The following is a 57671-nucleotide window of genomic DNA, read 5'->3' on the forward strand; positions in this document are numbered from 1 at the left end:
CCCTGGCCAGCACACTCATCTGGCTCGAGACGTGATCGACAAGACGCTACCTAGGCCTTCTTCACCTCGGACGGCTGAGGCTGGCGCGCAGCGGTGAAAGCGTGACGTACGCCGGATCAAGGTGGCGCGGTGGGTCGGCCTACCGCCTGACCGTACGTCCCGGCCCGCCGATCCGCCCTGCGCGCCGCGATGTGTGGCTGGCGTCCCGGTGGCGGGCGTTCACGCACAGCGCGGGGACTTTGTGGGCTCAGAGGTCAGCGGCCCGATGTCTACGGCGTCGCTGTTTCGCGTCGCATCTTTGCTGATTCGGCAGCTCGGGCCGCGGCGCTGGCAGCCAGTGCGAGCAGGAGTGCGATGGCGCCGGTGATGACGTTGTTGGTGATGGTCTTGGTGGTGCTGACGTCGCCTGCCACCACCCAGGGCGCGATGATCGTCCATGCACCCAGGAGGCAGGCTCCCCAGGCCATGCTGTGAGTGCGTTCGTAGGCTCGGCCGAAGCCCCCGCTCATGAGCAGGGCGTAAGCGAGGCCCACGAGGAGGTTGTTGACGGCGAGGGTGGACAGGCCGTTGAACCCAGTGATCCACGGGGACGCTGCCAGGTAGATACCGGTGAGGAAGGCCAGCATGCCGACGGCCTGGCCTTGCGGGGTGCTCGTGGCGCGTTCCGCGATTTCGTGCCGTTGGCGCATGTCGACGATGTCGGGGTGGGTCTCTATGGACGGCCCGTGAGAAGTGGTCATTGCTGTCACCTTGGTGCAGAAGGGGGCATTTCTCCCATCGGGTACCCAGTGGGCGAAGCTAAACCAGCGTGAAGAGAGATCGCCCGGTTCGGCACGCCCATGATCCGGCCCAGTTCGGCGTCCCGCTACGGGGCAAGGCGCGGAGCGCCCTCACGTGCCTGGCGGCCGGGGTGGCGCAGAAGCTGCGGTGACGGACACAGGGCGGTCATCGCTCGAGTACCGAAGTGGTGGCGGGTCGGCCTCAGCTCGCATTCGTCAGAGACACCAGGATGGTCGGCGTTCGCCGCCCATGTCCTGCGGCTCACACCCGCCCTCGCCCTGTCCCTCTTCGCCCGGCGCGGCGCCGGGCGGCTGTGTGGCACGGGTGTGCATCAGACGGGCGAGCATCAGGCGAGTGAACAGTTCGGTCCGGTGCGCTGCCCGGACAACTCGCGTAGGGCACGCTGGAAGGGGCAGCTGTGGCCGGGCGCCAACTGTCCCAGCCTGGGAGAGAGCGGTCCGGACCATACCGATGACCCGCCCTTCGGCTCTGACGAGAGCTGATCGGGCATTTCAAGGCCAGTGCTTCGGCCCTGTCGCATCGGTGGCCCGAACAGCAGCGACGGTCAGCGCCGTCCCGGTAAATGACCACTGCTAGCACGAGGACCGGGAAGGAGTCGGCAATGCGACGTCGTAGCCGAGGGCACATCGCCATCGCTTCGATCGGATCCTGCCGGCGAAGTGACGGGACCGGCTGTGGTTGACCGGGCCGCGGCCGCTCTGGCACTGGTACGGATGGTCCAGGCCAGCCATACAGTCACGCTGGAGCAGCTTCCGGACCTGGTCGCCGAGCACGCTGCCGAAGCCGGGCTGCACGACGTGGCTGTCTTCGTCGTCGACATCCGTGAGACGGTGCTGCGTCGGCTCACCGGCAAGGGAGGCGACGCCGCGGACGGAGGACAGGAATTCACCGTCCAGGGCAGTTTGGCCGGCCAGGCATACCAGCGTGTGGATCTGCTCGCCGAGCCGGCGTCGGGCGGTGTGCCGGGCGGGCGGCGGCGGTGGTGGGTGGCCGTCACCGATGGTGTGGAGCGTCTGGGCGTGGTGCGGGCCGACAGCGTCACCGACGACGCGCCGACCCGTGACATCTTGCGCGATCTGGCGTCGATGACGGCACTGCTGCTGCTCAGCAAGCGCTCCTTCAGCGACTCCTACGCCCAGCTGGTACGCACTGAGGCGATGAACGTCGCCGCCGAGATGCAGTGGAACCTCACCCCGCCTCCCGCCTATGCCGGACGCGGGGTCACGGTCGGCGCGGTGATGGAGCCCGCCTACCAGATGGGCGGCGACGCCTTCGACTACGCCGTCGCCGGCACCACGCTGCATCTGAGCGTCTTTGACGCCATGGGCCACGACACGACCGCCGGTATCACGGCGAACGTCGCCGTAGCCGCCTGCCGCAATGCCCGCCGCCAGGGCGCGTCCCTGGCAGAGACCAGCGAGCAGGTGGAACAGGCACTGCTCCAGCAGTTCAGCACGAGCCGCTACGTCACCGGCATCCTGGCCGCCCTCGACATGGCAAGCGGGCGGCTGACCTGGATCAACCGCGGCCATCCCCTGCCCATCCTCATCCGCGACAACCGCTGGACAATTGAGCTGGCCTGCCCGCCGGCCGGACCCATGGGGGCCGATCTGGGCCTGCCGGTGACCGAGTGCACCGAGCAGCTACAACCCGGCGACCGCCTGTTGTTCTACACCGACGGGATCATCGAGGCCCGTGACGCCCACGGTGACGAGTTCGGCCGGGACCGGTTCGTCGGCTTCATCCGCCGCCACCACGCGGGTCGGCACACCCTGCACGAAACCCTGCGCCGGCTCATGGCGGCCGTCATGGAACACAACGACGGGCGCCTCGCCGACGACGCCACCGTCCTGCTCACCGAGTGGCGTGGCGGCCACCAGGACGAGCTGACCCCATGAGTCACACCAGCTCAGGCAGGATGATCACGTGAGCACCGACCCGTCTCGCTGACGCACTGCAACCGCTGATCGACCGCGATGCTCACACGGTGCTGATGGACCTGTCCGGCGTCGACCAAGTCCTCGACAGCTACCCCTCCCCGGAAGCCGCACCGGGCTCGCAATCTCAGGCCGGTGGAGCCGCCACTGTCCGCGCGCGTCATGCCGGGCCCGCGGCGCGTCGTGCAGCGCGCGGGCCTTGGACGACTTCCCCACCTAACCTTGCGCACAGCCGTGTCGAGACGACGTCGCGCGGATTCACCGCGCTGGCGGCAGATCAGCGTGGGGCGTGCAGGAATGGGACGCGGGTGGTGGTGCAGGCGGCGGTGGCGGGCCTGCCGGTCCAGTGCGGGCACGCGGTGGAGGAGGCGCCGGACGGGAACGGCATCGTGGTGCCGGCGGAGGGGCCGGCGGCCGGTGGGTGACCGCCTACCCAGTCTCGTCCGGTCAGAGCTGACGGCCGCCCAGCGTCCCCGCCGGGGTTGTCGGCCAGCACGATCGCCGTGGTGATCCGCCTGCCCACCGGTTCGCGTTGGATGGCGAAGCTCTGGCCGACGGCTACGACGATCTCCAGGCCGTGCTGACCGATGCGGGTCGGGCGCGAGGGTCGCGGGCGGGGTGGGGTTGCTGCCCCAGACGGTCACCTCGGTGGCGCCGCCGTTGATCTCCAGGGTGAGCAGGCAGGGGCCGGGTGCGTACTTTGCGAGCGTTGGTGACCAGCTCGCTGACCACGAGCTGCACCATGTCCGTCGCGCGTCCGGACACCGGCAGCCCGGGCACAGCCTGCGCATCGGTCAGGAAGCTGCGGGACCAGGTCGCGGCGAAGGCGACCTCCTCGCTGCCATCGAACGCGCCGGACACCGAGATGACGTCCCCCAGCAGCGATTGCCCGTCGTCGCCGCCTGCTGTCTGCTCCATCCGGTTCGCCCTGTCCCCGCCCCGTGCCTGAATGTGCTTCGGCCCGTTCACCCCCGAACCCTCACATCAGGCGGGGGCAGGGCGGGCAGGGGTGGTGTCGGAGCCGTCGTCCCTCGCCCCGGGCGGGCCGCCCTGCCGAAGGGGCCGTCCTGGCCGGGCAGAGCCCCGAGAAGGAGGTTCCTTTCGTACATTGAGCGCCGTAGATCACGCGTTCACGCTCCCCGCCATCTGGCCTGGAACGCTCCCCACAGTCTGGAGGGGGCGAAGTCGGCGTGCGCTGTTCGACGGCCTCCGCATACGCCTGCCGCTTCTCGTGCTCGACGAGTGCCCGGTAGACGCTGGACAGGCTGGGCTCGCGTTCTGTCCCTTGCGCTTGCCTGTCGGAATGATCAGCTCGGGCCGGATCTGCTGACCGTCTCGCCGTTCGCGCGGCGGCGCAGGACGGTGTGGAGCATGTCGTCGGTGATGACTGGGGGCCGGCCGCCGTGCCTTGCCCGCTGGGCGGGATCCTCGGACATGAGCCAGCCGGCTAACCGCTCCAGCTCCGCAGGGGCGTCCGGGCGCAGGGCGCACAGCGGTGCCGGCTGTTGGTTGAGGCGCTGGTTGACCAAGTACCAGGAGGTGCCGGTGGAGGTCCGTTGCCCGGTGACCATTTCGTAGAGCACGCAGCCCAGGGAGTACATGTCGGTGCGGCAGTCGAATGTGCCGCACAGGGCCTCGGGGGCCATGTTGGCGGGGGTCCCGATCAGGACGCCGGTGGTGGTGATGTCGTGCCGGGCGTCGCTGCTCCTGGTGATGCCGAGGTCGACGACTGTGACCTCGCCGCTGGAGCGGACGATGATGTTGGACGACGCCCTCCCATCCCCAAAGACGCATCCCAGCGGACCGTCCGCGCGGACCTGCAACCCGGCGATGGTGGTCTCAGCCCACCCGCGGCCCTCATCACACGCCATACCTCGTCGTCTACGCGACCTGGCCGAACTCGCCCCGGACACTCCGAGCGGAACCCGTAGCAGCGACGCTTTGCACCGGATCGTAGGCTGCGGGCTATGAACGAGACCCAGCCCCCAACGCCCCACGACGCCCTCGAACTGCTGCTGGCCGGTAACCGGCGCTTCGTCTCAGGCACCCCCGAGCACCCCAACCAGGACGCCACCCGCCGCACCGAGATCGCACCGTCCCAGCAACCGTTCGCCGTCCTGTTCGGGTGCTCCGACTCCCGGCTCGCCGCCGAGATCATCTTCGACCGCGGCCTGGGCGACCTGTTCGTGGTGCGCACCGCGGGGCATGTCGCCGGTGCAGAAGCCCTCGGTTCCATCGAGTACGGGGTGAGCGTGCTCGACGCCCCGCTCGTCGTCGTGCTCGGCCACGACTCGTGCGGGGCCATCGCAGCCGCCTGTGCTGCCGCCGACGGTGGCACGGTGCCCGGTGGCTTCGTCCGGGACGTTGTCGAACGGGTGACCCCGAGCGTGCTGGCAGCCCGCGCCGCAGGACGCGGGACGGCCGAAGAGATCCTGGCCGAGCACATCGAGCACACCGTGGACCTGCTGCTGGAACGCTCCCGCGCCCTGGCCGAGCGGGTGGCCGCCGGCCGTCTCGGCGTAGTGGGGCTGTCCTACCGGCTGGCCGACGGCAGTGCACAGCTCGTCGCCGCCCGCGGCCTCGATGCGGCAGTGCCCACCGCATCCTGACCGCCTCAGCCGTGGTGCCCCGGCGTGATTTGCCCGGTCGGAGGCGCAATGGCGGGGCGGCTGCCGGAGGTTCCGGCGGTGACGGACTACCTCCCACGACAGCGGGACGCGCTCGCGGTTGACGGCGGCGCGTCCTGCCCGTCGTGGTGACGTTGGCGGAGGTGACACGACGCTCGCGTGTCATGGTCCCCTGATTGTGCACCGGCGTCAGGGGCAGTGTTGGCGCTCCTTGGTTGAAGCTGGCCACTCCCGCTCGTCGCGCCATTTGGTTGCCAGCTCAACCAACCCAGCCCGGGGCCTGGCCGGGCATGGGCCGCTGATCTCGCGGTCGTGTCCTCCGGCAGGTTGCTTGTTCGCTTCCTGCCGCGTGGCGCGCTTGGATGTCCGGGTACGTCCAAATGTGCAGCGGGGAGGCGGGAAGGGCAGAGCCCGTCAGGGCCCGGAGGCTGACCGACCAGGCTGGCCAGCAGTTACAGCGGATCATGCGCCGGGGCAGCACGAGTGCGGTGCGCTATCGCCGGGCCATGATGGTGTGCCACCACCCGCCCCACCAAGCTCGGGCAGCCCTTCACCCGCTGGTCGATCCGCAAACTCGCCGCCTGCCCGCGCCAGGTGCACGGACACGTCATCCGCATCGGCCGGGAAACCATACGGTGCCTGCTCCTACGCCATGGCATCACCTTCCAGCGGACCAAGACCTGGAAGGAGTCCCCCGACCCAGAGCGCGACGTCAAGCTCGACCGGATCGAGCACGTGCTGGAGTACTTCCGGGACCGGGTATTCGCGTTCCACGGATTCGGCCCACCCTACTTCCATGGCTGCTACTCCGTCGGCGACGACCGTCTGTGGGGCGTCAACCGCCGCCGCAAAGGCACCGCCAACTCTCCGCTCGTACCGGCGCGGACATCCGCCGCTGGGCGAAGAAGAACAAGGCCGAGCTGTGCTTCACCCGACCTATGCGTCCTGTGCCAACCGATCGAGGCGCACTTCGGCCCGCTGCGGCGGACGTCCCCTCGCCAAGGCCGCATGACCAGACGGCCAGGTCTGGCCGAGCACACTGGTTGGCCTTGGCCGCGAAAGTCAGGCGTCGAAGCGACGACGGGCAGCCTCGATGTGATCGAAGTACCGGCGGGTCCAGTCGCACATCCCGTCGACCGTCGCTCGCAGAGCCTGACCCGGCTCTGTGAGGGTGTATTCGACCCGCGGCGGGATCGTGGCATGCACGGTCCGATCGACCAGGCCGTTGCGTTCCAGCATGCGCAGGTTCTGGGTGAGCATCTTGTGGCTGATTCCCTCGATCTCGTTCCGCAGCTCGGTGAAGCGCAAGGTGCGGTCACCTAGACCCTCGACGATCAGAAACGCCCACTTGTTGGCGACGTCCGAGAAGATCTCCCGCGCCAGAGAGTCCGCACGCGCCAGGTCTGCGTCCTCGGGCGAGCCTGTGAGCTGCTTGGTCACCATCAGGTTCTCCAGTCACTGAAAAGTGCGTTCTTCCACGTCAGCGACCACTCTCCTATGGTTCCTGAGTAACCACAAGAGACCCAGAGTGTCCTGGTCGGGGCGGACCCGAACCCGCGGACGCTCAGACGAGGAGACAAGCACAATGGCCATCACCTTTGTGAACCCCAGCGGATTGCCCAAGATCGATGTCTACCGACAGGTGTCGATCGCATCCGGGTCGAGACTGGTCTTCATCGCCGGGCAGGTCGCCTGGGACGCCGATGGCATCACGATCGGCGAAGGCGACCTTGCCGCCCAGGTCGAGCAGAGCTATCTCAACGTCGGCACGGCCCTGACGGAGGTCGGTGGCTCCTTCGACGACGTGGCGAAGCTGACCTTCTACGTTGTCGACTGGACCCCTGACAAGATGCCGCCGCTCCTGGAAGGAATCTCCAGGGCAGCCGCGAAGCTGGGGATCACGCCGGCCCCGCCGGCCACGCTGATAGGTGTTGCGGCATTGGACGTCCCCGACCACCTGGTCGAGATCGAAGCCACCGCGGTCCTCGACTGAACTGAAGAGACGGCATGCCCTCACTGAGCGCCGAAGTGGCCAACTGGCTCAGTCGCAAGCGTGACCTTCCCAGTCACGGCTGGCTGCCTGAGTGACCGTGTGGGCGATCTCCGTGCGGAGTACCGCGTGCTGTTGGGGCTAGTCGCTCGCGGACGCGTGAACCCGAGGTAACTCAGCCTTCCACTGGTGAACGTCCAGGTCACTGCCGATGGCGTCCGCGACGCCCCGGTCATCGTCGACGCTGGTCAGTGTCTCGTCGGTGAGCAGACGGCCGAGCGGGTCGGTGCGCAGCCCGCTCTCCACCGCCAGATCGGGTACGCCGAATCCTGCGGCCCAGATGGTCAGCGCGCTCGGACGCACCGCACCGTCGGCAGGGCCATCGGCGGAAGCATCGTCGAGGACGACCGCGTCCTGCCGCACCTCGCTCACCGAGATTCCCTCGAGTACGGCGACACGGTGCCGGGGCAGCCAGGTGGCGATGTAGCGGCGACCGGCCGCGCTGAACGTAGGTGCCAGGGTGCGGCCGCACACCAGCGTGACCGCGCGTCCCCGCTCGGCCAGTTCGGCGGCCGTCTCGATGCCGGTCAGCCCGCCGCCGACCACGGTGACTGGAGCGTCGCGGGGCAACTCCTCCAGCCTGGCACGCAGCCGCTCCGCGTCCTCGCATTCGGCAAGGGATACGGCGAATTCGGCCGCGACGGGCACGGATGGCGGTGTTGTCCCGATGCTGCCGACCGCGTGGACGACGTAGTCGTAGTCCAGGGCGCTGGCCGACGCCAGCCGCACGCGGCGTGCGGCGGTGTCGATGAGCGTGGCGCTGTCAACGACCAGCTCGATGCCGTCACCGAGCAGGGTGCCGTAGTCGATCGTAGCGTCGCCGGTACGGGCCACCCACTGGTGCAGCCGGATGCGCTCGATGAACGTCGGGCGGGGATTGACCAGCGTGACGCCATTAAGGGTCCGCCTGCTGGAAGTCGGTCGGTGGCGTGTCGGGGAGCAGGCGGGTGAGGTCGAAAGTGGCGGGGTTCATGTCGGCGGCCATGAGCAGCAGCCGCAGCGGCTGGGGACGCAGTCCCGTAACGGTCGTCCGGCGGTCCGGGCCGTCAAGTCTGGTGGGGGTGAACAGGAGGTGGAGGCCGGCGACGTCCATGAAGGGCGTGTGGTTCAGGTCCCACAGCAGGTCACTCACCTCGGCCGGCAGCGCCTCCGCCGCGGCGCGCAGCGGGGGCAGGGCGTCGAAGTCGAGGTCTCCGCACGGGGTGATGCGGGCGGACCTGCCGTCGATGGTGGTGGTGATGTGCATGCTGGGCGCGCCCCGTTCCGCAGGGGTTGGTGAGCCCAAAGGCGAAGCACCCCCGAGGAGGGAGGCTACGACGATGGCGGGTGCCGGGTGCCCGGGATGGGGGCAACGCCCGGCTCCCGAAAGACCGGCACCCCGGGCGGGAGTGTCGGCCGGTCTCGTTGTCTGCCCACCGTCGCATACTCCCGCCCGAACCCGCGACTCCCCGTATGGGGGACGTTCTGTGAGGCCCGCGCCACCCGTACGGGGCGCCGCGTGGACGATCGCCCCGAAGGCGCGACGGTCGAGAGCCGTTAGTACGGCAAGACCTCTCCTCGATGCTCATCTGGGCACAGTGATATCGGGGTTGGGGTCGCGCCCCGGCGGCGAGCAGCGCAGCAGGCAGCCGCGGTGCTCTCGCCGTATCCCGCGCAGGCGGGCACTCGCGGCTGGGTTCCCAGAGGCCGGTAGCTAGCATCCTCTCCTGCCTCACAGCCGACAGCGGAGGGCGAGGAGCCCGTTCCGCTGGAGTCAGCAGCTGCTGCCGGGGCCGCTTCATAGCGCAGGCGAGTCATGGTTGACATGATTTGGTCATGGACATGCGTAGGGCGGCCGCGTGGTTCTGGGCGTTCGTGTGCGTAGCGATCATCGGGGTCGTCGCAGCGTGGGGTGCGCCGGGTCTTGAACGGGGTGATGTCGACCCACTAAGCGCGGTAATCGCCTTGGCGGGACTCGCGGTAGCGGTCTGGTCAGGGTGGATGTCCTTTCGGGGACTGCGCCACCAGGAGAGCGACGCGGTGGCGATGGCCAGCCAATTGGCACGGGCGGTGCTGCGAGCGGAGACCGGCGCGCGGGTGCAGTTGCTCGGCGGGGACGGCCTAGTGATCGACGTGCCGTTCGTCTTCCGCCCGGGTGCGGCCCGCAACGCCGCCGGTGCCGCCGTGGAGGGGCGATTGAGCGAAGTGGTGAGTTACTACCGTCGGCTGCGGCCAGGGCGGTTGGTGATCACCGGGGCGCCAGGGTCCGGTAAGACTGTGCTCGCCCTCGAACTCCTCCTGGCACTGCTGGAGGAGCGCCAGCCGGAGGACCCGGTCCCGGTGCGAATGCCACTCGCTTCCTGGGACACACTGCCTGTTCTCGACCCCGGTACCGGGACGAGCACAGGTGGGGAGGCCGCGCTTGGCCCGGACGAAGCGGTGCAGGTGGTTCGGGCTTGGGTGTGCCGGCATCTGGTGCGCACCTACCGGATGCGTCCGGCTGCCGCCGCGGCGCTGATGGACGCGGGGCTCATCCTCCCGGTGCTGGACGGGCTGGACGAAATGGATGCTGGGGACATGCCGGGATACGGCTCGCGGGCCCGGCAGGCGCTGGACGTGCTCAATGTCTTCCAGCATGGCCGGGCGAAGGCAGGCCTGGTGCTGACCTGCCGCAGCGGGGAGTATCAGGCGCTGGAAGCCTTGGACGTATGGGCCCAGGACGCCGCGCGGGTGGAAATCGGCCAGGTCACCCCAACCCAGGCCGGCGTGTTCATCCAGGGACGGGTGGGCAACACGCCACGCTGGCTGGAAGTTCTGGACGTCCTCGACCAGGCCCCGTCCTCGCCGCTGGCACAGGCTCTGACCACCCCATGGCGGCTGACCGTGGCCGTTACCGTCTACGAGCAGCGCCATTACACGGGCGCGTACCTGCACTCGCCGCAGGCTCTGCTCGATCCGTCACTGGCCACCGACCGCGCGGTCCGCGACCATCTGCTCGGGCTTTACCTCCAGGACGCCACCGCCCGGCACCGCACCCCACGTGGTGGCGTCTACGCTCCCGCCCAGGTCCGGGCCTGGCTGGGAGTGCTGGCTGCGTATCTGAACACCAATGCCGTCACCGGGCGCACGGTGGCCAGCCGGACGCTGTCCAGCATGGATCTGGTCCTGCACGAACTGTGGCCTTTGGCAGGCAGCCGCCGCCCCCGTATCACTTACTTCGCCTTCCTTGCGGCACTGTTCCTTACGACCACGACCCTGTTCTTGTGGACCCTTGGCGCCGAGCTCGCCGGCAGCAACACCTTCGACGCGGCCCTCACTGCCGCCGTCATCGTCGCTGTGGCCTTCTGGTTGGCTGACAGCAGGTTGCTGCGAGAATGGCGAGAGACCCCTTGGTTCGTCCCCGCGGCGCTGGCCCCCGCGTGGCGGACCTCTCGACAGCCTGGATCGACACTCGCCCCGTTCAGCTCGCTCGGGGCGTTCGAGGCCGTGCTCGCTGTCATGTTCAGCGATAGGGATCCCCGTGCGCTCGTGCGTGCCGACATCGTCCCGGCGGTTCTGCTTGGGCTGGTGTTCGGGGCAGTGACCGGTCTGTCGTTCGGGCTGCAGTGGGGGCACAGAACAGTGCTTGGATTCGCGATCGGGCTCACAGTCGGGGCGGTCACCCTCGGAGATGCGGGCGCTCGCTATGTCGCCCTGCTGCTGTGCACGCGCCGCGGCCCCCAGGCACTGCCCTGGCGCCTGGACCGATTCCTCCGATGGGCCACCGATGCTGGCCTGGTAAGGCGCGCCGGCATCGCCTACCAGTTCCGCCACCGCGAACTCCAGGACTGGCTCGCCGACCCCGCCAACCACCCCTGACGGTCTCCGCGGCCCCGGCGTTATCCGCCGGCTGGCCATGCACGGAGGTGGCCCACCAGGATTCGGCCGCCCTACCGCCGACTACATCCAGCCGCTGCCGTACGACGGCGCGAGCGCATCGCATCGCATCGCATCGCAGCGCAGCGCAGCGCAGCGCAGCGTCGCCTGACGGAACAGGGCCTCGCCTCGGTCTTCGACAGGCAGGGCCCTCATCAACGTCCGTGCCTCCGGGCTGCGGATCGTCCCCGTTTGCCTGTATGTCGCCAAGCCATCGGGAGGGCATCGCGGGCCTACTACGACAGGGAGATCGCCCAGGGAAAGCACCACACCCAGGCTCTGCTCTGGCGCCAGACGCCGGGCCGACGTCCTCTTCGCGATGCTCCGCGACGGAACCTTCCACGAACCGCAGCCCGTTCGGGCTGTCACTCCGCAGACCTAGGCCCTGTCGTTTGGATCATCCCGGCGTCGCGGGGTCTGGCACGCCCATCTGCCGCGTTGTCGTCAGTCGCCGACGCGCCGCGTCGACTCCCTCCTCCGCCTTGCAGCTGCACGCACCAGACCCCGCTCGACTCGGCCAGGACGCACCGTCCCTCACAGCCGGGCTGCTCCAAACGACAGAGCCTAGACCATGGTCAGGAGATGATCCGTCGGTTCGTAGTCGATCTTCCAGTCGGCACAGACCCCGCAGAACCCATCCTTGACGCACCGCAGGCCCACGGTCACCCAGCGGACGGATCCGCCGCGGCCGAGCGAGAACGCGACCGCGGCCTCGAACTCCTCGCTCCCGCACGGGCAGCCGGCCGCACCAGGCTCGTCGTCCTCCCAGGACTCCTCGTTCCGGTACTCCTCGCTGTCCGCGAACGCACGGCTGCCGCAGCCCGAGCACCTTCGTTCCGCGCCGGACGCGTTGGCAAGCACGAAGAACACCCGACCGCCGCACCGCTCGCAGACGGAAGGAGCGATCTTCACCGGGCGGCCGTCGACCGCCTCCCGCAGGAACACCGCGAGCTCGCCGGGGACACCCTCAGCAACCTGATCATCAGCATGCACGGACACATCGTTCCAGACGCCCCGGCCCCACACCCGGCCAACTTGACCAAGGACATCAGGCCCCCCGCTCGCGCGCGGACGTGATCGACCGCACGCGGTCTCCCGCGGCGAGCGACGCGTACAGTGTGCACGGGCGCGGTGAGATCATGAGGAGTCTGTGTTGACCGCGGTCAGCCTTGAGCACGCCACCGTCCCCGCCGACAACGGCGAGGTGACGCTCCTGATAGCCCGTCGGGTGGAGCCCGGCCACGAAGCCGCCTTCGAGCGGTGGGCGAAGGGCATCCTCGAAACCGCGGCAACGTTTCCCGGCCACCTCGGGTACGGGCTCTTCCGCTCCTCCGGCGGCGACGCGCCCTGGTTCCTCGTCCACCGTTTCCGGGACACGGAGGCCTGCCGGACCTGGCAGGAGTCGCCCGAGCGCGCGGCATGGTTCGCCGACTGCGACGGACATCATCACACCGAGATCGCCCGACGGACACTGACCGGCATGGAGACCTGGTTCGCCAAGCCGGGCTCCACCCGGCCCGCACCGCCCCGGTGGAAGATGGCGATCAGCGCGACCCTGGCGATCTACCCCATCTCCGTCCTCGGCGGCCTCTTCCTCACGCCTCACCTCACCGCACTCCCCGTCCTGCTCAGCAGCGCGGTCGTGGCCTGCGTCTTCAACGTCCTCATGACGTACGTCTCGATGCCGGCCGTGAGCAGACTCCTGCGCGGCTGGCTCACCTCGTAGTGCCGGCGGCTCATGCCGTCACCGGCACATCGCACGTCACGCCTCATCGGGGCGTGAATGATCCGCCAGGCTCAGCAGCAGGTGTGCGGACTCCGGGTGGTAGATGTCCGAGTGCGCGCCGGAGCGGTTCAGCCGGTTGTGCCGGTAACGCCAGCTCGCGTCGATGTTGACGAAGACGTGGTCCAGCGATGTACGTGGGTACGGGGTGTCCGCCCGGAGCAGTGCGGTGCGCCACACGTCATTGGGCGCGAGTGTGTCCGCCGCGGCGGACAGGCGCATGCCGGAATGGCCGATCCCCGGTGCCTTCTCCCCGATCAGGTGCCACAGGCCGGCCGCTCTGTCGTAGCGCGAGTAGGTGAAGACCAGGGGACCTCCGACCGGTGGCATGTGTCCGCGTGGGCCCGGCCGCAGGTACTTGAACAGGGAGTCGAAGGCGGTGACGGGTGCCGCCATCTGGAAGACCGTCAGGGAGTCGACGGTGAACGGGCGGGACGGGTGGGTGGGGACGCGCCAGCCGAGGGTGCCTCCCCTGCCCGCCTCAGCGGCCCAGGTCACCGCCTCGCACAGGAGACGGCCTCCGAAGGAGTGCCCGACCAGGTGCAGGTACTGGCCGTTGCGGGTGCGCAGGGTGTCCGCCGTGGGGTCTCCGCGTTCGGAGTGGAGGTAGCCCAGCAGATGGCCGATGACATGCGGGGCGTATCCCTTGCCCCGGGCGCCCATGGCGTGTGCCTGCTCCCGGATCGTCTCGTATCCGGCGAAGGAGAGGCGGGAGGAAGAGGGCCAGCACACTACGACGACCCACGGCGCGTACCGCCGGTCGAGCCTCGGATAGAGCGGGGCCCGGCCGGCCCTCTGCCGCTCCATCAGGCCCATGAGCCGGAGCGCGCTGCTGATCGCTGCCGTACCGCTGGTCCGCCAGCCGTGCACGTACACGATGATGTCGGTCGCCCAGGGCGGCGGAGTCAGCCGGTCCGCGAGGTGCCGGCTCAGCCGGTCCGCGCGTACGGGTTCGCCCGACGGATTCAACAACCAGCCGTCCGCGTCCAACTGGACCACCGCCAGGGAGCCTGGTGGCCCTGCGAAGCGCTGGGACGCCGGGCGTCGGGCTCGCCACCGCTGGTGTCCTTTCACCGGGCATCGGCACCTTTGCGGGCGACGGGAGCGAGACGGCTGTCGAGCCCGCAGAACAGGCTGTACGCCAGCGGCAGGGGGTTGCGGTGATTCTTGGTGAACCAGCGCACGGTCTTCAGGAGCGCCGCGCCCGCGGTCTTGCCCCCGCAGATGTAGCGGGTCAGGAACCGGAGGGCGAACTCGGCTCCCACCACCCGGGGCATGGCGATCTGTGGGGCCAGTACGCCCAGCGCGCCGTGCTTGATGAAGGTGCCCGCGAGATCCGCGAAGCCGACGGTCGCGGGTGCACCGGCGAAACAGACGTTCAACAGGACCAGGGGATGGAAGAAGATCACCTCTGCGTCCTCGGCGTTGGCCTCGGTGTGCGGAGCGCGGTACTGGTCGAGCATGGTGGCGTTGAACTTGGGCGCGTCCGACAGCGACAGACTCAGCCACGTCCGGTCGCCTTGCGCGGTGTACTGCCCGTGGCAGAAGAAGTACATGATGTCTTCGTCGAGGTCCTGCAGGGCCAGGTCCTCAAGCAGCTCGCTGCGATACCACCGTTCCGTCAGATCCGTGCGCTCGTCGAGCAGTGCCTGTACCTCCGCCGCCCCGGCCACGGACATCAGGTCCTCGTCGGCGTTGAGGCTGCTGACGGGCTCGGTCCGCTGGGAGACGTACCAGTAGTCCGTGAGGTAGGACTTCTTCGCCGTCTCGATCTGGTGCCGCCAGCCGAGGAAGAGGCTGAACGGGTCGGCGGTCAGACGTCCTCCCGCCAGCGCGCGGCCGGTGTCCAAGGCCAGCATCGGCCACGGTATGTCCAGGTCGGAGTCGAAGCGGATGCGCAGGTCCTGTCGTTCCAGCACTCCCAGCAGATGTCTCCGCAGGCGGACCAGCTCCGGGTCGCTGCCGGCGAGCAGCTGCTTCAGCAGATGTGCGCCGGCTCTGGCGAGGTCCGTGACCTGGGCCAGCAGCTCGGCCCGCGGACGCCGGCTCAGGTCGGTGAGGTTGGTGTGGGGCGCCACCTCCAGGGGCCGGTGCTCACGGCCGACAGGCTGGTACTCGACGAACTCCTGCCATCGCGACAGGAGCTGAGCGGCGAGCCCCGCGATGTCCTCGACCTTCGCGCTCAGTTCGGCCTCGTAGGAGTGGGTGCGGGGTTGAGCGAGGATCCTGGAGTCGTCGCTCCACATCATGATGGTGGCGTTGACCGCGCCGTGCGGTCGGCGGATCGTCACGGTCAGCTGCCTGGGACCGCAGACGGGCGGTGCGGGGAGCAGCCGGTAGCCGCGGCTGGGGTCCTGTGCTGCGGTCATGTCGACCTTGTAGTTCAACGGTTCAGCGCTCCGGTTTGCCGCGCCGGGCATGGGAGAGTCGGGCGGGTGCTGCCCCGGCGTTCACCGTGGCGTCGAGTTCCTGGAGGACCACGCCGTAGGCGCGGTGGTAGACCGTGATGCGCAACTGGTGACGGCCGGGCTCGTGAGCCGTGAAGGTGAAGGCGGCCGGCTGGTCGCGGGGGGTCTGCGGCCGGTAGATCACGCATTGCGGGCGGACCGTCGCCCCGGTGGAGCGGGGCGAGACCACCAGCATGAGCTCGTCGGCGGGCCTCGCGTCACGGGTGGTGGACGGATGCCACGGGTGACCGGCCGGTACGTCGAGGGTGAACTCCATGGGCGTCGGCACACCGACTCCGACCGGGGTCTGCCGGATGGTCAGACTGGGTTCGCACGGTGGCAGCCGGGCCACGGCGTCACGGGTCCCTGTCCCCCGGCTGTGTCGCCGCCGGGGCCTCGGCCGTGGTTCGGAAGGCGGCGGAGCCGGCGGGACCACTGCCGGCTCGGGGTCCGCCTTCACTTTCAGTCGCAGGTAGGCCCACAGGTGCAGAGTCACGCGGGCCCCCACGACGACCGACCCGGAGGCCGCTCCGAACACCGCGGCCGACGCGACGAAGGTCAGCGCGTCCGGAGTCGACCCCTTGTTCGCCAGGTGCAGTCCCAGCGCGGTGACGACCGCGCCCGTCAGGAAGCTCGCCACGACACGGCTGGTGATCGTCGCGAATATCTGCAACGAGACCGCGCGCAGCCGCTGGATGACGGTGCGGCGCGGCCGGTTGGCGACCGCCCAGTGTCCGGCGGCCAACGGTTCGTGCTGCTGGGCGAGCCGCCGCAGGGAGACCAGGGACGGCCCCACCGAGGTCCGCACCCCCGGACGCGGCGACAGCAGCTGCTCCAGCAACCGGCTGAGTTCCAGCTCGCCACCGACCTTGGGCGGTCGGGCGTCGTACAGCTTCCTGGTCCAGTGGGCCTTGCGGATCAGGGCACGGGTGGGGCTGCGGCCGGACACTGCCTCGTACAGCGTCATACCCATGGCCCACAGATCACCCGAACGGGTGGGGGGCGGTGGGCAGTCGGCTTTCCGGTTCGCCCACTCCGGCGGCGTGTACGGCGATTTCGGCCGCCAAGGCCGTACCCACGGCCCTGTGGCGTCGTTCGGAGCGGGCTCCAGTCCATAGCCCGCGAGGGCAACCGTACGATCGGCCCGTAAGAAGATGTTGCGGGGCTCCACTTGGCCGTGGACGGCTCCCGCCTCATGTAATTCCCGGAGTGCCGAGGCCACCTCGGCGCCGAGATGACTCACCTCGGCCGCTCCGAGGTGCCCCCGCTGCCGCATCAGGTGGTGCAGCGTGAAGGGCTGGACAGGGTCCATGACGATCCACAGCGAGCCCTCCTCTTCGAAGAGTTCGTGGACGGCGAGCAGATGACTGCGGTCCTCGGCCGCGACCGGACGCACCTGTTTGGCGAGGTCGCCCGGGAGCGCGACGACGTCCTTGCCGTGTTCTCTGCGCTTTCGCGCCGTCCGTGTGCCCCGCGGGCGCAACTGCTGGATGAAGACCTCTTCGCGCTCCTGCTCGTCGAACGCTGACCAATAGGTCAAGCCGTCGTGCTCTTCCCACGACTCGTTCAACCAGTACCGGTCGCGGAGCACATCCGGATCGCCGCCAGTCATGCACTCCCCCCCTGGTTGCGCGAGCCGCGGAAGCGCGCCGCGCAGATGAGGAAAGCGTAGTGGGCGAAGCCGGGTGGCGGGACCGCGTCCGGGTTGTCGATCACAGCGGGCCAGTGGGGTGTCAGCCCGCTGGTGGCCTCGGCCGCGGACGTTCGGAGCCGGTGGGAGCCAATGAATCCGGCGCCCGGAGCAAGAAAGCGGAATAGGGCGCACCGCACCCGATGCTCGCCGTGGACGGCCGCCTGGAAAGAGGGCTGACCGCCGCCTTTTCCGGAGGGATCCCCTCCCCTTCATGGAATCCCGCAGACTCGTCCGACAACGAATAGCGCACCGCAAGGTACGCGCCAGCGGCGCATCTCGGCCAAATCTGCGTCGGAGACGACGGAAAGCTCATCTCCGGGCCGACGCAGTCATATAGTCGGACCGCAAAAAGCGATCGATAAAGACGGGTCAAGGCGGCGCTTGCGCCGCCTTTCCGTCGTGCAAAGCATTACCGACGGACCGCAAGGACCCGTTTCGCACGGCCCATTCCACGCACTTTCGGTTTCGCTTTCTCGCACGGAGGAGCTCCCATGTCCGACCTCGCGCGCACCGCACTGGACCTCCAGGACCTCGACCTGGACCTCAGCGACCTCACCGTCACGGCCATGCGCGACACCGCCGCGCTGCCCGAGGGCGGGGCGTCCTGGGGATCGTGTTCCTGCCAGGGCTCGTCGTCCTGCGCCCAGCCCCAGCCCCAGCTGGAGACCGGCGTCGTCGACGCCGGCTGATCCGCACCCCACCCACACCACCGCGACATACCGGACCGCAACGCCAGAAGGGAGAAGCCGATGTCCGACACCAGCTCCACCCCGGGCCTCGACCTCGCGGACCTCGACCTCGGGGACCTCACCGTGACCTCGATGCGCGACACCGTCGCGCTTCCCGAGGGCGGCGCCTCCAACGGCGCCAGTTCCTGCTCGTGCAGCTCGTCCTCGTGCGCGCAGCCGCAGCTGCCCGTACCGCTGTAGGTCCCGGTCACACCGAACCGTCGGCCGTGCGACCCGTGACACGCCACGGGAGCACCTGACCGGCCGACGTGCGTCGCGGGCCGTCCACCCCCCGGTGGCCGGCCCGCGATGGTGCCGCACCACGGGAACCACGGGCACGAAGGGACGGGACAGCCCATGCCGCACACCGCGAGCGCCGACACACCGCCCGGGCACGACAGTTACCTCGTCGACTCGGCGCCGTACGCCCTGGTACGCGCCACCGTGCTGACCTGCCCCGCGCAGTCTCCGGCCACGGCGGCGTTCCGTGCCGCCCTCGCCCGCCTCACCTCGCTCGAAGTCGCACTGCGCGCGCTCCGCGAGCCGCTCTGCGACGACCTGTACGCCAGCCGGTCCGGCCACGGCGAGCAGTTCCACCGCGATGTCGTCCTGCCGCTGCGCCGCGCACTGCACAACGGGCGCGAGCCGCGGCCCGCGGTGCTGGACCGCCTGGACGACCTTCCGCAGCGTGTGCCCCGGCTGGCGTCCTGGCTGTCGCTGCGCGACCGTCGCCGAGCCCTGGTGACCGAGCTGGGCGGCGCCGCCGAACCGGCACTCGCGGCCGAGCGGGCGGCCCTCGCCGCCCTGTGCCGGGAACGCGCGCTCGCCCGCGCCGTCGCGCTCACCAGCGGCGACCTGTTGCGCGCGGTCGAACGCGCCGGCCGCGGGGCCGACGACCGCAAAGCCCGCAAGGAGGAGCCCACGGTGCTGCGCCACGCCCTGCGGGCCGGCACCAAGACCAGTCCCCTCTCGTGGTTCACGGCCGTCGGCTGGGGCCGGTTGGCCCCACCGCGCGCCGGCCGCCCGCGCGTGCGGTCGTGGGGCGAACAGCCCCTCCTGGGCGGCCCTCTGCACGCGTCGGTGAAGGTCAACCGCACCCTGACGACCGCCCTGGCCGCGGCCCTGCTGGCCGACCCGCGCCACGGCGCCGGGCTTCCGCACCGCGTCACCAGCACCGCGCGCGTCTCCGACGGACGCGCGACGTACGCCCGCGACCGGGTCGCCTTCGCCGGTGGCCGCTACCTCGTCACCGACGAGGACGCGGCGGAGGTGGCCTTCAGCGGGCCCCTGCGGCTCCTGGCCCCGTACGCCGCCGCGCCCGCGCCGCTCGACGAGATGGCGGAGCTGCTCGCCTCTGCCCTGGCCGGGGCGCCCGACAGGAACCGCGCGGCGGCGCTGGCCTTCCTCGAACGCCTCCGGCAGGCGGGTCTGCTGGTGCCGACCGATCCGGTCCCGCCGCAGGACCCGGACCCGGCGGGCCGGCTGGCCGCGTGGCTCCGCACGCTCCCCGGCGTCGGCGAGCAGGGCCCCGAGGCGGCCGGCCGCCTCGCGGACCGGCTGGCGGAACTGTCCTGTGACACCTCGGCGTTCGCCTCCGCGCCCGCGCCGCGGCGCCCGGCCCTCCTCGCCGGGCTCGCCGACGGCTGGACCCGGCTGCTCGCCGACGCCGGACGGCCCGTCCCGGCGGGCTCGGCACCGCTGAACGTCCTGTCCGAGGACGTCGTGGCCCCACGGCCGGTGCCGCTCGACGGGTTCCTCGACGGGGCCGACCACGAGGCCCTGGGCGAAGTCACGGCGCTGGCCGAGGTGTTCGACCTCGCACATGTGATGCGGCGGGCGGTCCGCGACCGGTTCGTGGAACGGTACGGCGCAGGCGGGAACTGCCCGCACCCCTGGGAGTTCGGCGCCGACGTGGAGGAGGCCTGGGAGCGGGCCGCCCGCGTCACCGCGCCGGGCCGGGAGGATCCGGCCGGGTTCCCCACCGGCGTCGGGGCGCTCATGGCCCTGCGCGCCGAGCTGACCGACGCCGTGCGCACCGCCGCGGCCGGTTCACCGGACGGCGCGGAGGTCGTGCTGCCGGCCGACGCCGTCAAGGGCCTGGGCGAGCGGCTGCCGCGCTGGGCCGTCGAACGCCCCCTGAGCTACGCGTACTTCCTCCAGCGGGACCCGGACGGCGGGCTGCTCTGCGTGAACCGCGTGTACGGCGGCTGGGGCCGGTTCACCAGCAGGTTCCTCGACGTGCTCGACCCCGACGCGGCCGAGGACGTGGCCGCGCAGCTGCGCCGCGGCCTCGGACCGGGCGCGCGCGCCGCGCAGATGCGACCGGTCGGAGGGTTCAACGCCAATCTGCACCCGCTGCTCGTACCGGACGACATCGGGCCCGACCGCCGCTGGACCTCGCTGGCCGAGGCGGACGTGGAACTCTTCCACGACGAGGCCGGCGACCAGGTGCGGTTCCGGGTCACGGCCACCGGCGAACCGCTCGACGTGCTCTACCCCGGCTTCCTCGCCCCGCTCATGCTGCCGCGGCGCATCGCGGCGCTGTTGTCCGACCACCCGCACGGCGTGGTGGACTTCCGATCGCTGCCGCCCCGGCACTCCGTGGACGCCCCGGGCGGCGAGGTGATCGTCGCCCCCCGGCTGCGCCACCGGCACGTCGTCCTGCACCGCCGCCGGTGGAGCCTGCCGGCCGGAGTGGTGGGAGCCCTGCACGCCGAGCTGACGGCGGCCCCGGGGACCCCGGTGGAGCCCGCGGCGCGTTGGCGCGCCCTGCTCGGCCTGCCCGACCAGGTCTTCCTGCACCCCGCGCCCACCGCCCCCACCGGCCGGGTGACCGAGGACTTCCTGGCGCACCTGCGCCGCCCCAAGCCCCAGTTCGTCGACCTGGGCAACCCGCTCCACCTGCGCTGCCTGGCCAAGTGGCTCTCCCGCCACCCCGGCGGCGCGGTCCTCGAGGAGGCGTTGCCCGCGCCGGGCGGATCCGCCGTGCCGACCCGTGCGGTGGAGCTCGTCACGGAGACGTACCGGGCGGGGAGGTCACGATGACGTCCAATCCGATAGCGGGTGGGGAGGCGGCGGTGACGTCCACGCCGATACCGGGCGGGAAGAGGGCGATGACATCCACCCCGATGCCGGGCGGGAAGACGGCGATGACATCCACCCCGATGCCGGGCGGGAAGACGGCGATGACATCCACGCCGATACCGGCGGACGGCGGCGCCGACGAGGTGCTCGACGTGGTGGCGTACTACCACCAGCCGGTCAAGGCACGGTTGCTGCGGGAGGCGGTGCTGCCGCTCACGGCGGAGTGCCGCAACCGAGGCCTGGCCGCGCACGTCGAACGGCACTGGCTGCACGGCCCGCACGTGCGGCTGCGTCTCCGGGGCGCGCCGGCACGGCTCGGGCCGGCCGCCGAGCACGCGGCACGCGCGCTGCGCGACTGGGTCGGCGCCCACCCCTCGCGGCGCGGCCTCACCGACGCCGAACTGCTGGAGCAGGCCGCCCGCAACGGACGGGCCGAGCTGGTCGCGCCGCCGTACGACCCGATCGTGCCGGACAACACGGTGCGCCTCGAACCGGTCGACCTCACTCCCCTGCGGCGCCTGCTCGGGGACGACGGCGCGGCGCTCCGCGACGACCTGCTGAGCGGCGGACTGGAAGCGCTCCGCGCGGGCGCCGGGTTCCTCGGCGAGCACGGCGACGTCGCGCAGGCGCGCGTGCAGCTCGCCGTCACGGTGCTTGCCGCACACGCGGCCGCCCACCCCGGCGGGCTCGCCGGCGGCCATTGGTCGTACGTGTCCCACCTCGAGGACTTCCTCGTCCACGACGACCCCGACGGCCGGCTGCGGGAGGGCTTCGAACGGCGCTGGGAGAGCGCGGGCGACACGGTGACCGCGCTGGTCGGCCGGATCGCCGGGGGCGCGGCACGCGGGTGGGAGCGCGACTGGGCCCGCTGGTCGGCCGCCGCCTGGCGGCTTGCGCAGGACCGCTACGACGCGGGAGCCGACCTGCACGGCGATCCGCTCCGGTACCAGGAGCGCGCGGCGGCAACCGGGGACGCGGAGACGACGGAACGGTGGAGCCGGGACCTGCGTACCCGCTACAGCGAGTTCCACCGGCTGCTGCGGCGCTCCGACCCCGAGGGGACGATGTGGAGCCGCCCCGACTACCTGGTCTACCGGGCCTGCACCAACGCCCTGTACCGGCTCCTCGCGATCTGCGACGTCACGCCGCTGGAACGCTACCTCGCCGCCCATCTCGTCGTCCGTACGGTGCCCCGCCTGACCGGGTGCGACTGGCGCGCCGAGATGGCGGCGGCGGTCGACGCGAGGGAGCGCGGAGCATGACCAGTCCCCCGGCGCCCGGAACCCTTCCGGCGAACGTCGTCCGGGCCGGTGGCGCCACCACCAGTGAGGCCGTCGGCGGCACGACGGAGCCCGCCCTGCCACGACTGCGCCCCGATGTGGCCGTCACCCCGCTGCGGGCCGGACTGCATCTGCGCGGACGGCGCGGCAGCGTCACCCTCGAGGGCAGCACGGCGCTGCCCGCCCTGTGGCGTCTGCTGGAGGAGCCCTTGCGCTCGGGCGACGCGGAGGAGCTGGGCCGCAGGGCCGCGCCAGGCACCCCGGTACGCAAGGCGCTGGACACGCTCGTCGAGCGTCTGCGGGACCACGACCTGGTGGTGTCGGCGCCGACCGGACGCGCCGCCGACTGGGTCGCGGCGACGGCGGTGCGGCCCGCCGACACCGCCGCCGCGCTGGCGGCGGCCCACGTGGAGGTCGCGTCCGGCGCACCGCGCGGCCCGCTGGCGGAGGCCGTCTCGCGCGCGCTGTCGGACGCCGGGGTGGCGTGGTCGCACGCCGCGGACCCGGCGCTGCCCGAGGACGTGGTCCTGCTGCGCGAAGCCGGGGGCGGCCGGCGGGCCGTGGCCGTCGGCGGGGTCAGGGGCGGCAGGGGATACGTCACGGCCCCCGGCAGCCCGGAGCAGGTCGCCTCGGACGCGGCCGCGCTCGCCGCGCACCGGTCGGCGGACTCCACCCAAGCCGGTCCGGACGCGCTCGCCACACACCAGCCGCCGGACGCCACCCAAGCCGACGCGGCCCCGCCCGCCGCGCACCAGCCGCCGGACCCCACCAAAACCGACGCGGCCCCGCTCACCGCACATCGGCCGCCGGACGCCACCCAAGCCGGTCCGCACGCGCTCGCCACACACCAGCCGCCCGACCCCACCAAAACCGACCCGGCCCCACTCGTCGCATCTCGGCCGCCCAAGACCGCCCCGGCCCCACTCACCGCACACCAGCCGCCGAAGTCCGCCGAAGCCAGCCCGTCCGCGTTCGTCGCGCTGCTCGGCGGCTCCGCGGCGCAGCGGCTGCTGTGCGCGGTCGGCGGGCTGCCGGATCCGGCGAGCGAGGGGGACGACCCGCGGCTGGTGCCCGGGCTGCCCGCGGTCCTCGTGGCCGACGCCCGGCCCCTGCGAGCCGAATACCGCAGCTGGCTGGGGCCGGGCCTGATCGACGCCGACCGCCGCGCCCGCCTGGAGCCGGCCCGGGCGCTCGCCGAGGTGCTGGGACGGGTGTCGGCCCTCACCGACGAGCGTGTCGGGGTCCTGCCGGGCCCGGCGCCGGGAGCCCTGCGTCAGTCGCCGGTACCGCTCGCCTCGTGCGAACTGCCGGAGGGCAGCGTGCTGGCCGGCGCGGCGCGCCTGGATCTGGCCCGCCTGGAGGCGTTCTGCCGGGCCGCGGAGCTCCGGCTGGCGGGGCGCGCGTCGGTGGGCGCGGATCCGGCGCACGCCCTGGGGCGCGCCCTGCGCGAGGCCGCGGCGAAAGCCTTCCCGGCCGCGGGCGCGGTACTGCCCGAGGCGCACTGGCGCGAGCATCCGCAGGCCGGCCACTGGTGGACGGCGCTCACCGGACGCCTCGGCACGCCCGCCCGGCTGGAGGTGCGGCGTCTCGCCGACGAGGAGGCGTACTTGGCCGTCGTACGCGGCGGGACCGATGATTCGGCCGCCCACGGGCCCGTCCTCGGCGACGCGGTGGAGGCGACGCCGGGCGACGCGGCGGCGTTCGCCGCCCTGTCGGCCGCCGCCGCGGTCGGCTCGGCCGCCCAGGGGCTCGTCGTCGGGCACCTCTGCCGGGCGAGCGGCGCGGTGGCGCCACTCGCCGCGGCGGACACCCGGACGGCCCCTTGGGAGGACAGGGGCTGGACCAACGGCTGGCTGGCAGACCTCGCACTCCGGGAGGCCGCACTGCAGAACGTGCTGCGACGGCTGACCGGGCTGCGCGTCCGGGAGCCCGGCGACGCCGCCCCACCGCTCGTCACGCGACTGCGCGCATTCGGCTTCTCGGTGCTGTACGGCCAGGAGGAGGGGCGGTGAGTCACGCCGGACGTCCGGTCCTCGGCCCGCTGCCCGTGCCGGTGCTCGACGCCGAGGCCGCGCTCGCCGCGACGGCGGGCCCGGCGGTCGTCCTGCTGACGCAGTGGACGCTGGAACTCGCCGAACGGCTCAGCCGCCACGCGCTGGCCCACCCCGTGCGCCTCGTCCCGGTGCGATTCGACGGAGCCCTGGCCGTCGTGGGGCCGGTCCTGCGTCCGGGCGCCGCCGCCTGTCTGTCCTGCGCCGAGTACCAGCGGCTGGCCACGACGGGCGGGCGGGTGCCGTGGCACAGTCCGGCTCTGGCCCTGGCGGGGGCTCCCTCGGCCGCGCTGGGCGGAGCGACCGGCGTACTCGCCCTCGAACTGCTGGAGGCGGCCGACGGCGAGTCGCCGGGACCACGGCCGGACGCGGACGCCACCGCCACCGCCACCGCCACCGCCACCGCCACCGCCACCGCCACGGTGCACCTCGTCCATCACGGCCGCGCCACCTGGTCCACCCACCGGGTCCGTCCGGTCGGCGGCTGCGCGGTCTGCCGGCCGCTGCCGGACGACTCGGCCGCCGACGTCGTACCGGTGCCGTCAGGCCCCCGTCCGCTGCCCGACCCCGCGGTACTCCGCGGCGCCAACCCCCGCACCGGGGTCGCGGAGTTGCGCGATGCGCTGCACGACGAGCGGTTCGGCCCGGTGCGCCGGCTGTTCCGCAGCGAGGACTCCGCCTTCTGCCTGACGACGGCGTTCGTCACGGACGGACGGGCGGTGGACGACGGCGGGTACGGGCGGGCCGGCGACTTCCGCACCAGCGAGCGGGTGGCGCTCTTCGAGAGCGTCGAGCGGTTCGCGGGCATGCGGCCGACCGGCCGGCGGACCCGGCTGCGGGCGTCCTTCGGCGAACTCGGGCCGGACCGGGCCGTGGATCCCGTGCGCCTGGGGCTGCCCGACCCCGCCTACCACGGCCATCCCGCCTCGCGGACCGTCCCGTACAGCCCCGATCTGGAACTGGACTGGGTCCACGGCTGGTCCCTCACCCGGCGACGGGCCGTGGCGGTGCCCGAGCACGTGGCGTACTGGGACGTGCCGGGCGACCGGCCGCGCGTGGTGTACGAGTCCTCCAACGGCTGCGGGCTGGGCAACAGCCTGGAGGAAGCGGTGCTCTACGGGCTGTTCGAGGTCGCGGAGCGCGACGCGTTCCTGATGGCCTGGTACGCCGCCACCCCGCTCCCCCGCGTGGAGCCGCCGCCCGAGGACCTGGAGACGGCCCTGCTGGCCGACCGCGCGGAGCTGGCCGGCTACCGCCTCGTGCTCCTCGACGCCACGAACGACTTCGGCGTCCCGTCGGTCGTCGCGGTCTGCCGGTACGAGGGCTCCCACCCCGGGGCTCCGAGGATGCTGCTGGCCGCCGGCGCCCACCACGACCCGCGCGTCGCGATCCGTTCGGCCGTGGCGGAGGTGGTGACCAACGTCCTGGAGTCCGCGCACCGTTCCGGTCCCGGGAGCGCACTGCGGGACCCGGCGCGGCTGCTCCCCATGCTCGACGCCCCGGAACTCGTGGTGACCCTGGACGACCACGTGGGGGTGAACTCCCTGGCCGAGGCGGCCCCGCGGCTGGCGTTCCTCTTCGCCGACACCCCGACCCGCTCCGTCGCCGAGGCCTGGCCCGGCGCGCCGGAGCCGGTGGCGGACCTCGGCGTGCTGCTCGACGCGACCGTGCGGCGGCTGGCCGGCGAGGGCCTGGAGGTCATCGCCGTCGATCAGACGGAGCCGGGGCTGGGGGACCGGTTCGGCCTGCACTGCGCCAAGGTCGTCGTGCCGGGCTCGCTGCCCATGACGTTCGGCCACGTCAACCACCGCACCAGGAACCTGCCGCGCCTGCTCCGGACGCCGTACCGGCTGGGCCGCACGGACCGGCCGCTACGCCCGGACGACCTCGCGATCCACCCCCACCCCTTCCCCTGACCCGGCTCCTTCCCGCCCCTCCCCGATCCGACCCGACCCGACCTGACCCGACCCCCGAACGAACGAGGGCCTTTCATGACGACGACCGGCACCTGGCACAGCTACCACCTCTTCCTGCACTCGACCACGGAGGACACCGACGCCTTCCTCACCGAGGAGGCGGCCGGGCTGCTGGACGGACTGGTCGCGTCGGGGCAGGCCGCGAAGTGGTTCTTCATCCGGTACGGGGAAGGAGGACCGCACCTGCGGATCCGGGTCGCGGGGCTGAGCCCCTCGGTCGCCGCGGAGCTGCCGTCCACGCTGGCCCGGGCCGCCAAGGCGGTGCCGTCCGTGGGCGGCCCGTGGCCCTCGCACCACGGTGAGGTCCGCGTGGTGGAGTACGTCCCCGAGACGCGCCGCTACGGCGGGCCGCGGGCGCTGCCCACGGCCGAGGACGTCTTCGTGGTCTCCTCCCGGGTGGCCGTGGCGGCGCTGCGCGCGCTCCGGCGGCAGCCGGCCGGCGGGTCGGGCCGGCTCGTCCTCGCGGCCGACCTGGCACACGCCACGGCGTACGCCCTGGGCATGGACCGGGTCACGGCGGCGAAGTGGCTGCGGGGCCACGCGGCGGGGTGGCGCTGGGTCACCGAGGTGCCCCTGCTCCCGGCCGCGGCCGTGCACATGCGGGTCAACGCCGTCTACGCCGCTCAGCGTTCCGCGCTGAACCGCAGGGCGGCGTCCCTGTGGGAAGGACTGGCGGAGGGTGGGGCCGGGGTCGGGGTCGGAGAAGCGTGGCTGGTGGAGTGGGCGGACCGGGTCCGCGCGGCGGACGCGACGCTGCGAGCCCGAACGGAGTCCGCGTCCGCCGACGTGGACGCGGCGCTGCGGTGGGTGTGGGCGTCGCAGCTGCACATGCTCCTCAACCGGCTCGGCGTCTCCCCGGACGAGGAGCGCGCGGTGTGCCGGCTCGCCGCCCGCACGCTGCTGGACACGGACGAGCCGGTGTCGTACTTCCCGCAGGGGCACCGCGCGCCCGACTGGCAGTACCTGGAGAGGAGCCAGATCCGGATCGGCCGCAACGAGGACTCCGCCCTGCGCCAGGCTCCCTCCGACGCGGCAGCCCGGACCGACGGCCCCGAGACGCCGCTGCCCGCGGACCCGCTGCCCGAGGTGTCGTTGTCCGCGGCGCTGGCGGCACGGTCGTCCGCGCGCGGCGAGATCGGCGGGCCGCTGGACGCCGGCACGCTCGGCGCGTTGCTGTGGAACTCGCTGGCGGAGAGCAGCCGGACCCGGAGGCGGTTCGCGGACGGCTCGGACCGGATCTACACCCACCGCCCCTACCCGAGCGCGGGCGCCCTCCACACCGCACGGGTGCGGCTGCTCGTCCTCGACGTGGCGGGGCTCCCGGCGGCGACGTACGACTGCGTGCCGGAGAGCCGGACGCTGCGCCGGGTGGGTCCGGCGCCCGAGAAGGCCGAGGTCGAGGCGCTGTCGACCTACTTCTCCCGTCCCGAGGAGGACCCGGACCGGATCGGTGTCGACGGCGCCCCGGTCGTCGCCGGGCTGTACGTGGAGCTGGGCCTGCTGCGCCGGCGCTACGGCCTGCGAGCGCTGCGCCTCGGGCTGCTGGAGACGGGTCACCTGGCGCAGACACTGCTGCTGACCGCCGCGGCCCTGGGGCTCGCGGGCACGCCGCTCGGCGGCTTCCACGACGACCTGGCGCACGAACTGCTGGGCCTGGACGACATGGACCAGCCGCTCCAGTACCTGCTGCCACTCGGGCGCCGCACGGACGGCTGAGGGCACGGCGCCCGGTGGCCGGCGGACGCCGTCACTGGTCGAGCAGTGCGCCCGGCCGTCACCGGTAGAGCAGCGCGTCCGCGACGGCCAGGGCAGGCGGACGGGCCGAGGGCCGTGTGGCCGTCGTCGAGGTCCCGGTGCGCGTTCTGCGGGAGCCGGTCGCGCAGGCGGTCGGTGCCCTGGGCTCAGTGCCGGTCGCCAGCCGGACACCGTTCGCCGGGGGGACATCCCTTTCACCGCCGGGTGAGGAACGGCAGAGACGTTGAGCGTCACCCTGGTGCAGCCCTACCTGGCGCGGAAAAACGAAATCGACGTGACGTCTTGGTCCCCGGTAGCTGCTGCGGTACGTACAGCGGGATGCTCGGCAAGGACGTCCGGGCAGGCAGCCACCCGTTCGTACCTCGCGTCCGAGTGCAACTAGACCGCCGTGCAATCCTCGAAGGCGAGGATCTCTTCGGCGGGCAGGCCCGACAGACGATTGGCGACAGCGACATCGAGCGGCTTGTCACTGTCCTTCGCGGTGTCGATCACGCTCCAAAACGCTTCGGTGCCCCCGAAGCGCTTCGGTGTCCATGGCGGGCAATGTGCCAGGGCGCTACGACAGCCATCTCTGCACGGGCGCCCCGGCGGATTTTCTCGCCGCCCCCAGCACCACGCGGCGCGGTACGTCGCCTCTGTGAGCGGGCGGGCGAGGTTGGTGTCTACAGACTGAGCGTGATCGCGGCGGCGACTCCGCCCAGGCCGAGGGCGAAGGCTGCCGGTTTCCAGCCGCCGCTGCCCCAGCGGAAGTAGCGGTCGACAGCCAGCCGGCCCGGCCCGATGGCAGCGACGGCCAGCGCGACGACAGCGATGCACACGCTGTATTCGACGCCGCCGTCTGTCTGCCACAGTCCGTGGGCGCCGGTGACGGTGACCATCGCATTGATCATGACACCGATCAGGGCGGCAGCCGCGAGCGGCGTCAGCAGGCCGAGGGCGAGACCGAGGCCGCCGAGCAGCTCGGACAGCCCGCCGATCACGGCGAAGAGCTTCCCCGGGCGGTAGCCGAGGGCGGCGAACCCCTCGCCGGTCGCCGTCAGGCCGTCACCGCCGAAGAACCCGAACAGTTTTTGCGAGCCATGAGCGGCCATCAGCAGACCGAACGTGAGCCTGAGGAGCAGCAGGCCCGCGTCGGCGGCGGTCACCCTCTGGGCGATGGTGGGATGCGCTACCGGTTCCGTAGAAGTAGAAGAGGCAGGACGGTTCAGGATGCGCTTGGTCAACATGGCAATGCTCCGGTTGGAACGCCAGAACGGGCGTTTCCCCCAGCTCGGCCGGATGCCGAGCAACCGGTGACGAGTGAGCCCCGCGCAGCGTCGTGGAGCGTGTCCCCCACACGATCCTTGCGCCGGGTGCGGCACCGTGCATCTGGGCGGCGGCCCTCGAGGGCAGGCGGCCGGCGTCGGGTCAGCGCTCTGGAGCCATACGCTCATCATGATCAGGGGCGTTCGGGCACAGCCGCACACAGCATTCCCCGGGCTCGGGAGCCAGGACGGCCTGTACGCCGCTGACCTCGAGGCCGCTCAGGTAGCCGGAGAGGAAAGCCTGGTTCATGCCGCACACGAGATCCGGGGCCTTGGCGGCCAGCGGGTGGAAGGGGCAGTTGCGCAGCCGGAGCTGGGTGGGGGTTTCCCGGACAGGTTCGTAGCCGTACTCGTCCAGCAGGCGTTCGCAGGCGGTCAGTCCGCGCTCGGGGCCCAGTCGGCCCGGTCGGGTCTCCTCCCGCGCCCTCTCGCCCATCTCGCGCCCGCGCTGTTCGGCGGTCCGCACAGCTGCCTGCGCGGCGTTCTCGTCGGTGCCTTCGGTCAGGACGGCGTCCAGGAGAACGTCTGCCAGGAATTCGTGGCGCCGGTCGGGGATGTTCACGGTGATCTGGGCGTCGGTGGGTTCGTACACCTTGGGCTGTCTGCCGACCTTGCGGATCCCTCCAGGTGTCTCGTAGCGCGCGCGGAGCAGGCCGGCATCGACGAGCTTGTCGAGATGGAACGCAGCGAGCTTGCGGGATATGCCGACACTCGCGGCGGCCTCGTCGCGAGTGACCGCGCGGCCGGCACGCCGGATGAAAAGGAACATGCGCCGACGCGAGTCCTCACTCAGGACGCTCACAGAGCCGATGGCGCGGTCGGCCGCGTCGGCCCGAGAGGTCAGATCAGCAGCCACACGTTCAGATTAACTCCCATCAGCGTGGGTGCAAAAGTTCTTTCGGCCCATTTATCTGGTCCGATCAACGTCTTTCTTAATAGAACCAAGATTTGTTAGTGAAACTAGCGAGACGCGTGTTCGTCGCCAGCGAAGACGGCCGTGGGCCACGGCTGCTGCTGCCAGGATGTGCTCATGAGCTGGAAGCATGGCTGGATTTTCATCGTGCGACTCTGGCCCTGAAGTGTTCGGGCCTCAATAATGATCAATTACGGCTTGCTGCGGCATCACCCTCGTCGATGACGCTGCTCGGTCTCGTCCAGCACATGGCTGAGGTGGAGCGCAACTGGTTCCAGCGTGCGTTCGCAGGTCAGAAGGTGTCGCCGGTCTTCGGAGAGAACAACGTCGACGGCTTTGCCCTTCAGCCGGGACGAGGGCTCGACGAAGCGATGGCCGCGTGGCAAGCCGAGGTCGCTCGAGGCCGTGAGCTGATCGCTGAAGCATCACTCGACGACTCAGGCAGCCTGTCCGAGCAGGAAGCGGGTCACGTCGGTGATCAGGGAGTCTCCCTGCGTTGGATCATGGTGCACCTGATCGAGGAATACGCACGTCACAACGGTCATGCCGACCTCATCCGCGAGCAGATCGACGGCACTACCGGCGCATGAGACGTGCTTGCGCGGTCGGACGGACCGCGCAAGTGCCCGGCTCCCGGTCCCAGCCAGCGGCGGCCTGCTCGGCCAGCCGCTGAAGGACTTTGGAGGCGAGGGCGACGCTGTTCTTCTCCCCGCGTTTCTTCTCCCCGCGTTCGGCCAGGACCTGGAACAACAGCTCAGCGCCCCGCAGTCTCGACGTAGGCCTCGATGCCCCGCAGCGGGCCCGCTGACAACGGCCATCGTCCGCTCGGCGTCGACAGTCTGGTCCTTGCCGAGGCCGGGCAGGGGGCGCTCGGCCCAGTAGTACCCACCCGGCACCCAAGGCCAACGACGGCACGGACGAGGATCCGGCCACTGCCTCGCCGCAGCGGCTGAGCCGATCACCTATTTCCAGTTGAGTACCAACACTCAGGCGGCTGCCCTGCATCGCTCGTAGCGTCCAGCCCATGCACATAGACCACGCTGCCCCTGAACCGGTGCGCCGCCGGGCGGGTATCACCGCGGTGGCCTCCTGCCTGCCGGAACTCGAAGTGACCTCCGCGCAGATGCAGGAGCGGATCACCGCAGCCTCCGGCCTGTCGCTGCCGGCGCGGATGCTCGAACGGATCACCGGCATCACCTCGCGCCGCGCTGTGGCCGAGGGCGAGTACGCCTCGACGCTCGCGGTACGGGCGGGGCGCGCGGCGCTGGAGCGGGCCGGGCTTGCGCCGTACGACGTGGACCTGCTCGTGTTCGCCTCCGCCACCCGCGACGTGGTGGAACCGGCGACCGCGCACATCGTCCAGGCCGAACTCGGCTCCCGGGCACACGCGCTGGACGTGACGAACGCCTGCAACAGCTTCGTCAACGGCATCGACACGGCCCGCGCGATGATCCTCGCCGGCCGTGCCCGCCGCGCCCTGGTCGTCACCGGGGAGACGCCGAGCCGCGCGGTCCGGCACGCCCCGTCCGGTCCCGACCAGCTCCGCGACGGGTTCGCGGGTTACACCTTCGGCGACGCCGGGGCCGCAGTCGTTCTTGAGTCGGTGGAGCGGGGCGGCATCCTCGACGTGGACACCGAGACGCACTCCGAGCACTGGTCGGTCGGCGGCATCTTCGGCGGCGGCTCGCGCCACCCCCGCGGGGACGAGCACACGTACTTCCACGGTGACGGCAACGAGCTGCGCGAGGTGTTCGAGAAGGTCGGCACATCGGTGCTCGACCGGATGCGGCAGCGCACCGGACTGGCCTGGGACGACTTCCGGCACATCCTGGTGCACCAGGTCACCGTGCCGTATCTGGAGCGGTTCGTCGAACTCACCGGCATCCCCCGGGACCGGCTCGTCGTCACCGTCCCCGAGCTCGGGAACATGGCCAGCGCCACCCTCGGCGTCCAGCTCGACCGCGTCCACGAGCGGCTGCGCCCCGGCGACCGGGTCCTGTTCGTCGGCCTGGGGGGCGGCGTCAGCATCATGACGATGGTCTGGGAGAAGGCATGAGCGCGCTGTGGGTGGTGGTGCCCGCGCACCAGGAGGCCACACGCATCGGCGCCACGCTGGACGCGCTCGCGGCCCAGCGCGACCTCGACTTCACTCTCGTCGTCGTGGACAACGCCTCCAGCGACGGCACCGCCGAGATCGCCTACGAGTTCGCCCGCTGGGCGCCCTTCCCTGTCCACGTCCTCCGGGAGCCGGAGAAGGGCGTGGGCTGCGCCGTCGACACCGGCTTCCGGTACGCGATCGAGCACGGTGCGACGTGGCTGGCCCGCACCGACGCCGACTGCCTGCCACACCCCGGCTGGACGGCCGGCGCCCGCGATGCCCTGCGGCATGGCGCGGGCCTGGTGTGCGGGCGCATCGACGCACGCCGCGACGAGCACGGACCGCTCGGGCGGGCCGCCTTCCGCGCGCTGGTCCGCGTCGCCGCCCTCTTCGGCCGTGTCCGGCCGGCCCACCACCGGCGCCACGGCTACCTCGCCCCTTACCGGATGCACGCCGGGAACAACATGGCCGTCACCGCCGCGCTGTACCAAACCGTCGGCGGGATGCCACGCCGCCCGTCGCCCACCGACCGGCTCTTCCTGAACCGGGTGCGCCGCCGCACCACCGCCATCGTCCACGCCCGCCACATGGTCGTGGAGAACTCCACCCGCCGGCTGCGCGCCTACGGCCTCGTCGGCACCGCCCGCTGGTACCTCGACAAGGGTCCGGGCCGTCACGGGGAGGACCCTCGCTGATGCTCGACACCCTCGCCCACGCCCTGCGGCGCCATCCCGACCGGCCCGCCGTGCTCGGCACCACCCGATCCGGCGCCGAACGCACCAGGGCCACATACGGGGACCTGGCCGACCTCGCCGACCGCTACACCACCGCCCTGCACGCGCGGGGCGTCGCCCGCGGCGGCACCGTCGGCGTCGCCGTCCGGCCCGGGCCCCGGGCCCTCCCGGTGATGCTCGCCGTACACGGGCTCGGAGCGCGCGCCGCGGTGCTGGACCCCGGCGCCGGGCCGGACGTGCTGCGCGCTCGGCTCGCCCTGGCCCGCCCCGACCTGGTCCTCGCGGACGCCACCGCCCAGGCCGTCGCCGGATGGGCCCGGCCGCTGGCCCGCGCGGCCCGCCTGGCGCTGCCGGACCTTGCGATGCTGGGACCGGTGGCCACGGTCGGGCCCCGGATGCCCGGCTGCGCCCCCGCCCTGGACGCCGACGTCCGGTCCGTGGTCCTGCCCCGTCCGGTGGATGGTGACGGCGACGCGGTCATCGTGTTCACCTCGGGCACCACGTCACGGCCCCGCGCGGTGGTGCACACCCGCTCCTCGCTCGCCGCCGGCATGGCGACGGTGGCCGACCTGGTCCGGCCTGAGGCCGGGCGGCCCGTCCTCGGCGGCACCTTCTTCGTCCTCGTCCCCTCCCTCGCGAGCGGAGCGCCGGTCGCGCTGCCCGCCCGCTCCACGCGCGTCCTGGCCCGCCAACTGCGCCGACTGGCCCCGCAGTGCACCTACCTGACGCCGCCGCAGCTGCGCCGGCTGCTGGCCGAGGGCGGCCGGTTCACCGGGCGCGTGTGGACCGGGTCGGCCCCGGCGAGCAGCGAGTTGCTGACCCGCGTGAAGCGGGCCGGCGCCGACGAGGCGTGGGGCGTGTACGCGCTGACCGAGCTGTTTCCCGCCGCGGCCGTCGAGCAGGCCGACAAGGCCGCCTTCACCGGCGACGGGGACCTGGTCGGCGCCCCCCTGCCAGGAGTGACGGCGAAGACCGACTCCGACGGGGAGCTGCTGCTGTCCGGCCCCGCCGCCCGGGACCGTTACCTGGGCGAGGACCCGGATCCGTGGGTCGCCACCGGTGACCGGGCACGCCTCGACGGCGGGCGGATCGTCCTGGAGGGCCGCCGCAAGGACATGATCCTGCGGCGCGCGGAGAACATCTACCCGGGGCTGTACGAGCCGGCGCTGCACGTACCAGGCGTCGAACTCGCCCTGCTCGTCGGCGTACCGGACGACGACGGCGACGAACGTCTCGTCGCCGTCGTCCAGCCGGCCGCCAAGGCGGACCGCGCCGCGTTGCGCTCGGCCCTGGCCGAACCCCTGGAGCGCATGGGCGCCGCCCGCCCGGACGCGGTGCTGCTGGCCGACATCCCGCTGTCGGGCCGCTCCCGGAAGCCCGACCGCGCCGCCACCGCCCGCCTCGCCGCCCGCCGCCTCGCCGAACGGAGCCGACGATGACCGCCTCCGACGCCGCCCGCGCCCTGTGGGTCGTCGTGCCCGCCTACAACGAGGAGACCGGGATCGGCGCCACCCTCACCGCGCTCGCCGCCCAGACCGACACCCGTTTCACCCTCGCCGTCGTCGACAACGCCTCCACCGACACGACCGCCGCCGTCGTACGCCGCTTCTCCGCCGACGCGCCCTTCCCCGTTCACCTCGTACACGAGAAGGAGCGGGGCACCGGTGCCGCCGCCGACACCGGATTCCGGTACGCCATCGCGCACGGCGCCGAGCTGCTCGTCCGTACGGACGCCGACTGCCTGCCCGCCGCCGACTGGGTCACCGAGGCACGAAGAGAGTTCGCCCGCGGTACGGAAATGGCCTGCGGCCGCAGCCTGCCGCGCCGCGACGAGTCGCCCTCACCGGCCGAGCGCCACCTCCTCCCGGCGGTCGTCAGGGCGACCGCGCTGTACGGGCGCTACCGCACGGAGCACCGGCACCCGCGCTACCGAGCGCCCTACGTGCTGTGCCACGGCCACAACCTCGCCATCACGGCCGCGCTCTACCTGCGCTGCGGGGGTACGCCCCGTACCCCGCTGGAGGGACCGCCCGAGGACGTCGTCCTCCTCAACCGGGCGCGTGAGCACAGCGACCGGATCGCCCGCGCCGAGCGGATGGTGGTGCACACCAGCCTGCGCCGCCTGCGTGCCTGGGGCGCCCGCCGCACCCTGCTGTGGTGCTGGGACCGCCGCTACCGACCCGCCGACCCGAGGCAGGTGCACGTCCGTTGACCGGCCGACCGTCCTCCGCCATGGCCCGCGCCCGGCGCCGCGACCGGCGCGTGTACACCCGCTCCCACCCCCTGCTGTTCGCCCTCCTCGCCGCGACCCGCCGCCACGCGGTCGCCCGCGTCGGCGGCGCGGTGCTGGTGCACGGCACCGAGCCGTACCGGCAGGCCCTCACCCATATCCCGCTGGACCGCACCGCCACCGGCACCACCGGCGGCGCCGCCCGGGAACTGTCCGCGGGCGGCACCCTGTTCGACCAGGAGGGCACCGGACACCGCGCCACCCGGCGCGCCGTCGCCGACAATCTCGGCGCGGCCGGGGTGGAACGGCTGCGCCCGGTCTGGCAGGACGTCCTCGACCGCCGCTTGGACCCGCTCGGCGCGGGCGCCGACGTGGATCTCGTACCGCTGGCCCGTGAACTGGCCGGTGCCACCGTCCGCGCGCTGCTGAACGCGACCGGCGACCCAGAGGGCATCGCCGCAGCGTCCGCCGCGGCAGCGGCCGCCGCCGTACGCGACCACCTGCCCGGCCCCCGACGGCCGGGCACGGCACGCGCGGCCGCCGCCGCGACCGCGCGGCTGGAGGCGCTGCTCGCCCCGGCGTCCGGCGAGGCGACCGAGCCGGCGCTGCGGGCCATGCTCGCGGTCGCCGCCGTCAACACCACCGTTGCCGCCCTTCCGCGCGCCGCCGCCTGGTGCGCCGACGCACAGTTGTGGGAGCAGGCGGCCGACGACCGCCTGCGGCCGGCCCTGGTGAGCGAACTGCTGCGGGTGATCGCCCCCTCTCCGCTGCTGCCGCGTGTGGCGGCCTCCGACGCCGACCTGAGCGGCTGTCCGGTACGGGCCGGGGACCGCCTGATTCTGATCGCACGCCACGCCGCGCGGGCCCACAACGACCCACCGGATGCACGCCACCCGGCTCCGCCCGCCACAGCCCAGCTCGTCTTCGGCGCCGGCACCCACGCCTGCCCCGGCGCACGCCTGGCCCGCGCACAGCTCGACGACACCCTCGCCGCACTGGCCCCCTACCGGCCTGCCGTCGTACGCGCCCTCGTCGACCGCGGCGCGGCCCTGCCCGGCTGGCGTTGCCTCACCGTCCGAGCAGCACACCGTCCCGAGCCCACGGAGAACCGATGACCACCATCGCCGTCACCGGCGCGAGCGGCTTCTGCGGCGCGCACGTCGCCGCCACGGCCGCCGCTCGCGGCGCCGACGTCCTGTGCGTCGGCCGGCGCCCCGGCCCGGTCGGCCGGCACGTCCCCTGGGACGCCGCGCGGGAGGTGCCAGACCTGTCCGGCGCCGACCTCGTGGTGCACTGCGCAGCGGCTGTGGGCGACCCGGTGCCCGGCTCCCCGGCCGAGGCGGCGATGCGTGCCGTCAACGTCGACGGCACTTCACGGCTGCTTCAGGCGGCCGGCGACCGGCCAGTGGTGTGGGTGAGCAGCGCGAGTGTCTACGCGCCTGGCCCCGGGCGCTCCCGGATCACCGAGGACCATCCGGTGCGCGGGCACCTGAACGCGTACGGCCGCACCAAGGCCGCCGGCGAGGCGCTGGCGCTCGCCGCGGGCGCCGTGGTGCTGCGGCCGCGGGCGGTCTACGGCGCCGGGGACCCGCACCTGGTGCCCCGGCTGCTGTCCCGCGTCCGCCGCGGACTGCTCATGCTGCCGGGGCCGAGCGTCCGCCTGAGCCTGACAGCCGTTGAAAACCTCGCCGACGCCTGCCTCCTGGCCGCCGACTGGCCACCGGGCGCGTACAACATCGCCGACCCGACACCGTACGACCGGGATGAAGCGCTCTGCACCGTGCTGAGCGCGCACGGCGTGCGGGCCCGCATCGGCCATATCCCGCTGCTGGTGGCCCGCGCGGCGGCAGGCACAGCCGAGACGCTGACCCGGCTGCGCCCCCGCACGGAGCCGCCACTCACCCGTTACGCCGTCGACCAACTCGCGCACTCCGTCGTCCTGGACGTGTCAAAGGCCGAATCCCAAGGGTGGAAGGCTGGTCGCGGCCTACTGGACTACGCAGCAGCAGTACTGGCCAGGTAATCACCCGCGGGGGCGCGCTTGGTGATGCTCGAGGTGCCCAGCGCGTAGCGACGGGATCCACGTGTTTTTGTGGACGCGTCGAGATGGCCGTGTGTGCGCGGCAGGACCGGCCGACCGCGAGGCCGAGTGGCGAGAGCGAGGGGGTGGCCTGGTCGCGATGACTGGCAGGAGGCCAGGTCCGTCGCGGACCAGGGCCCGCAACGAAGTTCACTACCCGGAAATGCTAAGCCGGTCTGACAACTGATCTTGCGGCTGGAACGGGTAGGGGACATCCTGTTCGGGCGGTCGCCTCGCAGGGTCTCGCCGCCGCATGCCCTGCTTTCCGAGCGCCCGGAGGAGTCCGTTGGAAGCCGAACCCACTGGATCGCAAGGAACGCTTCTTTGGTCTGCGCAGCTCGGTCGCCTGCGGGCGAAGCTCTGCCAAGTCGGCGACCAGCGAGTGCTCACCATCGGCGGCCGGCGGATCGAGTTGAAGTCCGGCGTCGTGGTGCGGCACCGCAGCGGCCTGCTGGGACAGCGGCTCACCATCGAGCAGCCCGGCGAGGCGCCCTTCACCCACCGCTACCGGCTGCCGTGGACTTCCCAGCTCGCCCCGCTGTGGGAGGCGACCTACGACCGCTGGTCCGCCAAGGCCGACGACCCCGGGCTCGAGCTGACCGAGCTGCTGGGTGGAACCGATGACTGGCAGGATGCCCCGGCCGATAATTGATCTTGTGGCGGGGCGAGGAGAGCTGACGGATACGGCTTCGGAGCGGATAACGCCGCTACTGCGGGGCACGGACGGCCCCGCACCCGCCTCGACCGGGTTCTGGTCGATAAGGCGTACTCGTCGAGGGCGATCCGCGCCTGGTGCAGGCGACATGGCATCACCGTCACGATTCCGGGGCGTAATCGATCGGCACTTCTCAACCCGCAGGAACTCGCTCCCAGGAGGGCTCTACCTTTGAGTACGGTCCGCGCGCTCCTGAAGGGCAGCGCCGCCCCTCCCGACACGGTCGACGACCGAGTCCGTGCGCGCCTCAAGGTGCTGTCCGACGCGCATCTCACCCGCACAGGACGGCTCATGCCGGATCTGGCTGCAGACAGGGGTAAGTGCCTAGGGGTCCCCGACTACGGGGCGCGCCAGGTCTGCGACGGCAAGAAGGTGCCCAGCGTCGAATGCCTCTGCACGGTCTGGTGGAGTACTTCGAGGTCGAGGGAGGATGCATTGCGCATCCTCACCCCGTATTTCGACACAGGCGTTTACCACAAGGCCTACGCGGAGGCGGCGACGGCATACAAGGACGAAACCAAGGCTCGCACGATCGCCGGCGCTGCCACCATCCTCGACGCGATCGCCGCGTACCGCAACGGAAGGCCCGCCCACACCAGCGCACAGCCCGCACAAATCGGCCCTGAGGTCATCAACCACATCACCGCTATCTCAGTCGGTCTCCATCGTCCTCGCTCACTCGACAGCTTCCGCCGGCGGGTGACCAACACAGAAAATTCCGACACATATGCCTGACAGCGTCGCCGTACGCCGACCCACCGCACTGGTCATAGGTGCCAGCGCTGCCGGACTCTTAGCTGCCGCAGCGCTCAGCGAGTTCGCCGACGTCGTGATCATCGAACGCGACCGTCTGCCCAAGGGGCCCGAGCCTCGCCGAGGGGTGCCCCAAGCCAGGCACGCCCACGTGGTGTGGAGCGGAGGCGTTCTCGCCTTCAACGCTCTTCTGCCCGGCCTCACTGACGACATCGTCGCCCGCGGTGGGCGCATGGCTCACATCATGGCCGACATGGTCTCCCGTGCGCCGAACGAGGTGTGGTTCCGCCGCTTCCTGGCGACCCATCACCGCAACTTGGTCTGCTCCCGTGATCTCCTGGACGCCGTCATACGAGACCGCGTACTCGCCGACCCGCAGATCACTCTCCGCGAAAACACCACAGCCCTGTCACTCGAAGGTGATGCCGCCCGGGTCACAGGCCTCCACGTCGCGACTGCCGATGGAGCATTCACGCTCAGTGCCGACCTGGTCGTCGACGCCTCAGGGCGTGGTTCCCGCGCTGCTCAGTGGCTTATCGACCTCGGCCTCCCGAAAGTCACCGAACGGGAGGTCAACACCGGCGTCACTTACGCCACGCGCCTCTACAAAGCCCCGGCCGGCGCCGGCAGCAGCTTTCCACTTGTCAACGTGCAGGCGAACCCCGCCAATCCGCCTGGCCGAGGGGGAATCATCTTGCCCATCGAAAACAACCAATGGCTCGTCACTCTGGGGGGCACCCGTGGTGGCGAACCCACCGCCGACCCGGATTCTTTCGCGTCCTTCGCCCTGGGCTTCGGCGACCCCCTCATCGGCGAGCTGATCCAAGACGCTGAGCCCATCAGCGACGTCCTGACCACCCGTAGTACCGCCAATCACCGCCGATACTTCGAGAAAATGAAGCGCTGGCCGGATGGCTTCACCGTCCTGGGTGATGCCGTTGCCGCATACAACCCTGTCTACGGACACGGCTTGACCGTAGCCGCCCAGAGTGCCGTTGCCGTGCGGAACGTTCTGCACTCCGACCACATCCGTGATCCTGGCACAGCACGCCGTCTTCAGCGTGCGGTCGCTCGACCTGTCGCTGCGGCCTGGGACCTGGCCGTCGGACAAGACGCCTTCTATCCAGGCGCTAGCGTTACCCCACCCACCGCAGCAGAAAAGTTCCTCGCGCGCTTCGTCGACCGGGCTGTAGACACCGGGGCCCGGAACCCGCGCGCCATGGGTGCTCTGCTGGACGTAATGAGCATGGAGAAGCCAGCGACCCGCCTGTTCTCACTGGACATGCTTATCCCCATGTTCTTCGGCCCCAAGCGGCAGCACCTACAGGGGCCACCTCTGACAGATGCAGAGCGAAAGGCCATCACTTCCTAGATCACGCGGCGAAACGGTGCCTCGGCGTGGCTGGTCATACGACGAGCCCAAACACGCGGCGACAGTCTGGACGGCGTGACTGCGCCGTTCACCCCGCTGCCGGCGGTCATGGAGAACTTGTCGTACATCATCCGGCCGAAGCCGTGCTCAGCGTGACGCGGGTGCTGACTTGCACCGTCACCGAGCACGGTCGCGACGCCCTGACAGTGCTCGGCCAGGGCCGAGCGCCGCCACGCTTATCCATCCTCAGCAGTGCCGTGCCTGGCACAGGACCTGCCATCGCAACCACGAGTTGGGAGCCGCGTCCACGTCAGTCGACGCCTCCACCGCCCAGATGGACACGCGAAGTGCTACGCATCCCTGTCGATCTGACAGCGGCACTGACTGCCCTCTTCGGCGCCCATACGGCCCCGCGCTCAAGAGGCCCCAGTTCAAACCAGATCCGGTGACGCTCGAGAAGCGCGAGGTGAGCACCTTCTCCTTTTACGTACTCGCGGGGAATGCAGGCGTGGCTCGGGGTTGTAGCGGGCCTGTCGAGGCTAAGGGCTACCCGTCGTGCTCTCCGACTGGTCGGCATGCAGGAGATCCGGCAGAAGTCCACTGCAGCTACGAGATTCAGGGGCAGAGCTCCGCCCTCATTAGGCCAGCCACCGACCCCGTGGCTCTTCCAGTGGAGGCCGTGGATGGGCCCGAGCCCGCGAACCGTCAAGCAACTGCCTGGCACAGCGCTGGTCTGCTCGCGCTGGGCTGTGGGTGTTGGACGGCGTTGTCATCGGCGGTCTGCTGTGCGACCTCGTTCAGCACATGACTCAACTATCAGCAGGACGCGCTGAACAGCAGCGGCAGCAGATCAACCTGCCGGAGGCTCGGCGCGCGGAACGGCTGGCGCTGCTGGTGTGGGTCGCCGAGCGACTCATCCGCATCCAGTTCCCCCGTCCGTGCATGACACGGCACGTGCTACTTCCTCGATCTCAACCGGACGGTCTGGGAAGGCTTGCCCGACGACGAGGGCATACGGGACTACCTGGAGGAGAACCGGTTGGCGTTCCTCGACACGGCCCGAGCGGTCATGGGGCAGCTACCAAGCTCCGAAGATCCTTTACGCGACAACCCTCAGTGAACGTCTTTCATCCTGTGCTGGAGGGGGAAATGGGCTGGTCAGCGGGTGTGGTGACGAGACAGGGCCCCTCGTCGTCGGCGTAGTAGTTCCACTCATCACACCGGCGCCTGGAGGAGCCCACTGCAGCCGATTTTGTGCGCGCAGAGAACAATCGGGCGGCGCTACCGGACAAGCATCGCTTGTACGGACCCGTAACGTCTACACGCAAGGGGCCTGCCTGCAACTACGGCCCCGCGTGCTGTATCAAGGGAGTGAGTTGTGAGTTCTCAGGTGAAGGCATTCGGGTTCGGCATGCCGTGGGAGTCGTTGTACGGGTACAGCCAGGCCACTCAGGTCGGTGACACGGTTTACGTGTCGGGGCAGCTGTCTCATGACCGTCACGGCAACTTCGTGGGTGCCGGCGACTTCGAACTGCAGGTCCGCACCGCGCTGGAGAATCTGGACTTGGTGCTGAGGCAGTTCGGGGCCGAGCGCAGCCAGATAGTGGAGACCACAGTTCTGGTGAGGAACCTGCGGGAGAACTTCGACACGACAGCACGCCTTCACGCCGAGTATTTCGGGGAGCACCGGCCCACCAGCACGGTCATGGGAGTCTCCGACTTGGCCCTACCGGACCAACTCGTGGAGATCGGCGCGCTCGTGCGTCTCGACGTGAAGCCATAGGTGAGGAGGCCGGCCTGGTTCCTTCGGCCCCTTTCATCCTGGATAGTTGCAGGTCAGCAGCGTGTGGACAGCTTGAACGATGGTGCTGATGCGGCGGGTTGAGCATCGGGCTCGCCGGAGCAGCCGCCAGGCTCTCAGCCGGGCGTGGTCGCGGTTGAACTGCTGGTAGTGCTCGGGCTGTTCGCGGTGGCGGTAGTACGGGGTTCGAAAGGTGGCGCCGGCACCCTGGTAGGCGCGGTCCGCGAGGACGAGGATCTGCCGGGTCAGGCAGGCCTGGACGATGCCATGGGCCCGGGCCGAGGTCAGGTCGTGGGTGCGACCGGGCGTGGCGCGGGAGAACCACAGCGGAGTGCCGTCAGGGCGGGCGATGACCTGCGCGTTCATGCCGTGCCTGCGGTGCTTCATCGAGTAGTACGGCGCGTCCGCACGGATCCGGTCGATGGGGATCAGAGTGCCGTCAACGATGACGTGGTCGCCCTCACCTAGGCCGGTAAGGGCTTCATGGAGGCCGGGCGCCCAGCCGGCCAGGACGTCCAGCGTCTCGTTCTTCCGCAGATGGACCAGTGTGAGCAGCGCCTGCTGGAAGCAGCCGAGCTTGCGCCAGCGGGTGTTGCGGGCCCGGCGGTGCTCGCGCAGCAGCCAGGCGACATGCTCGACGAGCTCGTGCGGGACGTCGAGCATGGCAGGATACGGAACCAACAGGGCCCCTTCGGTCGCCGGTGTGCTGAGTGGAATCACCACGCCAACGACGAGGGGCCCCTGCCTCGTCACCACACCCGCTGACCAGCCCATTTCACCCTTCAGCACAGGATGAAAGAGGATCAGTCTCCTGAGAATCCGAAGATTCCCAGGTGAGTCGGTTTGTCACCGGAGTAGAGGACGACGTAGTAACCGGTCCACCGCATCTGACACTCGCCGAACAGGCCTTTCTCGTGCTCCTCGTGGCTCGCAGCCTCACCGGCAGCAGCAGCGAGTTCCTCATACTGCTTGACCGACGGGCGGTCTGTGCCGAAATGGTGCATCACTCGGTGGATAGCCAGAGGACGCAGGGTGCCGTAGTCGGCGATATCGGAGCATGTCGGCGGTTCATCCGTGGCAACAACCCTGTCGATGTCGAGGATCGTTTGGGTGCCCTCATTTCCCATGAACTCCTCGTCCTCGTAGAGGTCCTCCAGGCTCCGGTATCGGCCGTCATCGCCATACTCCTCCTGGAACACCCTGGCCTGCAATGACGCCAAAGCCGCCTCGACATCGCCCTCGTACCTGACGACGTAGTCCCATTCGCAGGCACCCACCGAGCCACCCCTCCATGAAGATCGTGAACGGGCGAACGATAGCGGCGGGGACTGACAACACACATGGCCTCTTGCTCGGCGTTCCGGATTGAGACCTCCAGGCGGTCGACCGCATCACGGAGATCGCCGCCTGGACATGCCCTAGCCGCCTCACCGGGCAGGACCCGACCAGCCCGGCGATGCGGCTGCACCCCTTGTCAGCGGCGGGTGCTCCGGGTCGGAGGCACTGTGATCTACAGGTGCGGGTAAGTGCAGACGTATCCCGCCTTCCAGTCGGCCGGCGACTGCGGATGCCACTCGCACTGACCACAACGCCCTGTGTCCCGGCCGCGTCCCGTCGCCGCTCAGCGTCCCGGCAACGTCTCCTGCAGCCAGTCGAAGACGACCTCGCAGTGCTCCTGCGGTGCCATCGGGGAGCAATGCAGCTGCGCGCCGGTGGCGGCGCTGAGCTTCACGTAGTCCTTGGGGGACGTCAGCTTGTCGAAGAACTCGCGCGGCTGCCCGGGATAGAACTGCTCGTCGTCGTAGTCCAGGACGAGGGTGGGCGTCTTGATGCGCTCCACGATGTTCGTGATGTCGAGCGACTCGACCAGCTTGGCCGGGGTGTAGAAGTCCGTGAACATCTTTCCCTGGCGGGCGGCGAGCATCGCCTGCACGGAGAACGGTTCGAACCGCTTCTTCAGCGTGGCGGCCTCGGCCGGAGACAGCTCGGGGACGACCTCCTTGTTCCAGATGTTGTTCGTCTCCTCCTTGTCCGGGGTGAGGACCTCCCGGATCTCCGCGGGGAAACCCAGCCAGGGCTTCAGCACTCCCGGCATCGCCGCCGTAGCGGCGATCCTGGTCTCGTAGGCCGCGGCCCGGGGCGCCAGCTCACCTCCCATGCTCAGTCCGGTCAGGGCGATACGGTCGGTGTCCACGTCGGAACGGGCGGCCAGCCAGTCGACGAGGGGAGTCACCACCGTCTCCCAGCGCGGCGTGAAGACCACCCGGTCCAGGAAGAGCAGCTGGCCCTGGCCCGGTCCGTCGTACACGAGGGCGTTCCAGCCGCGCTCCAGGGCGGCCGACACGCCGTAGGTCCACATGTCGACGTTCTGCCCGTCGCTGCCATTGGTGAGGATCACGGTGGGGCGTCGCCCGGCGGAGTCGTCCGGCCGGAAGAACCAGACCGGAAGCGGCGTGCTCCCGTACGGTACGTTCGCCGTCACCGGGGCCGGGTCGGACAGCTTGCAGAACGTGTCCCAGGCGCGCCGCGTGGACTTGTACAGCTGCTCCTCGTTGCCGGGGTCGTCGGAGCCGAGGACGAAGAACAGCGCCTGGCTGTAGTACTGCGAGGCACGCAGCGCACGAAAGCGTGTGGTCGCGGCGCCGGGCTTGTCACCCTCGGGCGCCTTCGACAGCCGGTCGGCCAGCTTCCCGAAGGTTTCCACATACGTCTGTGCGGAGGGCCCGGCCTTGTTGATCGCGTTCACCGCGGTGAGTACTTCGCCGACCTCAGCGGCACCCTGGCCCGACCCGCCGAGGGCGAGCAGCGCGTTGAAGTTGAGCCCCGGGTCCTTGAAGAGGGTCATCGCTCCGGGCGTGGCACCGCCCGCGGAGCCGGTGGCCGACCCTGTGGGACTCCCGGTGGTCCCTTGCGCGGAGGTATGGCCCAGAGACGTACAGCCGGCCGCCAGCACGGACCCGGCGCCGACGACGAGGCCAGTCAGTGCCGTCCGCCGGGTGGGGTCGGCGACGTGCTTCGGTAGAGGCGTCATATCAGCCGACCGTAGGGTCGGTGCCCCTCGCGTCCCATTGCCCCACACCGGCGTTTCCCCCGAACAGCCGCCTGCCCGGCCGGACGCCCGGACGGCTCTGATCAGAGCCGTCCGCAAGCGTGTACGGCAAGTCAGCCGGCCAGCACGCGCAGAGGTGCCAGTGCCCGCCCGCCGAACGGCTGACGGGCAGGTCGAGCCTGTACAGCACCAGTACGGCCGCGTCGATGACAGCCCCGTACAGCCCCCGGGCCGAGGACCTGGCGTGACGCCCAGCAGCCCTACCGCGCTCACACCGTCTCGTTCGCACCCGCCGTCGACGCCGCCATCGCCCCCTACGACTGGTGGCGCGCCGGCGCGGCATGCCGAGCCCGCTATGACGAGGCCGTCCCCCGGCCCTGCTCGCGCAGACCCGGCCGGGCGGGAAGCTCCTGCTCACCGGGAACGGCGACGGCACAGCCGAGGGACAGTTGCTTCCGGCACAGTGTCCCGCATGTCCGCGCGCACTCACGCCGCGCCGCGCTACGGCAACCCCGCCCCCTGGGCCGCGGACCTCCGCATGCCGGGCGGGCCGCCCGGCACAGCCCCGAAAGGACCACGGCCACCACTGATAAGGCACGCTTCCAGCAACACCAGGGCGTGATCCTCCGCTTCGCCAGCGCTCTCGCGGTGCACTTCACTGCCCGTCAGGCAGGGCGCGAAGCACTGGTCAATTTCATTCATTTTGGCCTAGAGTCGCACGGCTTCTTGATCAGAATCAGGCTTCCGTTGCCGCCCTGCGAATACTGGAAGGTGAGCGAGGGAGTTCTGATGCTTGCGAACCCGGTCTTGGGGTCTGTGGGACCCGGTCCGGCACCGCCTCCGGCGAGGAGACGGTTCAGCTTGGTTCCCGGCTTGGTGAACACCTCGCTCTGTGCAGAACCTTGCTGTGCGACGTCGAACCGGAAGTTCAGCGCCGCGGTTCCTTTGTCGCCTTCGTGCCACAAGATTGCGGCAACTTCTCCGGTGGCGCCGAACCCAGTCGCCTTGTTCAGCGAGTAGTACGGATTATCCCTGGCTGGCACCCGCACCGTCTGCTCGCCCACTCCTGCTTCGTCAATGCGGCGATCGTGAGTGATATTCGGGACGAACTGGACCGGAATGTCTCCGGATCGAAGGCTTTCGGCGTACGGCCGGTTATCGGTGTAAAGGGCCAGGAGGTAGATGTGGAACGCGCCTGGAATGTCCAGACCGGCCGCGGCAGCGTCAGCCGGTTCCCTCACCAGGATGCCCACGTCCTGTACCAACGTAGTTCGCCGTGACGGCGCGCCGTCGATGCTGAGATTTTCATCGCAGATGTTGACGATCGCCACCACACCGTCGTTTTCGCCCCCTACTCCGAGAGCCGAGGCGGGTACGGGGCTGTATCCCTCCGGAAGGAGCGGAATTAGTTTTTCCTTGTTGACGCTAATGGCGTTGGAGACCTCGGTCGCGAATGAAAACTGGTAGTTGTGAAGTACCTGGACACCTGGCCTGGTAGTGGGTCTGGTTGATGTCCCATCGGCATTGGGCCGACAGGTACTCGACCCGTTCTCAGTGCCGCCGGCTGCCACTGACGAAGGTGCGGCCACCAGCAGCGCCGCCCCGCCCAGCACCACGGCGCCAAGCCGGAGCAGCCCCTGCCGGGGCACACTGCGGCGTCGGCTCCAACCGGTCCGCTTGATCGCTGCCAAGGTGGTCAGCAGCACGAGCAGCCCTGCTGCCACGCTGGGTCTCGATCCTCGCCCACTTCTCGTCCGAAACGGATGCATGTGCCACCTCAGGGTGTCGGCGTGCGGTGCCGCTCTCGTCCCCGGCCCGCACTACATGGAGCGACTGTCGTGATCCATTAGGTGACTGACGATGATGTGCTGCAACCGCTCAGTGACCGGGTTGCTGCAGACGACCGACCGCCGGGCTGGGCCACCCGGTGACGGCGGCTGACGCAACCGGCCGCCGTCAATCCGGGCTTCAGTACGCCATCACCGTTGCCGACCAACCCGCCAGCGCCCTCACGGCCACTCGTCCTGAGACCTGCTCAGCGACGGCTTCGAGGAGGGCAATCTAACCAATCACTTCGACCAGACCGCAGCACCCTGGATGCCCACTGCTTCGGGCCCGTCGCTTCCTGTTCCTGGGGGCGCAGGAGCCAGAAGGCGAGGTGAGCAGGAGTGCGGTCTATCGGGGCGGTTGCACCCCGCAGGAGGGGGTCTCCCAAGGTGGTGGCTGGGTTGTCCGGGGATTCCAGGACGGTGATGTCGTTGGTGGTCGCTGGGTGGTGGCGAGGTCTTCCGGGTGGGAGTGACGGCAAAGTCGCAGGTCACAGAGCTGTGATGGCAGGTCGCGGCGCCGTTGCCACGCGTTCGGCCAACGGACGCCCGCGTTTGGCCAACGGACGCCCGCGTTTGGCAGTTGAGAGCTACACACTTCCACAGCACGTGCGGCTGGGCGCTGCGTTGTGCGCGACGCCTGGGCAGACGCGGGTGGGCCGACTCAGCACCTTGTTCGTGGAGCTTGCACGGTCGGCTATCCGGTGCGGTGGCGCTGGGCCGCATCGTCCCTTGACCATGGCGAACCCGAACTGCAGGGGGATGGCGATGGCGGTCACGGTCCAGCCGCGGGTCAGGCCGGCGTCGGCCGTGGTGTCGTAGTAGAGGATCGTCCGTACTCCGTCACTCAGTCGCCGCGCGGTTCGAACAGCCCCTGGAAGCAGTGGAAACCCGGAACAGCACGGAGGGGACCCGTCGCTCCCGAGGACGGCAGGGCCAGCGGATGTTCTCCTCGTGCGCGCATGTCCTGGCCGCCGGATACTCGATGGGGGCTGTGTGCCTCCAATCCGCAGTCCGGGTGCTGAGGGCATCGACCTTCCCGGGCCCTGACCGACGAGGAGACTGCGTCATGCGCTCCCGAAGGAATCCGCTGACCCCTCTCGCGGCGGTGACGGCCGGCCTGCTGGCCGGGGCGGTGGGAACGGTGTGCCTGGACGCCGTCCATTACCTGAAGTACCGTCGCGCAGGGGGGAAGGACAGCCCGCTCTCCTGGGAATTCGCGCCGGTCGAGAACTGGGGGAACGCCCCTGAACCGGGGCAGGTGGCGAAGCGGGTGGTCGAGGGCTTCACCCAGCGTCGGCTTCCTGACAGTTCCGCCTGGCTCACGAGCACCGTCGCTCACTGGGCCTACGGATCAGCGGCGGGCGCGGCCTACGGCATCGTGGCCGGATCACTGCCCAGACCCTCCCCCGTGTATGGCGTGCCTTTCGGTGCCGCGGTGTTCGCCGGTGACTACGTCACCTTGCCGATCGCAGGGCTCTACAAGCCGATCTGGCAGTACGACGCCAAGGTCGTGGCCTGGGATTTCGGCGCGCACGTCGCCTACGGCACCGGTACCGCGATCACCTTCTGGCTGCTCAGCCGGCTCGGCATCGGCGCCGTCGGCCAGAGACCGTGAGCCGCTTGCCAGCCACGGCCGGTTCCCATGCGTGGCACTGCCTCCTGCCGATGGGTGTGCGGGTTGTTTCTGGACTGCCGCCCGAGCATCCTGAGCCCACGATCACGCCGGCCGGCGCGGAGATCCGGAAGTGCTCGGACAGGTCGGCTTGACGAGCGCCTGATCCGAATCCCCGCCCAAGCCCCCCTGGTCGTCGTCGCCCCCCCTCTCCGACGACCGGCCCCGGCGTGACCGGGCCACCGTCTACCGGATTCCCGGGCGCGGCCCGCGTCCGGCCGTGCGAATCTCGTCATGTCGGCATTTCGTACGAGCGCAGGAAGTGTCAGCCATGGACATGAAACTCGAAGTCGTGGTGGTGCCGGTGTCCGACGTCGACCGGGCCAAGAGCTTTTACACGCGACTGGGCTGGAGGCAGGACGCGGACATCGCCCCGGACGAAACCTTCCGGGTGGTGCAGATGACGCCCCCGGGCTCGCCGGCGTCGGTCATCTTCGGCACCTCGGTCACCTCCCAGGCGCCGGGCTCCGCTCAGGGCCTCCACCTGATCGTGGACGACATCAACGCCGCCTACGATGAGCTGAAACGGCTCGGCGCCGACCCCAGCGAAGTGTTCCACGACGCCGGCGGCGTCTTCCACCACGCGGGGACAGAGGCCCGGGTGCCGGGGCCGGATCCGCAGCGCACGAGTTACGGCTCGTTCCTGTCCTTCAGCGATCCGGACGGCAACGGCTGGCTCCTGCAGGAGGTCACCACCCGGCTCCCGGGACGCCTCGATCCCGCGACCACGACGTTCGCCACGGCCGAGGACTTGGCGAGCGCGCTGCGCCGCGCCGCGGCCGCGCACGGCGAGCACGAGGAGCGCATCGGTGCGGAGGACCCGAACTGGCCGGACTGGTACGCCCAATACATGGTGCGTGAGCAGGCGGGGACCGAACTGCCGACGTGACCCCATCACCCCCCCGACCTGTTCACGGTCGAACCACGCGGGGTGACCACTCGCCTGTTCGGTGAGAACTCCGCGCGGGGAGTCCTCGACTACGTGGCTCAGGTCGGCGGCAACAAGGAGACCAGCGAGCCCGCCCTGCGCGCCCGGTGTATCCCGTGGCCCGCGGAGATAACCCTGAACGTTCGATGTCTCGCCTCTGATTCCGCGTGTGGTCGCACACGTGCGGGCCAGAACCCTGCTGGTGCGCGGTACTGGGAGCAGGTGCATTCTAAAGAGGTGAGCGTTCCGGTCAGTGTCAGTGTCAGTGTCAGTGTCAGTGAGCCTGCCGAGCAGCCCTCACGAGGCCCAGGCACGGGCCCTCGGCAGGGGCCGGATCTGCGAACCAGCGTCGGCGAAGCGAGCAGGGCACCTGCGAGATGCGTACCGAGGGCCGCCGACGGACAACGGTGATCTCGCACCAGGGAGTAGGTCATGCCATCCCTACACTTCCACGTGAACTCCTCGATGAGCCCGGAGGAGGTGATGGGCGTGCTGACTAACTTCAGCCCCTCCCGTGTCGAGGAGTGGCCCTCCATCGATGCCGAGCACTTCCAGGTCCACGAGCGGGGCGACACCTGGGCCGAGGTGACGGAGGGGAACGAAAAGTCATGGGAGCGCGCACGCTATGAATGGGATCCTTCGGCGAACCGGGTCACCGTCACCACTCGGGACTCGGTGCCCTTCGGCTCGGGAGGCTGGCAGTTCCAGATGACTCCCACGCATAACGGCACCCGGGTCGACGTCAGACTGGAACGGCACCCCACCTCGTTCAAGTCAAAGATGATGTCCTCGATCATTCCCTTCGCCGCTCCGGTATTCCGTAAGTCCTTCAAGGAACCCCTGCACCTCACGTAGAGGCCCGGCTCAAGGCGCAGTCCCTCTCGTAGGTTGCCACCCCCTCTACACCGATGGCTGGCCAGCGCCAAGCCGCCGACCGGTAATCGCCCCACGGGTCTAGCCACCCGTCGGCAGCGCGGCCGCCTCCTGGCGCAGTTCCCCGGCCGTGGTCCGGCTGACGCCCAGGTCCGCCTCAATATCCGTCAGACAGACGACATGACTCGGTCCCTCAGCCACCAGGGCGTCAACGTCCGCTTCGCAAAGACATCCTCGATGACTTGGCTGACCGTCGACAATCCGCAAGCCCGCCCGCTGCCACGTGATTCCGCGCGACCTCCAGAAAGACCCGGTCCCGGCATGTGCGGCAGCGAGGACCGCCACGCCTGGAACAAAGTCTCTGCTGTCGTTCTGTTGGGGTTGCGCCGCGCTCCCGAGACCCGTCGCCAGGCTGCAGCCGCTCACGATGCCTGCCTGGCCTACTTCGGCCCGGACCACCGCTGCACCGTCGAAGCCCGGACGCGGCTTGAGCAGATCGACGGCATTCGGCCGTCAGCGCAGCGCCCCTGCTCGGGGCGATTCGCAGGCGCGCTGGCAGCGAGCTCATCCAACTCGCGCAGCGCGCCGGGCCAAGGGGTCCTCTCGTTCGGTGACGTGGCTACGGACACGATCGCGGCCGGCATTTCCCGGTCACTGTGCCCACGTCGGCCACCGCCTGCGGACGAGCCGGCGCCTGCGGCACCACCACGTCGTTGCAGGCGAGCCGGTCTCGTCCTCGGCGCGGCGTTGGCCGGCACGGGGCTCATTGCTGCGCTTGCTCTGGTGCCGGGCGGCCCTGTTCGTTCAGCTTCCCGAAGGGGACGTGCACGCTGGGTGTACTGCGGGCGGTGCCGGTCAGGTGGCCGACCTGGTCGTCGAAGAAGATGTGGGGCCTGAGGACCTCGATGATCGTGCTCTTGTCTATCCCGCCGAGGAAGAAGGCGTCGTTGACGGTCACGCCCCAGTTCTTCAGGCTCCGCACCGGGCGTTCGTGAGCGGGGGCGTTGCGGGCGGTGACGAGGGAGACGTGGACGCGGATCTTGTAGTCCGGGTCCGTGGCCCGCTGTTCTTCTTCGCGTTGCTGGAGCCGGTTGATGCCGGCGAGGAAGTCCCGTAGTGGTCCCGGGTCGTGCGGGGTGGCGGCGTTCGTCGTCTCGTGGGAGAGGAAGCCCTTGATGCCGTCGCTCTGGTAGATCCGCTCCGAGGCGTCGTCGGCGAGGACCCCGTCGAAGTCGAAGGCGATCCGCAGGTCCCGGTCATCGTCCTCGTCGGCCGCGGCAGGGCCGAGGACGCGGCCGGCGGGCAGCCCGAGGGCGACGGCCTCACGGACATCGGTCTCGTTCGCGGACAGGAACAGGGACATGTTCAAAGCGGGCATGAAGCGGTACGGCGAGCGGCCCTGCATGAAGATGGCCCGGCTGATCGACAGGCCGTGGGCCTGGATGGACCGCATGACCCGCAGCCCGGTGTCAGGATCGTTGCGGGACAGGACGATGACCTCGACCAGAGGGTCGTCCGGTGAGAGGTCGTTCAGGGACAGCAGTCTGCGGATGAAGGGGAAGGCGATGCCTTTGTCCAGCGTGTCGTCCAGGTGCTCCTCCTGGTAGGCGCGGTAGGCCTCCTCCCCCTGATCACGGAAGACGGCATCCGCCTCCGCCAGGTCGAACAGTGCGCTGGAGGCGATTCCGACGACCAGACGGTTGCTGAGTTCATAGACGGCCACGGCGTGCCCCCCCTCACATCCATGCACTCACCGGTTTCAACCATGGTAAGTCGCCGCGCACGTCCATCCGTCCGGCCGGCGGCCATCCGCGCAGGGGCTGAGTAGTCCGCCGCCCCCTGCTCCGGGTGCCGGAACAGGGGGCGGCGGCCAGCCACTACGGCGCGGGAATGGCGTTCCGGCGCGTCCCTGGCCTAGGCCCCCGCCGTCAGCAGTAGAGGTTGCCGCCAGGTGACGTTGCGAGGATCTGGGTGAACCGCTGGTAGTTGTTCACGCGGCTCTGCACCTGCGCCGGGTTCTTGCCGTCGCACTCCAGGGAGCCGTTGATGCTGCGGATCGTCTGGCCGAAACCGGCGCCGTTCACCATGGCGTTGTGCGGGGTCATGCTGCCGGGGCCGGTCTGGGTGTTCCAGTACCACAGGGCCGTCTTCCAGGCGACGGCCGAGTCGTTCTGCACCAGCCAAGGGTTGTTCAGCAGGTCGATGCCGAGCGCGTCGCCCGCGGCCTTGTAGTTGAAGTTCCAGCTCAGCTGGATCGGACCGCGTCCGTAGTAGGCGGCCTGGCCGGCCGGACAGCCGTAGGGCTGGCTCCAGTCGCAGTAGTGCGGGTAGTTGGCGGTGTTCTGCTCCACCACGTGCACCAGACCGCCGGTCTCGTGGCTGACGTTCGCGAGGAAGGCCGCGGCCTCCTGCTTCTTCACCGTGTCGCTGCCGGTGTTGGCGAAGCCGGGGTAGGCGCTCAGAGCCGCGGTGAGGCCGCTGTAGCTGTAGAAGGAGTTCCGGTTGGGGAACATCTGGTTGAACTGTGCCTCCGTCACGACGAAGCGTCCGTTGGGCGTGCCCGGGCCGCTGTCGCAGGCGTACGGCTCCCAGTACCACGTGCTGATGACCGGGTCGTAGCCGGGGTTGGCGTGCTCGGCGATGTAGGCCTTGCCGTCGGTGTAGCGGACGATGTCGCCGGCGTTGTACGACTTGCCGGCCACCCAGTTGGGGTAGCTGGAGCACGCCGCGGCAGCGGCGTCGGCGGCCGGGAGCAGCACCGGGGCCGTGCCGGCGAGGGTGAGAGCGGCCAGGACGGCGGAGAGGCGACGTCTCGACACGGGGATCAACTCCTTTGTGCAGCACGGCCGTCCGTTCCCTTCGGCGGGGCGCAAGTGGAGCCCGCACCGCACGTACCGGTGGGCCGGATACGGGGTGGGGACGGCCGTGGTGGGGGGTGTGGAGGCACACTCAACCGCGTTGGTCTGTACCAGTCAAGGGTGTAGACCAGTCAGACGCAGCCGGAGGTCTTCATCAGCTCGTCATCTGCGGGCTGGTGTGTGTCTCCGGGAGTCCGTGCTCAGGTCCATCGCCGCGGGATTCGGGTTCGTTCGGCTCAGCGTTGCCGCCGCCGAACTCATGCGTGCTCGTGCTCGTGCTCGTGCTCGCCCTCGGCGGGGCGGGCGAGGTGGGTGCTGGTGCGACGGCGGGGGCGGTCAGGACGGTGTCTAGCATGGCGGCCATGACGAAGACGCAGGTGGGGGCGGCGGAGCGGCTGCTGCGCGAGATGGTGATCCGGGTCGGTCGCAACGCGGAGGGCGCGGGGCCGCGCGGTGGCGGCGCTCTGCAGGCGGTGCAGGGGGCGCGGCCCGCGCGCTCGGTGGCGGCCAGGGTCGCCGCTGCGGGTGGAGCCGACGACGAGACCGTCAGGTACCTCAGGGAGTTGACGAAGCGCCACCTCGGTGCGGACGCGGCCCGCTGGTGCTGGCTGCACGACGCGCTGGTCGAACACCGTGGCAGTCTGCCCGAACTGCTCGCCGCCCCGCCGGAGTCTGCCGCGCCTGCCGTTCCTGCGGTGTCCGGCGGCACGCTTCGTGCACCCGCGCCCCGCAGTGTCCACGACACGCTCGGCCTGCTCCTCGAGCACACGGAGCCGCGGCACGCCGCGGCCGCGTTCGCCGCCCTGCCCGAGCGGGTGACGACGGAACTGCTGGCCGGCGGGACCATGCCCGCGCCCGCCCTCGTCGCCGCCGTCGTCGAGCACGGCGACACGCGCACCCGGGCAGCCCTCGCCCGCCATCCCCGGCTCGACACCCGCATCCTGGCCGGGCTCGTCGCGGTCGGCGATGCCATGGTCGCCGCCGCCGTCTACCGCAACTCGCGCACCACCCAGTCCCTGCGGCGCACCATCGCCCAGCGCCTCGACACCGTGGAACTCGACGACACGCTGCGCGCCGAGCTGACGGCGCCGCACGGCCAAGCCCCGCGCACCTGGCTCGCCCCGCTGCTCGGCTCGGGCGACCCGCAGCTCGTGGCCGCGGCACTGCGGTGGGGCGTACGCCACGTCGCCCAGCAGTACGCCCTGCTCAAGATCTGGGAACGGACCGGCCCGGACGCCGTACGCGCCCTGCTCGACGACCCCGCCACAGCGCCCTTGCTGAGCCGGGCCGTCGTGGACGCGGTCACCGAGGCCCTGGCCGCCGCGGACGGCGACGGGCTGACCCGGCTGCGCGCGCAGGGCGAGCCGTACGAGGACCCCGCCCGGCTGCCCGCGCTGCTCGCCGGCGCCCGGGGCACCAGCACTCTGCGCGACCTGCTGTCCGAGCCGTACGCCCATGATCTCGACGCCCTCGCCGCGGCCCATGCCACGACCCCGTTCATGCCCAAGGCCTGCGAGGAGCTGGCCCGCCACGAGGCGGCGAGCGATGCGCAGCGCCACTTGTTCCGGCTGAGTGCTCTCAACGAGCCGTGGCGGGCCGGGGGCCGCCGCGCAGGGAACATCACCCCGCCCGCGCGGCGCCTCGCCCAGGAGGAACTCGATGACAGCGCCGCGGTCTGGGCGCGGGGCATGGCGGCGGCGGGGCTCCTCGACCCGGTCGAGCTGATCGGCACCGCGCGCCCCGCCGTCCACGCTCTGGCCGCGCTCGCCCGCCTCGCCGAACGGGATCTGCTGGGCACGGCGGCAGCCGCGAAGCTGCAGACCTTGACGCAGGCGCATCTGGGAGAGCGGGCGCGGGCCTGGGCCGCGCTGGATGCCCTGCTGCCCGGGCACGGGGGGACGGTTGCGGAGCTGATCGCCGAGGCGGGGAAGGCCCCGGACGAGGCTGCCGCCGAGGGCGAACCGCGAGCCGCCAGGTTGCCGCCCCGACCGTTGACGAGCACGAGCCAGGGTGAGCGGGCACCGGGCGCGGCGGCGCACAACGCGCTGCTGCCCGGGCAGCGGACAACGGCCGCGCGGCCGGCCGCCGATGCGAGCCGCCCGGCCACGGCCGAAGCCGCCGCCACCGAGCCCGAACAGTCGGCCGCGCCCAAGCCGCCCGCGCAGCCCAAGGCGCCTGCCGAGGACGCCGCCCAGCCCAAGCCCCCTGCCCAGTCCGAGACGTCCGCCGAGGACAAGACGTCCGCCGAGGACGCCGCCCGGCCGAAGCCCCCTGCAGAGGACGTCTCCGAGCCCGAGGCGCCGACCTCAGCACCCGCATCCCGGCCAACACCCCACCGACCCCAACAGGCGCACGCTCTGGCCGCACTCGACCTGCTGTACTCCCTCGCCCCCGACGATGCGCCCCGGCCGGAAGACCCCGAGGTGCTGCGCGCGCTGAGCGGGTACGAGCAGGCGACCGCGCCCGGCCTCGCCACCCCCCGCTGGTTCGCCGACGCCTGCGCAGCCCACGGCATCCCCGCCTCCAAGAACGGCTTCGCCTATGAGGCGCCCAGCCTCGCGCAGGTGCTTTCCCAGCTCCCCGAGACGTACGGATCCGGCGCGCAGCACATCGAGCGCGCCTACGTACAGGGCGTGCTGCCCGCCGAGGAGCTGCTCACCCTGCTGCCCGCCCGGCGCCTGCTTCTGCTGCCCTACGACTGGCGGCGGCTCGCGTTCGCCGACGCGTGGCGGGCCGCCCTCGCCCGCCGGCTGCACGCCGAACTCGGCACCGACCCCGACGCCTGGCTCCGCCTGGCAGCGACCGAAGCCGCCTCGGAGGGGCTGACCTGGGCGCAGCTGCTGGAGCGCGCGCAGACAGGCATAGGCCCGGCGGCGAGCGCGGATACGTCCATCGGCAGGCCCAGGCCCGGCAGCCCCGACGAGGCGATCAAGCTGCTGGAACGCGGCGACCACCTGTGGGCCTGGCCCGAGGGCACCCTGCTCTGCCTCGCAGGCACCGAGGTGGTCGACGCCGTAGTGCCCCGGCTCGGCCCCGACGGCCCGTGGCTGCTCGCCGCGTACCTGCTGCGCCACGACCGCACACCACGCCCCGTCCTCGACCGGCTCCTCACCGACCGCGACCCCGACGCGCTGCGCGTCCTGGCCGCCCAGTCCCGCTGGATGCACCGCAGCGGCGCGGTCGAGCGCCTCGTCGACCTCGACGACCCGGACGTCGACCTCGCCCTGCTGCGGCACTGGAACCCGCGGCCCGCCGTCCACCGGATCGTGACCCGCTCCCGGCCCGGCACCGGGCAGCCGTCCCTGGGCGCCCGGGTACTGGCCGACTGGCGCACCCAGGGCTCCGCCCGGCCCGCCGGCGGCCTGATGTGGCTGTGCTCCGCCGAACCCGACCTCGTGGAAGAGCTGCTGGTGAAGGAGGCCTCACGGCTCGGTCTCGGGCACCAACTGCTGGGCTGCCTGAAGCTGCTCGAGCACGGCGGTGCCGACCGGCTCACGCAGCTCGCCGGGCGGGGCGTGCTGGGACGCTCCGCCACCACCGTCTGCGCCAAGGCCCTGGCGTCCGCCGACCCCGCCGCCGTCCTGCGCGCCCGGCTCGACCGCGAACTGGCGCCGGAAAAACTCATCCGCAAGCTGCGGCGCGCCCGCCACGCCCCGCACGCCCGCGACCTCATCGAATCCCTCCCGCCCGGCGAGAGCGTGGATTGGACCGCGCTCGAAGCCGCCCACGCCCAAGAACCCCTCCCCTACTGGCAGGACATCATCCGCCTGGACGGCGTACCCGAAGAGGTACGGCTGCGGCACGCGGCCCTGCTGCCCGAGCCGGGCCCCGACGGCCTGTCCGGCAGCGCACGGCTCACCCGGGAACGGGCCCGGCACGGACTCGCCGGCAATTTCCACCACGCGCCGACCACCCAGCTCGACGGACTCCTTACCGCAGGCCTCCTTGACGGCACAGACCTGATCCGCCTCGCGGCCCCGGCCGCACGGCTCCTCACCTACCTCGGCGCCGCCGCCCGCCGCACCGACGCCCCACCACAGACCGCCGAAGCCCGCACCCTCCTCACCCACCTCGTACACACCAGACTCGGCACCAGCCCGGCGGCCTGGCACCGAACCGCCGCACGGCTGGCCGGCCTCGATCCTGACTGGAACCCCCACTCGACCATCGAGACACTCCTCACCAGCACGACACACTGACCCAACACGCCACACGACGCCACCACACGCGTTCACCAGCCGGCAACGCCGGCCCAGCGGCGGGCGTCCGGTTAATCGATGGGGGCGGGTGACTCCGTCAGGCACAATGCCCGTGATGATCTCCACTGCCGAGCAGTTGCTCGCCGCCCTCGAATCC

The 57671-nt window shown here is 70.9% G+C and carries 46 protein-coding genes and 4 pseudogenes (1 of these 50 running past the window's edge); 31 read left to right on the forward strand and 19 right to left on the reverse strand.

Annotated elements, in window-relative coordinates; genetic code table 11:
• Positions 1 to 269: 269 nt before the first annotated feature.
• A complete protein-coding gene (locus AMK31_RS07245) occupies positions 270 to 740 on the reverse strand; it encodes an SPW repeat protein (protein ID WP_198948443.1) in 471 nt (156 codons plus the stop codon).
• 774 nt (positions 741 to 1514) lie between these two features.
• On the opposite strand from AMK31_RS07245, the gene AMK31_RS07250 reads away from it, so the two are divergent.
• Complete coding sequence (locus AMK31_RS07250) at positions 1515 to 2699, forward strand: PP2C family protein-serine/threonine phosphatase (RefSeq protein WP_073940091.1); 1185 nt, start codon at positions 1515 to 1517, stop codon at positions 2697 to 2699.
• Between the two features lie 499 nt (positions 2700 to 3198).
• Here the strand turns inward: AMK31_RS07250 and AMK31_RS07255 are convergent.
• Both AMK31_RS07255 and AMK31_RS40930 read right to left on the reverse strand, forming a co-directional pair.
• Positions 3199 to 3656, reverse strand: a pseudogene (locus tag AMK31_RS07255) (ATP-binding protein); the annotation flags it as partial.
• 389 nt (positions 3657 to 4045) lie between these two features.
• Positions 4046 to 4609, reverse strand: a complete 564-nt coding sequence (locus AMK31_RS40930) for a protein kinase domain-containing protein (protein WP_079186746.1) — start codon at positions 4607 to 4609, stop codon at positions 4046 to 4048.
• A gap of 96 nt (positions 4610 to 4705) precedes the next feature.
• Between AMK31_RS40930 and AMK31_RS07265 the strand changes: the two genes are divergently transcribed.
• Together AMK31_RS07265 and AMK31_RS41365 are read left to right on the forward strand one after the other, a co-directional pair.
• Entirely contained in the window at positions 4706 to 5347 is a 642-nt protein-coding gene (locus AMK31_RS07265; RefSeq protein WP_073939571.1) for a carbonic anhydrase, read from the forward strand.
• Between the two features lie 398 nt (positions 5348 to 5745).
• A pseudogene (locus AMK31_RS41365) lies at positions 5746 to 6352 on the forward strand (IS630 family transposase); the annotation flags it as partial.
• Between the two features lie 75 nt (positions 6353 to 6427).
• Here the strand turns inward: AMK31_RS41365 and AMK31_RS07275 are convergent.
• A complete protein-coding gene (locus AMK31_RS07275) occupies positions 6428 to 6808 on the reverse strand; it encodes a winged helix-turn-helix transcriptional regulator (protein WP_073939573.1) in 381 nt (126 codons plus the stop codon).
• A 142-nt stretch (positions 6809 to 6950) separates the two neighbouring features.
• Here AMK31_RS07275 and AMK31_RS07280 point away from each other — a divergent pair, with 142 nt between their 5' ends.
• Positions 6951 to 7358, forward strand: a complete 408-nt coding sequence (locus AMK31_RS07280; RefSeq protein WP_073939574.1) for a RidA family protein — start codon at positions 6951 to 6953, stop codon at positions 7356 to 7358.
• 138 nt (positions 7359 to 7496) lie between these two features.
• Here the strand turns inward: AMK31_RS07280 and AMK31_RS07285 are convergent, their stop codons facing one another.
• Both AMK31_RS07285 and AMK31_RS07290 read right to left on the reverse strand, forming a co-directional pair.
• Positions 7497 to 8300 carry an NAD(P)/FAD-dependent oxidoreductase gene (locus AMK31_RS07285; RefSeq protein ID WP_079186747.1) on the reverse strand — a complete coding sequence of 268 codons (804 nt, stop codon included), beginning with the start codon at positions 8298 to 8300 and terminating at the stop codon, positions 7497 to 7499.
• A gap of 10 nt (positions 8301 to 8310) precedes the next feature.
• Positions 8311 to 8661, reverse strand: coding sequence for an STAS domain-containing protein (locus AMK31_RS07290; protein ID WP_073939575.1), 351 nt, complete (start codon positions 8659 to 8661; stop codon positions 8311 to 8313).
• Between the two features lie 779 nt (positions 8662 to 9440).
• On the opposite strand from AMK31_RS07290, the gene AMK31_RS07295 reads away from it, so the two are divergent.
• Together AMK31_RS07295 and AMK31_RS39685 are read left to right on the forward strand one after the other, a co-directional pair.
• The gene (locus AMK31_RS07295; protein ID WP_241842604.1) at positions 9441 to 11252 is read left to right on the forward strand and encodes a hypothetical protein; all 1812 of its coding nucleotides are present in this window, start codon (positions 9441 to 9443) and stop codon (positions 11250 to 11252) included.
• A gap of 279 nt (positions 11253 to 11531) precedes the next feature.
• Positions 11532 to 11691, forward strand: a pseudogene (locus AMK31_RS39685) (IS110 family transposase); the annotation flags it as partial.
• A gap of 182 nt (positions 11692 to 11873) precedes the next feature.
• Here the strand turns inward: AMK31_RS39685 and AMK31_RS07305 are convergent.
• Positions 11874 to 12302, reverse strand: coding sequence for a hypothetical protein (locus AMK31_RS07305; protein ID WP_073939577.1), 429 nt, complete (start codon positions 12300 to 12302; stop codon positions 11874 to 11876).
• Between the two features lie 157 nt (positions 12303 to 12459).
• Between AMK31_RS07305 and AMK31_RS07310 the strand changes: the two genes are divergently transcribed.
• Positions 12460 to 13035: an antibiotic biosynthesis monooxygenase gene (locus AMK31_RS07310; RefSeq protein ID WP_241842563.1), complete on the forward strand. Its 576-nt coding sequence runs from the start codon at positions 12460 to 12462 to the stop codon at positions 13033 to 13035.
• A gap of 36 nt (positions 13036 to 13071) precedes the next feature.
• Here AMK31_RS07310 and AMK31_RS07315 read toward each other — a convergent pair whose 3' ends face one another.
• The 3 genes from AMK31_RS07315 to AMK31_RS07325 all read right to left on the reverse strand — a co-directional run bounded on the left by AMK31_RS07315 (position 13072) and on the right by AMK31_RS07325 (position 17151).
• On the reverse strand, positions 13072 to 14091 hold the full coding sequence (locus tag AMK31_RS07315; protein ID WP_241842564.1) for a hypothetical protein: 1020 nt from the start codon (positions 14089 to 14091) through the stop codon (positions 13072 to 13074).
• A gap of 71 nt (positions 14092 to 14162) precedes the next feature.
• A complete protein-coding gene (locus tag AMK31_RS07320; protein ID WP_143204215.1) occupies positions 14163 to 15461 on the reverse strand; it encodes a hypothetical protein in 1299 nt (432 codons plus the stop codon).
• Between the two features lie 22 nt (positions 15462 to 15483).
• Positions 15484 to 17151, reverse strand: coding sequence for a serine/threonine protein kinase (locus AMK31_RS07325; protein WP_158074524.1), 1668 nt, complete (start codon positions 17149 to 17151; stop codon positions 15484 to 15486).
• A gap of 572 nt (positions 17152 to 17723) precedes the next feature.
• On the opposite strand from AMK31_RS07325, the gene AMK31_RS07335 reads away from it, so the two are divergent.
• The 3 genes from AMK31_RS07335 (at position 17724) to AMK31_RS07345 (ending at position 21005) form a co-directional block, all read left to right on the forward strand.
• Positions 17724 to 17921, forward strand: a complete 198-nt coding sequence (locus tag AMK31_RS07335; protein WP_073939582.1) for a thiazolylpeptide-type bacteriocin — start codon at positions 17724 to 17726, stop codon at positions 17919 to 17921.
• A gap of 60 nt (positions 17922 to 17981) precedes the next feature.
• Positions 17982 to 18161, forward strand: a complete 180-nt coding sequence (locus AMK31_RS07340) for a thiazolylpeptide-type bacteriocin (RefSeq protein WP_073939583.1) — start codon at positions 17982 to 17984, stop codon at positions 18159 to 18161.
• 156 nt (positions 18162 to 18317) lie between these two features.
• Complete coding sequence (locus AMK31_RS07345) at positions 18318 to 21005, forward strand: lantibiotic dehydratase (protein WP_073939584.1); 2688 nt, start codon at positions 18318 to 18320, stop codon at positions 21003 to 21005.
• Here the strand turns inward: AMK31_RS07345 and AMK31_RS40620 are convergent.
• Positions 20971 to 21156, reverse strand: a complete 186-nt coding sequence (locus tag AMK31_RS40620; RefSeq protein ID WP_158074525.1) for a hypothetical protein — start codon at positions 21154 to 21156, stop codon at positions 20971 to 20973. The genes AMK31_RS07345 and AMK31_RS40620 overlap by 35 nt on opposite strands.
• On the opposite strand from AMK31_RS40620, the gene AMK31_RS07350 reads away from it, so the two are divergent.
• The 4 genes from AMK31_RS07350 to AMK31_RS07365 all read left to right on the forward strand — a co-directional run bounded on the left by AMK31_RS07350 (position 21146) and on the right by AMK31_RS07365 (position 28067).
• Positions 21146 to 22306, forward strand: a complete 1161-nt coding sequence (locus AMK31_RS07350; RefSeq protein WP_158074526.1) for a lantibiotic dehydratase C-terminal domain-containing protein — start codon at positions 21146 to 21148, stop codon at positions 22304 to 22306. The two genes, AMK31_RS40620 and AMK31_RS07350, sit on opposite strands and share 11 nt — an antisense overlap.
• Positions 22303 to 24336: a hypothetical protein gene (locus AMK31_RS07355; RefSeq protein ID WP_073939586.1), complete on the forward strand. Its 2034-nt coding sequence runs from the start codon at positions 22303 to 22305 to the stop codon at positions 24334 to 24336. The genes AMK31_RS07350 and AMK31_RS07355 overlap by 4 nt, the downstream gene beginning before the upstream one ends.
• Complete coding sequence (locus AMK31_RS07360; protein WP_079186751.1) at positions 24333 to 26291, forward strand: TOMM precursor leader peptide-binding protein; 1959 nt, start codon at positions 24333 to 24335, stop codon at positions 26289 to 26291. The genes AMK31_RS07355 and AMK31_RS07360 overlap by 4 nt, the downstream gene beginning before the upstream one ends.
• Before the next feature lie 75 nt (positions 26292 to 26366).
• Positions 26367 to 28067, forward strand: coding sequence for a thiopeptide-type bacteriocin biosynthesis protein (locus AMK31_RS07365; RefSeq protein ID WP_073939587.1), 1701 nt, complete (start codon positions 26367 to 26369; stop codon positions 28065 to 28067).
• 701 nt (positions 28068 to 28768) lie between these two features.
• On the opposite strand, the gene AMK31_RS07370 is transcribed toward AMK31_RS07365, so the two are convergent.
• On the reverse strand, positions 28769 to 29332 hold the full coding sequence (locus AMK31_RS07370; protein ID WP_073939588.1) for a DoxX family membrane protein: 564 nt from the start codon (positions 29330 to 29332) through the stop codon (positions 28769 to 28771).
• Positions 29333 to 29513: 181 nt separating this feature from the next.
• Positions 29514 to 30266 carry a helix-turn-helix transcriptional regulator gene (locus AMK31_RS07375; protein ID WP_079186752.1) on the reverse strand — a complete coding sequence of 251 codons (753 nt, stop codon included), beginning with the start codon at positions 30264 to 30266 and terminating at the stop codon, positions 29514 to 29516.
• A gap of 152 nt (positions 30267 to 30418) precedes the next feature.
• Here AMK31_RS07375 and AMK31_RS07380 point away from each other — a divergent pair, with 152 nt between their 5' ends.
• The 12 genes and pseudogenes from AMK31_RS07380 (at position 30419) to AMK31_RS07440 (ending at position 42088) form a co-directional block, all read left to right on the forward strand.
• Positions 30419 to 30913 (forward strand): DinB family protein, encoded by a 495-nt coding sequence (locus tag AMK31_RS07380; RefSeq protein WP_107468561.1) that lies wholly within the window; start codon positions 30419 to 30421, stop codon positions 30911 to 30913.
• Between the two features lie 434 nt (positions 30914 to 31347).
• The gene (locus AMK31_RS07385; protein ID WP_073939589.1) at positions 31348 to 32379 is read left to right on the forward strand and encodes a 3-oxoacyl-ACP synthase III family protein; all 1032 of its coding nucleotides are present in this window, start codon (positions 31348 to 31350) and stop codon (positions 32377 to 32379) included.
• On the forward strand, positions 32376 to 33116 hold the full coding sequence (locus AMK31_RS07390) for a glycosyltransferase family A protein (RefSeq protein WP_073939590.1): 741 nt from the start codon (positions 32376 to 32378) through the stop codon (positions 33114 to 33116). Before AMK31_RS07385 ends, AMK31_RS07390 begins: the two co-directional genes overlap by 4 nt.
• On the forward strand, positions 33116 to 34594 hold the full coding sequence (locus AMK31_RS07395) for a class I adenylate-forming enzyme family protein (protein WP_073939591.1): 1479 nt from the start codon (positions 33116 to 33118) through the stop codon (positions 34592 to 34594). Before AMK31_RS07390 ends, AMK31_RS07395 begins: the two co-directional genes overlap by 1 nt.
• Positions 34591 to 35367 carry a glycosyltransferase gene (locus AMK31_RS07400; protein WP_073939592.1) on the forward strand — a complete coding sequence of 259 codons (777 nt, stop codon included), beginning with the start codon at positions 34591 to 34593 and terminating at the stop codon, positions 35365 to 35367. The genes AMK31_RS07395 and AMK31_RS07400 overlap by 4 nt, the downstream gene beginning before the upstream one ends.
• A complete protein-coding gene (locus tag AMK31_RS07405; protein ID WP_241842565.1) occupies positions 35364 to 36500 on the forward strand; it encodes a cytochrome P450 in 1137 nt (378 codons plus the stop codon). The genes AMK31_RS07400 and AMK31_RS07405 overlap by 4 nt, the downstream gene beginning before the upstream one ends.
• Entirely contained in the window at positions 36497 to 37408 is a 912-nt protein-coding gene (locus AMK31_RS07410; protein WP_073939594.1) for an NAD-dependent epimerase/dehydratase family protein, read from the forward strand. Before AMK31_RS07405 ends, AMK31_RS07410 begins: the two co-directional genes overlap by 4 nt.
• Before the next feature lie 439 nt (positions 37409 to 37847).
• Entirely contained in the window at positions 37848 to 38117 is a 270-nt protein-coding gene (locus AMK31_RS07415) for a hypothetical protein (protein ID WP_073939595.1), read from the forward strand.
• Positions 38118 to 38180: 63 nt separating this feature from the next.
• Positions 38181 to 38297, forward strand: a pseudogene (locus tag AMK31_RS40935) (IS5/IS1182 family transposase); the annotation flags it as partial.
• Between the two features lie 318 nt (positions 38298 to 38615).
• Positions 38616 to 38915 carry a DUF6545 domain-containing protein gene (locus tag AMK31_RS40345; RefSeq protein WP_143204216.1) on the forward strand — a complete coding sequence of 100 codons (300 nt, stop codon included), beginning with the start codon at positions 38616 to 38618 and terminating at the stop codon, positions 38913 to 38915.
• Positions 38908 to 40305 carry an NAD(P)/FAD-dependent oxidoreductase gene (locus tag AMK31_RS07430; RefSeq protein WP_073939597.1) on the forward strand — a complete coding sequence of 466 codons (1398 nt, stop codon included), beginning with the start codon at positions 38908 to 38910 and terminating at the stop codon, positions 40303 to 40305. The genes AMK31_RS40345 and AMK31_RS07430 overlap by 8 nt, the downstream gene beginning before the upstream one ends.
• A gap of 1378 nt (positions 40306 to 41683) precedes the next feature.
• Positions 41684 to 42088 carry a RidA family protein gene (locus AMK31_RS07440; RefSeq protein WP_079186753.1) on the forward strand — a complete coding sequence of 135 codons (405 nt, stop codon included), beginning with the start codon at positions 41684 to 41686 and terminating at the stop codon, positions 42086 to 42088.
• Positions 42089 to 42121: 33 nt separating this feature from the next.
• Here AMK31_RS07440 and AMK31_RS07445 read toward each other — a convergent pair whose 3' ends face one another.
• The 4 genes from AMK31_RS07445 to AMK31_RS40350 form a co-directional block, all read right to left on the reverse strand.
• Positions 42122 to 42829 carry a transposase family protein gene (locus AMK31_RS07445; protein ID WP_079186754.1) on the reverse strand — a complete coding sequence of 236 codons (708 nt, stop codon included), beginning with the start codon at positions 42827 to 42829 and terminating at the stop codon, positions 42122 to 42124.
• Between the two features lie 80 nt (positions 42830 to 42909).
• Positions 42910 to 43383: a hypothetical protein gene (locus AMK31_RS07450; protein WP_073939599.1), complete on the reverse strand. Its 474-nt coding sequence runs from the start codon at positions 43381 to 43383 to the stop codon at positions 42910 to 42912.
• Positions 43384 to 43727: 344 nt separating this feature from the next.
• Entirely contained in the window at positions 43728 to 44951 is a 1224-nt protein-coding gene (locus AMK31_RS07455; protein WP_241842566.1) for an alpha/beta hydrolase family protein, read from the reverse strand.
• A 902-nt stretch (positions 44952 to 45853) separates the two neighbouring features.
• A complete protein-coding gene (locus tag AMK31_RS40350) occupies positions 45854 to 46879 on the reverse strand; it encodes a hypothetical protein (protein WP_143204217.1) in 1026 nt (341 codons plus the stop codon).
• A 1171-nt stretch (positions 46880 to 48050) separates the two neighbouring features.
• Between AMK31_RS40350 and AMK31_RS07460 the strand changes: the two genes are divergently transcribed.
• The 3 genes from AMK31_RS07460 to AMK31_RS07470 all read left to right on the forward strand — a co-directional run bounded on the left by AMK31_RS07460 (position 48051) and on the right by AMK31_RS07470 (position 50439).
• Positions 48051 to 48599, forward strand: coding sequence for a hypothetical protein (locus AMK31_RS07460; protein ID WP_143204218.1), 549 nt, complete (start codon positions 48051 to 48053; stop codon positions 48597 to 48599).
• 328 nt (positions 48600 to 48927) lie between these two features.
• Positions 48928 to 49545: a VOC family protein gene (locus AMK31_RS07465; RefSeq protein WP_073939602.1), complete on the forward strand. Its 618-nt coding sequence runs from the start codon at positions 48928 to 48930 to the stop codon at positions 49543 to 49545.
• Between the two features lie 492 nt (positions 49546 to 50037).
• Positions 50038 to 50439: a hypothetical protein gene (locus tag AMK31_RS07470; RefSeq protein WP_385311799.1), complete on the forward strand. Its 402-nt coding sequence runs from the start codon at positions 50038 to 50040 to the stop codon at positions 50437 to 50439.
• A 781-nt stretch (positions 50440 to 51220) separates the two neighbouring features.
• On the opposite strand, the gene AMK31_RS07475 is transcribed toward AMK31_RS07470, so the two are convergent.
• Both AMK31_RS07475 and AMK31_RS07480 read right to left on the reverse strand, forming a co-directional pair.
• Positions 51221 to 52180, reverse strand: a complete 960-nt coding sequence (locus tag AMK31_RS07475) for a 5'-nucleotidase (RefSeq protein ID WP_073939604.1) — start codon at positions 52178 to 52180, stop codon at positions 51221 to 51223.
• A 205-nt stretch (positions 52181 to 52385) separates the two neighbouring features.
• The gene (locus tag AMK31_RS07480; protein WP_073939605.1) at positions 52386 to 53276 is read right to left on the reverse strand and encodes a glycoside hydrolase family 19 protein; all 891 of its coding nucleotides are present in this window, start codon (positions 53274 to 53276) and stop codon (positions 52386 to 52388) included.
• Positions 53277 to 53677: 401 nt separating this feature from the next.
• Here AMK31_RS07480 and AMK31_RS07485 point away from each other — a divergent pair, with 401 nt between their 5' ends.
• Together AMK31_RS07485 and AMK31_RS42060 are read left to right on the forward strand one after the other, a co-directional pair.
• On the forward strand, positions 53678 to 57514 hold the full coding sequence (locus AMK31_RS07485) for a hypothetical protein (protein ID WP_143204219.1): 3837 nt from the start codon (positions 53678 to 53680) through the stop codon (positions 57512 to 57514).
• A 115-nt stretch (positions 57515 to 57629) separates the two neighbouring features.
• Positions 57630 to 57671, forward strand: partial view of a hypothetical protein gene (locus AMK31_RS42060; protein WP_158074527.1) — the beginning only. It continues 3462 nt past the right edge of the window; only the first 42 of its 3504 coding nucleotides appear in the window; its start codon is at positions 57630 to 57632; its stop codon lies beyond the right edge, outside the window.

Source organism: Streptomyces sp. TSRI0107, assembly GCF_001905845.1.
Classification (GTDB): domain Bacteria; phylum Actinomycetota; class Actinomycetes; order Streptomycetales; family Streptomycetaceae; genus Streptomyces.

Bases quoted from the DNA above. Each gene is read 5' to 3' on its own strand.
- AMK31_RS07370 (WP_073939588.1), bottom strand. From the start codon at position 29,332: ATGTTGACCAAGCGCATCCTGAACCGTCCTGCCTCTTCTACTTCTACG.
- AMK31_RS07340 (WP_073939583.1), top strand. From the start codon at position 17,982: ATGTCCGACACCAGCTCCACCCCGGGCCTCGACCTCGCGGACCTCGAC.
- AMK31_RS07245 (WP_198948443.1), bottom strand. From the start codon at position 740: ATGACCACTTCTCACGGGCCGTCCATAGAGACCCACCCCGACATCGTC.
- AMK31_RS07335 (WP_073939582.1), top strand. From the start codon at position 17,724: ATGTCCGACCTCGCGCGCACCGCACTGGACCTCCAGGACCTCGACCTG.
- AMK31_RS07400 (WP_073939592.1), top strand. From the start codon at position 34,591: ATGACCGCCTCCGACGCCGCCCGCGCCCTGTGGGTCGTCGTGCCCGCC.
- AMK31_RS07365 (WP_073939587.1), top strand. From the start codon at position 26,367: ATGACGACGACCGGCACCTGGCACAGCTACCACCTCTTCCTGCACTCG.
- AMK31_RS07465 (WP_073939602.1), top strand. From the start codon at position 48,928: ATGGACATGAAACTCGAAGTCGTGGTGGTGCCGGTGTCCGACGTCGAC.
- AMK31_RS40930 (WP_079186746.1), bottom strand. From the start codon at position 4,609: ATGGCGTGTGATGAGGGCCGCGGGTGGGCTGAGACCACCATCGCCGGG.
- AMK31_RS07250 (WP_073940091.1), top strand. From the start codon at position 1,515: ATGGTCCAGGCCAGCCATACAGTCACGCTGGAGCAGCTTCCGGACCTG.
- AMK31_RS07345 (WP_073939584.1), top strand. From the start codon at position 18,318: ATGCCGCACACCGCGAGCGCCGACACACCGCCCGGGCACGACAGTTAC.
- AMK31_RS07325 (WP_158074524.1), bottom strand. From the start codon at position 17,151: ATGACTGGCGGCGATCCGGATGTGCTCCGCGACCGGTACTGGTTGAAC.
- AMK31_RS07390 (WP_073939590.1), top strand. From the start codon at position 32,376: ATGAGCGCGCTGTGGGTGGTGGTGCCCGCGCACCAGGAGGCCACACGC.
- AMK31_RS07355 (WP_073939586.1), top strand. From the start codon at position 22,303: ATGACCAGTCCCCCGGCGCCCGGAACCCTTCCGGCGAACGTCGTCCGG.
- AMK31_RS07410 (WP_073939594.1), top strand. From the start codon at position 36,497: ATGACCACCATCGCCGTCACCGGCGCGAGCGGCTTCTGCGGCGCGCAC.
- AMK31_RS07290 (WP_073939575.1), bottom strand. From the start codon at position 8,661: ATGCACATCACCACCACCATCGACGGCAGGTCCGCCCGCATCACCCCG.
- AMK31_RS07485 (WP_143204219.1), top strand. From the start codon at position 53,678: ATGACGAAGACGCAGGTGGGGGCGGCGGAGCGGCTGCTGCGCGAGATG.
- AMK31_RS07385 (WP_073939589.1), top strand. From the start codon at position 31,348: ATGCACATAGACCACGCTGCCCCTGAACCGGTGCGCCGCCGGGCGGGT.
- AMK31_RS07320 (WP_143204215.1), bottom strand. From the start codon at position 15,461: ATGACCGCAGCACAGGACCCCAGCCGCGGCTACCGGCTGCTCCCCGCA.
- AMK31_RS07265 (WP_073939571.1), top strand. From the start codon at position 4,706: ATGAACGAGACCCAGCCCCCAACGCCCCACGACGCCCTCGAACTGCTG.
- AMK31_RS07430 (WP_073939597.1), top strand. From the start codon at position 38,908: ATGCCTGACAGCGTCGCCGTACGCCGACCCACCGCACTGGTCATAGGT.
- AMK31_RS07295 (WP_241842604.1), top strand. From the start codon at position 9,441: ATGGCCAGCCAATTGGCACGGGCGGTGCTGCGAGCGGAGACCGGCGCG.
- AMK31_RS07280 (WP_073939574.1), top strand. From the start codon at position 6,951: ATGGCCATCACCTTTGTGAACCCCAGCGGATTGCCCAAGATCGATGTC.
- AMK31_RS07275 (WP_073939573.1), bottom strand. From the start codon at position 6,808: ATGGTGACCAAGCAGCTCACAGGCTCGCCCGAGGACGCAGACCTGGCG.
- AMK31_RS07455 (WP_241842566.1), bottom strand. From the start codon at position 44,951: ATGACCCTCTTCAAGGACCCGGGGCTCAACTTCAACGCGCTGCTCGCC.
- AMK31_RS07460 (WP_143204218.1), top strand. From the start codon at position 48,051: ATGCGCTCCCGAAGGAATCCGCTGACCCCTCTCGCGGCGGTGACGGCC.
- AMK31_RS07350 (WP_158074526.1), top strand. From the start codon at position 21,146: ATGACATCCACGCCGATACCGGCGGACGGCGGCGCCGACGAGGTGCTC.
- AMK31_RS07395 (WP_073939591.1), top strand. From the start codon at position 33,116: ATGCTCGACACCCTCGCCCACGCCCTGCGGCGCCATCCCGACCGGCCC.